The sequence below is a fragment of the uncultured Acidaminococcus sp. genome, from assembly GCA_900538365.1.
Taxonomy (GTDB): Bacteria; Bacillota; Negativicutes; order Acidaminococcales; family Acidaminococcaceae; genus Acidaminococcus.
The window spans coordinates 1-57,671 of record UPXT01000004.1 but is presented as its reverse complement, the minus strand read 5'-3'; the positions used below and the strand labels follow the sequence as shown (position 1 = coordinate 57,671).

The 57,671-nt window shown below is 52.2% G+C and carries 45 protein-coding genes (1 of these 45 running past the window's edge); 1 reads left to right on the top strand and 44 read right to left on the bottom strand.

Annotated features, from left to right (window positions below; all coding sequences use genetic code 11):
* The 5 genes from QZQ08_RS01515 to QZQ08_RS01495 all read right to left on the bottom strand — a co-directional run.
* A protein-coding gene (locus QZQ08_RS01515) for an RNA methyltransferase (RefSeq protein WP_296326919.1) crosses the window boundary here: on the bottom strand, positions 1 to 574 show its 5' portion. The gene continues 218 nt to the left of window position 1, outside the view; 574 of the gene's 792 nt are visible here — the first part of the coding sequence; its start codon is at positions 572 to 574; its stop codon lies beyond the left edge, outside the window.
* The gene (locus QZQ08_RS01510) at positions 571 to 1,230 is read right to left on the bottom strand and encodes a TrkA family potassium uptake protein (RefSeq protein WP_296326916.1); all 660 of its coding nucleotides are present in this window, start codon (positions 1,228 to 1,230) and stop codon (positions 571 to 573) included. The genes QZQ08_RS01515 and QZQ08_RS01510 overlap by 4 nt, the downstream gene beginning before the upstream one ends.
* A gap of 10 nt (positions 1,231 to 1,240) precedes the next feature.
* Positions 1,241 to 2,569: a TrkH family potassium uptake protein gene (locus QZQ08_RS01505; protein ID WP_296326914.1), complete on the bottom strand. Its 1,329-nt coding sequence runs from the start codon at positions 2,567 to 2,569 to the stop codon at positions 1,241 to 1,243.
* A gap of 5 nt (positions 2,570 to 2,574) precedes the next feature.
* Positions 2,575 to 3,588 (bottom strand): alpha-hydroxy-acid oxidizing protein, encoded by a 1,014-nt coding sequence (locus QZQ08_RS01500; RefSeq protein ID WP_296326912.1) that lies wholly within the window; start codon positions 3,586 to 3,588, stop codon positions 2,575 to 2,577.
* 85 nt (positions 3,589 to 3,673) lie between these two features.
* Entirely contained in the window at positions 3,674 to 4,003 is a 330-nt protein-coding gene (locus QZQ08_RS01495) for a helix-turn-helix domain-containing protein (RefSeq protein WP_296326910.1), read from the bottom strand.
* Between the two features lie 138 nt (positions 4,004 to 4,141).
* Here QZQ08_RS01495 and ygiD point away from each other — a divergent pair, with 138 nt between their 5' ends.
* On the top strand, positions 4,142 to 4,909 hold the full coding sequence (ygiD, locus tag QZQ08_RS01490) for a 4,5-DOPA dioxygenase extradiol (RefSeq protein WP_296326907.1): 768 nt from the start codon (positions 4,142 to 4,144) through the stop codon (positions 4,907 to 4,909).
* A 56-nt stretch (positions 4,910 to 4,965) separates the two neighbouring features.
* On the opposite strand, the gene QZQ08_RS01485 is transcribed toward ygiD, so the two are convergent.
* From QZQ08_RS01485 to QZQ08_RS01295, 39 genes are all read right to left on the bottom strand, one after another.
* Positions 4,966 to 6,603 carry a polysaccharide deacetylase family protein gene (locus tag QZQ08_RS01485; RefSeq protein WP_296326905.1) on the bottom strand — a complete coding sequence of 546 codons (1,638 nt, stop codon included), beginning with the start codon at positions 6,601 to 6,603 and terminating at the stop codon, positions 4,966 to 4,968.
* A gap of 3 nt (positions 6,604 to 6,606) precedes the next feature.
* Positions 6,607 to 7,632, bottom strand: coding sequence for a glycosyl hydrolase family 18 protein (locus QZQ08_RS01480; protein WP_296326903.1), 1,026 nt, complete (start codon positions 7,630 to 7,632; stop codon positions 6,607 to 6,609).
* Between the two features lie 23 nt (positions 7,633 to 7,655).
* Positions 7,656 to 9,539, bottom strand: coding sequence for a hypothetical protein (locus QZQ08_RS01475; RefSeq protein WP_296326901.1), 1,884 nt, complete (start codon positions 9,537 to 9,539; stop codon positions 7,656 to 7,658).
* Positions 9,536 to 11,338 (bottom strand): glycosyltransferase, encoded by a 1,803-nt coding sequence (locus QZQ08_RS01470; protein ID WP_296326899.1) that lies wholly within the window; start codon positions 11,336 to 11,338, stop codon positions 9,536 to 9,538. The genes QZQ08_RS01475 and QZQ08_RS01470 overlap by 4 nt, the downstream gene beginning before the upstream one ends.
* A gap of 10 nt (positions 11,339 to 11,348) precedes the next feature.
* Positions 11,349 to 12,236, bottom strand: a complete 888-nt coding sequence (locus tag QZQ08_RS01465) for a polysaccharide deacetylase family protein (protein WP_296326897.1) — start codon at positions 12,234 to 12,236, stop codon at positions 11,349 to 11,351.
* Positions 12,237 to 12,248: 12 nt separating this feature from the next.
* Positions 12,249 to 13,580 carry a nucleotide sugar dehydrogenase gene (locus QZQ08_RS01460; RefSeq protein ID WP_296326894.1) on the bottom strand — a complete coding sequence of 444 codons (1,332 nt, stop codon included), beginning with the start codon at positions 13,578 to 13,580 and terminating at the stop codon, positions 12,249 to 12,251.
* A gap of 54 nt (positions 13,581 to 13,634) precedes the next feature.
* Positions 13,635 to 15,320 (bottom strand): hypothetical protein, encoded by a 1,686-nt coding sequence (locus QZQ08_RS01455; RefSeq protein WP_296326892.1) that lies wholly within the window; start codon positions 15,318 to 15,320, stop codon positions 13,635 to 13,637.
* Between the two features lies 1 nt (position 15,321).
* Positions 15,322 to 18,426, bottom strand: a complete 3,105-nt coding sequence (locus QZQ08_RS01450; protein ID WP_296326891.1) for an EAL domain-containing protein — start codon at positions 18,424 to 18,426, stop codon at positions 15,322 to 15,324.
* 31 nt (positions 18,427 to 18,457) lie between these two features.
* Positions 18,458 to 19,750 (bottom strand): GGDEF domain-containing protein, encoded by a 1,293-nt coding sequence (locus tag QZQ08_RS01445; protein ID WP_296326889.1) that lies wholly within the window; start codon positions 19,748 to 19,750, stop codon positions 18,458 to 18,460.
* Between the two features lie 735 nt (positions 19,751 to 20,485).
* Positions 20,486 to 23,251 carry a heavy metal translocating P-type ATPase gene (locus tag QZQ08_RS01440; protein ID WP_296326888.1) on the bottom strand — a complete coding sequence of 922 codons (2,766 nt, stop codon included), beginning with the start codon at positions 23,249 to 23,251 and terminating at the stop codon, positions 20,486 to 20,488.
* A gap of 160 nt (positions 23,252 to 23,411) precedes the next feature.
* On the bottom strand, positions 23,412 to 24,377 hold the full coding sequence (dusB, locus tag QZQ08_RS01435; protein ID WP_296326886.1) for a tRNA dihydrouridine synthase DusB: 966 nt from the start codon (positions 24,375 to 24,377) through the stop codon (positions 23,412 to 23,414).
* A 64-nt stretch (positions 24,378 to 24,441) separates the two neighbouring features.
* The gene (locus tag QZQ08_RS01430; RefSeq protein ID WP_296326884.1) at positions 24,442 to 25,218 is read right to left on the bottom strand and encodes a type III pantothenate kinase; all 777 of its coding nucleotides are present in this window, start codon (positions 25,216 to 25,218) and stop codon (positions 24,442 to 24,444) included.
* A gap of 208 nt (positions 25,219 to 25,426) precedes the next feature.
* Entirely contained in the window at positions 25,427 to 26,422 is a 996-nt protein-coding gene (locus QZQ08_RS01425) for a biotin--[acetyl-CoA-carboxylase] ligase (protein ID WP_296326882.1), read from the bottom strand.
* 73 nt (positions 26,423 to 26,495) lie between these two features.
* Positions 26,496 to 28,436, bottom strand: coding sequence for an ATP-dependent zinc metalloprotease FtsH (gene ftsH / locus QZQ08_RS01420; protein ID WP_296326880.1), 1,941 nt, complete (start codon positions 28,434 to 28,436; stop codon positions 26,496 to 26,498).
* A 44-nt stretch (positions 28,437 to 28,480) separates the two neighbouring features.
* A complete protein-coding gene (hpt, locus tag QZQ08_RS01415; protein WP_296326877.1) occupies positions 28,481 to 29,020 on the bottom strand; it encodes a hypoxanthine phosphoribosyltransferase in 540 nt (179 codons plus the stop codon).
* A complete protein-coding gene (gene tilS, locus QZQ08_RS01410; RefSeq protein ID WP_296326876.1) occupies positions 29,004 to 30,056 on the bottom strand; it encodes a tRNA lysidine(34) synthetase TilS in 1,053 nt (350 codons plus the stop codon). The genes hpt and tilS overlap by 17 nt, the downstream gene beginning before the upstream one ends.
* 108 nt (positions 30,057 to 30,164) lie before the next feature.
* Positions 30,165 to 30,689, bottom strand: coding sequence for a S1 RNA-binding domain-containing protein (locus QZQ08_RS01405; RefSeq protein ID WP_296326874.1), 525 nt, complete (start codon positions 30,687 to 30,689; stop codon positions 30,165 to 30,167).
* A gap of 150 nt (positions 30,690 to 30,839) precedes the next feature.
* Complete coding sequence (locus tag QZQ08_RS01400; RefSeq protein WP_296326870.1) at positions 30,840 to 31,157, bottom strand: septum formation initiator family protein; 318 nt, start codon at positions 31,155 to 31,157, stop codon at positions 30,840 to 30,842.
* A gap of 72 nt (positions 31,158 to 31,229) precedes the next feature.
* Positions 31,230 to 31,505: an HU family DNA-binding protein gene (locus QZQ08_RS01395; RefSeq protein ID WP_009016050.1), complete on the bottom strand. Its 276-nt coding sequence runs from the start codon at positions 31,503 to 31,505 to the stop codon at positions 31,230 to 31,232.
* Positions 31,506 to 31,604: 99 nt separating this feature from the next.
* The gene (gene mazG / locus QZQ08_RS01390) at positions 31,605 to 32,399 is read right to left on the bottom strand and encodes a nucleoside triphosphate pyrophosphohydrolase (RefSeq protein ID WP_296326865.1); all 795 of its coding nucleotides are present in this window, start codon (positions 32,397 to 32,399) and stop codon (positions 31,605 to 31,607) included.
* Positions 32,392 to 33,945: a polysaccharide biosynthesis protein gene (locus tag QZQ08_RS01385; RefSeq protein ID WP_296326863.1), complete on the bottom strand. Its 1,554-nt coding sequence runs from the start codon at positions 33,943 to 33,945 to the stop codon at positions 32,392 to 32,394. Before QZQ08_RS01385 ends, mazG begins: the two co-directional genes overlap by 8 nt.
* 14 nt (positions 33,946 to 33,959) lie before the next feature.
* A complete protein-coding gene (mfd, locus tag QZQ08_RS01380) occupies positions 33,960 to 37,241 on the bottom strand; it encodes a transcription-repair coupling factor (RefSeq protein ID WP_296326861.1) in 3,282 nt (1,093 codons plus the stop codon).
* Between the two features lie 106 nt (positions 37,242 to 37,347).
* Entirely contained in the window at positions 37,348 to 38,310 is a 963-nt protein-coding gene (gene glpX / locus QZQ08_RS01375; RefSeq protein WP_366140912.1) for a class II fructose-bisphosphatase, read from the bottom strand.
* Positions 38,311 to 38,466: 156 nt separating this feature from the next.
* Positions 38,467 to 40,086, bottom strand: a complete 1,620-nt coding sequence (locus tag QZQ08_RS01370) for a CTP synthase (RefSeq protein WP_296326858.1) — start codon at positions 40,084 to 40,086, stop codon at positions 38,467 to 38,469.
* Positions 40,087 to 40,122: 36 nt separating this feature from the next.
* Positions 40,123 to 41,781 (bottom strand): arginine--tRNA ligase, encoded by a 1,659-nt coding sequence (gene argS / locus QZQ08_RS01365; protein WP_296326855.1) that lies wholly within the window; start codon positions 41,779 to 41,781, stop codon positions 40,123 to 40,125.
* A complete protein-coding gene (locus tag QZQ08_RS01360) occupies positions 41,756 to 42,199 on the bottom strand; it encodes a DUF1934 domain-containing protein (protein WP_296326853.1) in 444 nt (147 codons plus the stop codon). The genes argS and QZQ08_RS01360 overlap by 26 nt, the downstream gene beginning before the upstream one ends.
* 541 nt (positions 42,200 to 42,740) lie before the next feature.
* A complete protein-coding gene (gene putP, locus QZQ08_RS01355) occupies positions 42,741 to 44,264 on the bottom strand; it encodes a sodium/proline symporter PutP (RefSeq protein ID WP_296326851.1) in 1,524 nt (507 codons plus the stop codon).
* Between the two features lie 164 nt (positions 44,265 to 44,428).
* A complete protein-coding gene (locus tag QZQ08_RS01350; protein ID WP_296326849.1) occupies positions 44,429 to 44,974 on the bottom strand; it encodes a GerMN domain-containing protein in 546 nt (181 codons plus the stop codon).
* A 5-nt stretch (positions 44,975 to 44,979) separates the two neighbouring features.
* Positions 44,980 to 46,074, bottom strand: coding sequence for an N-acetylmuramoyl-L-alanine amidase (locus tag QZQ08_RS01345; protein WP_296326847.1), 1,095 nt, complete (start codon positions 46,072 to 46,074; stop codon positions 44,980 to 44,982).
* 92 nt (positions 46,075 to 46,166) lie between these two features.
* Positions 46,167 to 47,684: an NAD(P)H-hydrate dehydratase gene (locus tag QZQ08_RS01340; RefSeq protein ID WP_296326845.1), complete on the bottom strand. Its 1,518-nt coding sequence runs from the start codon at positions 47,682 to 47,684 to the stop codon at positions 46,167 to 46,169.
* Positions 47,685 to 47,686: 2 nt separating this feature from the next.
* Positions 47,687 to 48,061 (bottom strand): holo-ACP synthase, encoded by a 375-nt coding sequence (acpS, locus tag QZQ08_RS01335; RefSeq protein ID WP_296326843.1) that lies wholly within the window; start codon positions 48,059 to 48,061, stop codon positions 47,687 to 47,689.
* 20 nt (positions 48,062 to 48,081) lie between these two features.
* Positions 48,082 to 49,404 (bottom strand): replication-associated recombination protein A, encoded by a 1,323-nt coding sequence (locus QZQ08_RS01330; RefSeq protein WP_296326841.1) that lies wholly within the window; start codon positions 49,402 to 49,404, stop codon positions 48,082 to 48,084.
* A gap of 117 nt (positions 49,405 to 49,521) precedes the next feature.
* On the bottom strand, positions 49,522 to 51,105 hold the full coding sequence (locus QZQ08_RS01325) for a ClC family H(+)/Cl(-) exchange transporter (RefSeq protein ID WP_296326839.1): 1,584 nt from the start codon (positions 51,103 to 51,105) through the stop codon (positions 49,522 to 49,524).
* The gene (locus tag QZQ08_RS01320; protein WP_296326837.1) at positions 51,105 to 52,370 is read right to left on the bottom strand and encodes a diaminopimelate decarboxylase; all 1,266 of its coding nucleotides are present in this window, start codon (positions 52,368 to 52,370) and stop codon (positions 51,105 to 51,107) included. Before QZQ08_RS01320 ends, QZQ08_RS01325 begins: the two co-directional genes overlap by 1 nt.
* Before the next feature lie 39 nt (positions 52,371 to 52,409).
* Positions 52,410 to 53,204 (bottom strand): ABC transporter ATP-binding protein, encoded by a 795-nt coding sequence (locus QZQ08_RS01315; protein ID WP_296326835.1) that lies wholly within the window; start codon positions 53,202 to 53,204, stop codon positions 52,410 to 52,412.
* Between the two features lie 2 nt (positions 53,205 to 53,206).
* Positions 53,207 to 54,085 carry an ABC transporter permease gene (locus QZQ08_RS01310; protein WP_296326832.1) on the bottom strand — a complete coding sequence of 293 codons (879 nt, stop codon included), beginning with the start codon at positions 54,083 to 54,085 and terminating at the stop codon, positions 53,207 to 53,209.
* 100 nt (positions 54,086 to 54,185) lie between these two features.
* Positions 54,186 to 55,190, bottom strand: a complete 1,005-nt coding sequence (locus tag QZQ08_RS01305) for an ABC transporter substrate-binding protein (protein ID WP_296326804.1) — start codon at positions 55,188 to 55,190, stop codon at positions 54,186 to 54,188.
* Positions 55,191 to 55,346: 156 nt separating this feature from the next.
* Entirely contained in the window at positions 55,347 to 56,414 is a 1,068-nt protein-coding gene (locus QZQ08_RS01300; protein WP_296326802.1) for an FkbM family methyltransferase, read from the bottom strand.
* Positions 56,415 to 56,426: 12 nt separating this feature from the next.
* On the bottom strand, positions 56,427 to 57,527 hold the full coding sequence (locus QZQ08_RS01295; protein WP_296326801.1) for a M48 family metalloprotease: 1,101 nt from the start codon (positions 57,525 to 57,527) through the stop codon (positions 56,427 to 56,429).
* Positions 57,528 to 57,671 lie beyond the last annotated feature (144 nt).

The following is a 57,671-nucleotide window of genomic DNA, read 5'->3' as shown; positions in this document are numbered from 1 at the left end:
GCGCCGTCGCCACCAAGGTCCAGCCTTCTTTTTGAGCAAAATCCATAAGGACGTCTTCCGTAATCCCCGTAAAGACCGGAATATGGAAGAGGTTCCCCATGGCTGCACGTACCACCTTGGGGTTATACAGGTCGGCACTCCCGCAAAGCAGGATGACGCCTTCGGCATTCATGGCCCGCGCCGTACGGATCATGGTCCCGACATTTCCGGGATCATGGATTTCATCAAGGACAAGGATCAGGCCCTTTCCCGGATGGACCGTTTCCAGGCGCCTTTCCTCAAGGCGGACCAGGGCTGCCAGCGATTGGGGTTCTTCCGTTGCGGTCAGTTTCTTCATGATGTCCCCAGTCACTTCATAATAAGGGATGTCTGACGTTTGGGCTTCTTTTTGGAAGTCCTCAGGAAGGTCCGTAAAAAAGTAAGCCGTCACGGTCCACGCAGACGAGCGCACTTCCCGTACAGCACGGACCCCTTCGACGAGGAAGAGGCCTTCCCGCTGACGGTATTTTTTTTGCTGCAGGCTGGCAGCTTTCTTCACGGTTTCATTCTGGAGGGATGTCAGTCGTTTGATCATAGCGCTTCCCTCAGCTTTTCAATATCATTCTGGCTGCCGATGAGCACAAGGATATCTCTGGCAATAAGCGGTTTTTGCGGATCCATGCTGATTTCCGTCTTTTTGTCGGGATGCTTGACGGCTACGACATTGACGCCAAAACGACGCCGTACATCAAGGTCGACCAAGCTCTTGCCGACGGCCCCAACCGGGGCATCCAGTTCAACAAGGCAAATGTTGTCGGACAGTTCCACAAAGTCAAGGATGTTGGTAAAGCCCAAACTGTGGCCGACCCGCCGCCCCATGTCCCGTTCCGGAAAGATGACGGACGTGGCGCCGATTTTTTTGAGCATCTTGCCGTGGATCTCAGAAGAAGCCTTGGCAAGGATGGTTGCCACACCGGCTTCCTTAAGGATCATGCAGCACAGAAGACTTGGTTCAAGGTCCCCGATGGCAATGATGGCTGCGTCAAAGTTCCGCAGGCCCAGACTTTTGACCACCGTTTCATCAATGGTTTCGCTGACAACAACATGGGTCAGCTTGCCGGCCATTTCTTGGACCACTTCTTCGTCATTATCAATGCCCAGGACCTCATGGCCCATTCCGACCAAAGTCTCTGCAACGGACGCGCCAAAGCGGCCCAGGCCCCAGACAACAAATTGTTTCTTTTTGTTCATAGTTATGCTCCTAGCCAATGATGATCTTTTCTTCAGGATAACGGATCAAGGCTTCCCTGCGGCGGGCCGTAAGAGCCATGGCAAACGTCATGATGCCCACGCGTCCGGCATACATGGAAAGGATCATGATGACCTTCCCGCCGGCCGTAAGATGCTGGCTAAGTCCGCTGGAAAGTCCCACCGTCGCATAGGCTGAAACCACTTCAAATAGGGCCTCTACAAGCGTTGTCTCCTCTAGATAGGTAATGCCAATGATGGCAAGAAAGATCCAGATGATGGACAAAGTGGTAATGGCAAAGGCCCGATGGATGGTATCCTGGTCAATACGCCTCCCAAAAATGACACACTCCGGCTTTTGGAAGAGCACCTGATGCGCAGAAAGGATCAGCAAGGCGGCCGTTGTCGTCTTGATGCCACCGCCCGTTGAGGCTGGGGAAGCCCCGATGACCATAAGGAGCACCATGACAAGGATAGTTGGGGTGCGCATCTGCATCAGGTCAAAGGTATTGAAACCTGCCGTACGGGCAGAAACGGACTGGAAGAAACTGGCCATCCATTGGTCGCCGGCCGAAAGGGTTCCCAAGGTCCTTCCATTATCAAATTCCATGACCTGGATGAGGAGTGCGCCAAGACCGATCAAGACCACGGTCGAAACAAGGACGAGCTTTGTATGGAGCCGGTAATCCCTAAAATGTCGGGTATGGACCACGTCACTCATGACAGCAAAGCCGATGCCGCCCAAAATGATGAGCAGGGCTATAAGGCCATTGACCACTGGATCATGGACATAGGCCACAAGGCTCTGATAATTGCCAAAAAGGTCGAAGCCTGCATTGCAAAAGGCGGAAATGGCATGCCAATACCCATAATAGATGCCCTTGAGGCCGAACTGAGGATAAAAGCGCAGCGCCAAGGCCGTTCCGAGGACCCCTTCCACGACAGCTGTATATTTAGCCACGCGCAGGCTCATCCGGACCACGCCGCTCATGTCATTCTGGTTGAGTGAAGCCTGGATCATCATGCGATCCTGGAGATTGATGCGCCGCCCCAAGGCAACGGAAAAAAGCGTGGCAAAAAGCATCAGACCAAGTCCACCCAATTGGATGAGCCCAATGATGACCAACTGACCAAAAAGAGAAAAAACCTTTCCTGTATCACAGACAACAAGGCCTGTGACACAGGAAGCAGAAGTCGCTGTAAATAAAGCATCAAGAAAAGGCATCCATGTCCCATCCCTATGGGAAATGGGCAGCATCAAAAGGAAAGCGCCTGCAAGGATCAGCCCCAGGAACGTCAGGGCAACCACTTGGTTAGGAGAAAGATGTTTTCCTTTCAGCAAAGAAGTTACCTCCGGATCATATCGCCCGTAATCTCACGGAGCGTGGCTGCTCCGCACATTTCCATCGTATCCTTGAGTTCAGCCCCCAATTTATCAACAAGGCAGCGTACACCTTCCTTGCCGCCGCCATAAACAGCATTGACAAAGGGTCTGGCAATAAGGACGGCATCAGCGCCCAAAGCAAGGGCCTTAAAGACATCAACACCGGTACGGATTCCGCCGTCAACAAAGATTTTGACCTTTCCGCCCACAGCGGCCGCAATTTCCGGCAGGACTTCGGCCGTAGCAGGGCTCTGGTCCAGGACGCGGCCTCCGTGGTTGGAAACGACGATGGCCGCGGCACCTGCTTGGGCAGCCTTGACGGCCCCTTTGACGCTCATGATGCCCTTGACGATAAAGGGTACGTCCATGAGGGCAATGATTTCCTTCATTTCTTCCACCGATTTGCTGCCTGCGGGCGGCACGAATTTTTTAAGGAAGGGAAGGCCGGCTGCATCTACGTCCATGGCAATAGCAAGCGCACCCGAAGCCTTGACCAGGTCCATCTTTTCCTTGATCATCTGCAGATTCCAAGGTTTCACCGTAGGAATGCCCACACCTTGGCAGTCCTTGATGGCGTCCGTAGCACCGCGCATGACTTCCGCGTCCATGCCATCACCCGTAAAAGCAAGGATGCCTGCCTCGGCACAGCCCGGGACGAGCTGGGCGTTATAGGTCACATCATTGTACTTATCGCTGTAATGCATGGCAACCGCGCCAACAGGGCCGGCAAAAAATGGATAAGAGAAAGTATGTCCAAACAGGGACAGACGGGTATCCGTTTCCTTTTTTTCGCACAGTGTATCCATCACGACGCGGACGTCCTGCCAAGCCTGATAATTGCGGATGGCCGTGTCCCCTACCCCTTTCGCGCCAGGACCAGGGATGGTATTGCGGCAGGCAACGCCATTGCAGATTGGGCAGCCATGGCATTTGCCGAGGCATTTCCGTGCATTTTCAACAAGTTCTTTATAGTCCATGAAAATAACCCCCATACATTAAAAGATACTGTCATTATACCACAAGGAAATCTTTTCGCTTCAAAAACGCCAGCGTCCGTTTTCCCTATTTTTGCGTCCTCAGATAGGCGATGTATTCGTTTCCCCAGGTCTCGATGCTTGCAAGCACAGGACCAAAACGGCGGCCCATGTCCGTGAGGGCATATTCCACACGGGGCGGAACCTCTGCATAGACATGGCGCGTAACAAGGCCGTCCTTTTCCAGGGCCTTTAATTGGGAAGCAAGGGTCGCGTGGGTGATGCCCGTTGCCCGTTCCAGCTCACTAAAGCGTTTTGTCCCACCATCGAGCTGATGGAGCAGGATAATGGCCCATTTTCCCTGCAGGAGCCGCTGGGCAGTCACAAAAGGGCAGACCCCAAAAGCATCGTGTTTCATGGTGTTTCCTCCCAAAGGTCAAGCAATTCATACTAAGTCAGACAAAAAACCGTTCTTGTTTTCATTATAGAGCGGAATTATAATCAGAGCAAGTTTAAAAAATAGCGTTTTATTGAAATAACAGAGGAGGTTTCCCCCATGAAAAGAATGCCTGCACTATTTATTGGTCACGGCAGCCCCATGCTGGCCTTGGACCATAACGAAATGACAAAAATCTTAACGGATCTAGGAAAAAAGATCATCACGGACTATGGCCGTCCCAAGGCGATTGCCGTCGTTTCCGCCCATTGGTACACTCGGGGCAGCTACGTCAATGCCGCGTCAAAACCGGAACAGATCTATGATATGTACGGGTTCCCCCAAGCTCTTTATGAAGTCAAGTATCCGGCGTCGGGCGACCCTCGAACAGCCCGCCGCATCCATGACCTTACAGGGGCCATCATGACGGAAGAATGGGGCATTGACCATGGAGTTTGGACGCTTTTCGTCCATATGTTCCCTGATGCAGCCCTTCCAGTGGTTCCCCTCAGTGTCGATGGGACCCTTTCCCCTCAAGAGCAGTACGCCTTCGGAGAAAAACTGGCCGCCCTGCGGGAAGAAGGCATCGTCGTTGCGGGCAGCGGAAACATTGTCCATAACCTGATGCAGACGGACTGGAACAATCCCCACGGTTCCAAAGAGGCTGATGAATTTGACGCCTTTATTACGGAAAAGGTCCAGGAACGCGATGATGAAGCCGTCCTCACCTATCGGAACCACCCTCTTGCCGCCTACGCCGCACCAACACCAGACCATTTTTTACCCCTTCTGTATCTTTTAGGGGCATCCAAAGGGGAAAAGCCAAAAGTCTTCAACCATGTCCGCAACCTGGGAAGCATCTCCATGACAAGCTATCTTTTCCCCTAATCGCAAAAAAGACCGTGAAAAGGAGCGATTTTTTCGCTTGTTTTCACGGTTTTTCTTTATTTCATTTGATCATATCCAGGGACCAAATAATCGGTCAGGTACCCCACCTTGAATTTTCGGGGATCATCTTCCCGCAGCAGTTCATTCTGGGTGAGGACAATATCCAGGGCCTGCGGGGTAAAACGGGCCGTACCGCTCATGTGCATGATGATGATGGATCCTTTGCGGACCGTTTGCTGAGGTGTATAGATGCCCGCCTTGATGGCCCCTACCAGTTGGGAAAGGCTGTGGGCGGCATAATCCTCAGTGCTTTCATACCCAGAGACCAAATAGGTATAGCCTGTGTTAAAAAGCGCCTTGGCCCCGTTTTCGCTTATGGCAAGGGTGGGCGGACGGAAAAGGCGGGAAAGGCTATAGCGGCCGCCTATCTTGACATCGCCCACGGTTTCTGCCAGTTTTCGATAGGCCTCAGCCACATTTTCCGCGTAGGCTTCTGGGTCCTGGGATTCTACAATCTTTCCTTTTTTATCCCGAAAGGCCATGGCGGCATGAAGGTCCGTATGGCTTCCGATGATATGCCCTTCCTCGGCAATGGCCCGCAGCAGGTTTGGATTGCTCGGCATATAGCGCGTAATGATAAAAAAGGTTGCCGGCACGTTATGTTTGCGAAGGACATAAAGCAGCTGATTGATCGTATTGTCCGTTCCCCAATCATCGAAAGTCAGGAAAATGGTTCGTTCAGGAGCCGTCTTGATGACGCCGCTTTTATCGGCTTTGCGGATCACATCCTGGTCGAGGCCGTACATCCGGTCCTTATCATCAACTTGCGGCGCGCCGATATAGTGGGATAAAAAGACCTTGGAAAAATTCCGCCGGTCCACAGGATAAGCAATGGTTCCCGGCTGGAGTGCCTCAGGAATCCGGTCCTTGGGAACGGGATAGGTCCAGCGCTTTGCCGTATCGCTAAGGACGTCGCTGACGGAAAGGACTTGGTAGGCCGAATCGTTCCGAGGATTTGCTTCCGGTTGGTCCTGGAAGGTCCGGTACGTATTGGTGTCGACCTTTTCCTTATGGATCCTCGTCATGACCTTGCCAATGAGGGTGGGATCCGAAAGAAAATCCAGACGGAAATAGAGAATCTGGCCCCGGCCCAGGGAAAGGTCCCATTTTTTGAAGACAGCGTTCATGATTTCATCCGTTGACGCCGCGTCTTTGAGCCGGGTGAGGACCACATTGCGTGTCTGTCCCACCAGTGTGAGATCCATCTCACGGGCGGCATCTTCAATGATGGGCGAGGAAGGACCATACATTTGCCGCACCACGGTTGGCGTCACGCCGTATTCTTTTTGGAGACGCGTCTTGATGCGCTCCAGCTGCCCTTTGACCGCTTCCCGTGTGGGAGCGTCCCCAGGACGCAGCCCTATGCCAATTTCCTGGCCATGGCCTTTGATCATGCGGATGGTTCCCTGATTTTCCCGCAGGTCCCGCTCTGTCACAAAGAAGGTACCCCGCAGCTTTTCCTCATCCATGCGCTGGAGTACATCGGCTACGGTTTGGGCGTTCTGCAGACCGCCAAAAGTAAAGATGACGGCTTGTTTGGTTGTTGGAATGATGCTTAGAGCCTTTTCGGCTTTGCTTAGGGAAGAAAAACCTATGCACAGACAGAAAAGGCACAGCAAGATGAGTTTCTTCACGGCTTACTCCTTCCCTCCCTCCGCTTTACTGGAAGCAAGGTGTGAAAGATCACGGCTGCCCCCAAGGGACCACAGGAAAACGTGGGGATAGCCAGCTTCCATAGCCGCTTGGATCCAGGCTTCAAGGGTCGTAACGTCAGCGTACCAAACAGTCATGGTGTGTCCATCGGCTTCATAGGAAAAATGAAGGGCCGCGCTGGCTGCATCCCGTTGGGGAACCTTACCGTACTGTTCGGCGAGGGCCGCTGCCGCCTGTTCAGAAAGAAAACGGCCTTCTTTTCCATCCTTCCATACCGCACCTCCCAGCGAAAAAGCAAGGGAAGCCTCCCCTGTAAGGGCGTTCATCTTCCCGATTGTCCTGCGAATAAAGGCAAGATCGGCCTTGGGTCCAGGGCCATTGTGGGGGCCATGAAGGTTATAGGCCATAACAACATACTCAATGTTTTTCGGGAAGGGGGCGCTAAATGGCGCCGACGGTTCCAGGACGGCACGGACCTTGAGATGACGCCGTGAAGCCTGCTTTTCCAGTTCGGAAAGAAAGCGCAGGAAGTGTTCCTGAAGACGGGTATCTCCCCTTTTCCACAGGGTCTCATAGTCGATTTCCACGCCTGAAAAACCATGTTTTTCCGCAAGATCAAGAATGGAGGCAGCATGCTTTCTGCGGCGCTCTCCCGTCGCAAGAAGACTGGCCAGTTGCTCCGTATCCTTCAAGCGACTCGTCCCATCAGGGAAGACCACATCATTGACAATGGTCAAATAGGCCCGATCTGCGGCAAGCGGCGGTTTTTGGAACCCCTCCGGGAAAACCAATTCCTGTCGGTCATTGAAATACGCGGCAAAATATGAAATGTCCTGAAGACGGTCCTGAAGGACCTGAGCTTCTTTTTCCCCTTGTTCCCGGTTCCAATAGGTGATCCATGCCGAAAGGGACAAATGGGCACTCATGCCTTCCCGGGTGGGGCCCACTAGGCTTAAAAGGGCCATGAAGGCCAGCAAGAAAACCCAGCGGTATCGATGAAAATTGATCATAGGGCAGCAATTTCCCCTTTCTTTTAGATATAACGAAGGAACCAGTTCAAGATGTCTTCCCAGTATTGCCCGGCTTCGTACCGGAACCGGTCAAGACCAGACAGCTCAAGGGAATAAAGAACCTGCTCCTTTTGGGGATCAAGGCCCGTTTGAGAGCGAATGACAAGGTCTTCGAAAATCGCATCATACACACTTTCAGACTGGTTCTTTTGACTCCAGCTTTCATTTTTCCCCATGTCCGCCCCCAAAAACAGACAGCCTGGATCAAGGACAAGGACGGATAGAGGGTCAAGCGCCTTCCCATCGAGGGTGATCAAAAGCTGGTCATCCTGAAGGGAAAGGGTCAGGCTGTGGCTTTCCCGGGTATTTCGTTCCAGCTTCGGTTCATAGGGAGCAGCCCCCTCATTGACAGAACGGGCCGGTTCCGCCTTTCGTGCCATGGCTTTTTGGGCATACCGTTCAGCGATCTGTCTTGTCGGGGCATAGCGGGCGAGCGTTTCATAGTCCTTTACTTCCGCTTCTTTCCGGGCTTCTTCAACAGAAAGGCGGGATTTTCCAAGGAGCACGTCCACATTTTCCTGCAAGAGCGGTGTATCTTTCCCATGGCGCCGTTCCATAACGATAAGCCTGCCGCCGCTCAATTCCACGAGAAGGCAGTTTGAAAGGTCCTTGCTTGCCCGCAGAAACAGCTGCTGCCGACCAAAGGTGTTGCCCGTAAGCCGAACGGAAAGGCTGAAATTTTGGTATGCTTTGCTGCCTACAAGCTCGGTCAGTCCAATCCCGTAGGGAGCCGTCGTAAGGATAAGGGAATTACCCGTGATTTCCGAGGCGCCAGAATGACGTTTCCACGCTTCTTGGCGCTTTTTGTCGCCCTCTTCAAAGGGAATCTTCCCCATGCCTTTCGTATCAGCAGCCACGCGCATCAAAAGATGATTGACAGGCCATTGGGTTCCCGGTTCCAGGCGGGTCAGGTCGTAAGGACTGCTGTTATGGGCATTGAAGGAACTGCCTTCCCGATTGAAATTGATGGTAAAGAGCCGGCGGATCCACTTTTCATTGACCGCACTCACGTCATCCTGATTACCAAACTGAGTGGTGTTGGCATGCATGAGGGCGTAGGCTTCCGGAACAAAGCCCAATTCCCGCTGGTACGTATCGCGAAGGTTCATATAATCAAAATCAATCCGCCGCACCATATGCTGGTAGCTTTCCCTTGCATAGCCATCCTTATCCCGGAGATAATCCATGAGATAATGATTGTAATTGCGTCCCAGGCTGGAACGCAGCATGGAAAACTGCAGCGGCGTCAGCTCACCCAGATAATTGTGGTAGCGGTCAAAGACGTTGATGAAGCGCAGCCGGTACCCATCACTTCCCATATCCCAGAAGGATGAATCCAAAAGAGACTTCATGTCCCGTTTGCTGAGGAACTTAGGATCCTTGGATTCCAGTTTTTCCGCATAGGAAAACATGGTGGCATGGAAATTATATTTTTCCAAGCTCTTTTGGGCAAAAATAGCCGTATCCCGGCGCCCATCCTCAAACATCAGATAGAGGGACCGCGGCGGAAGACGTTTCCCTTCATAATAATAAGCAGCCACGTCTTTGCTGGTGATCGTGACATAGCCCGCTTTCCGAAGGGCTGCCAAATGATTCTTCAAAAGAGGTTCCCCAATAAGGTCCGATGTCCGCCCCGTCCGGTCAACCCCACCATAGGAAAGGGCAATGAATCCTGTATTGAGGGTGGAACTTGCCTCATCCTCAGCATAGGGTGTATAGGATTTTAGGAAAAAGAAAGCATAAAAAATTCCCAGCAGGACCAAAAGGAGGATAACAATCTCGATTAGGACACGCCGTTTCTTGCGGCGGTCCTTGAGCATCGTATAGGCATGATCTCCAAGGCTCATGACTTTGATTTCCCTCCTTTTTGAGAACCTATGTCAGCAGGTGTGGGACGGGTCCCCCAATTGGATTTCCAGAACGTGAACCAAGCCACGGGCATCTGCCAGAGAAGGACCAGCTCATAATAGACACAGAACCACATACCATAGATCCAAGTTGTGCTGCGCCGCAAAAAAAGCTGGGCAAGACTCATTAGGGCCGCCATCAGGAACATCCCGACAAAAAAGCCCAAGGGGACAATCCGGTACATGATGGGGACATAAAAGACATTATAGAGAACAATGATGGGGGCAATAATGGGTACCAAAAAACCCATATAGAAAAAAATGGCGGCAAAAGGTTCCTTTTTCCACATATAACGAGCGGCAATCAGGGATTCCCGCAGCCAGGACCGTTTCCAGCGCATTTGCTGCCGGAGGAACATGCGGTGGGTATTGGGAACAATGGTGGAACAGATGGCGGTATCCTGGTAAGTTGTACGATGTCCGCGGAGGATGAAATTTGTCATGCTCCGGTCATCCCCAAAGGTTGCCTTCTGTCCCAGAAACGTCTGGTGCAGCCAAGCCTCCTTATGGGCAAGGACAAGGTCCTTGCGATAGCACGAAAGCGGGCCCGACAGGCAGGTTACAGCATCAAAGTAGCCTTCCGCTGCTTTCATGATGCGAAAGGCAATATAATAGCGGACGGACTGCATCTTGGTCAGGGAATTGGTGTAGATATTGGCCACGTCGGTCCGTCCTGACACGCCGCCCATCTTTTCGTCCTTGAATGGCTGGACAAGATTCCTGACGGCATAGGGATCAAGAAAAGAGTCCGAATCCACGAAGACGAGGAGGGATTTTGTGGAAAGCTCGGCTCCCCGGGCCATGGCTTCCCGCTTCCCCATGTTCTGGGGCTGGCGGATCCAGCGTATCCGCTGGTCCGTATGGAAAAGCTGATCTGATGCCGTCAGGGAATCAATGGTCTGTTGGATCACTTCACAGGAGCTGTCCGTGGAGTGGTCATCGACAACGATGACTTCCAGCTGTTCAGGCGGATAATCCTGGTTAATGGCGCAAAGGATGGTTCGATCGATCCACGCCTGTTCGTTGAAACAAGGAATGATGATCGTGACCCCCGGCGTAAAATCGGGATCCACCTTCATGGGGCGGTAGAACGCGCCAAAAAGGTAGCGTGACAGCAGCAGGGTGGCGGCAATGATGCTATATAAATAAAGAGTCTTGTTGAATCGAAAATAAAGGACCGATTCAGCCCGCATCATGATGATGACAAAAACAACAATGAAAAGAAAAAACGAAGCAATCCCCAGCATGTAGCGGCCCCGTTTTTTATTGGCAAACTCGGCAAGCGTTTCCGCAAACTGCACGCCAATGAAAAGACCCGCCTGATCCTCTTTATGAAACGTCCTGACGACCGCAGCTGCTAGGTCCTTGATTTTCATTTCATATCCTTCAGGCAGGGTCCCAGGGGTAATTTCAAAAGAAAGGGAAAGGGTTGTTCCTTCAATCAGCAAGGATTCATCACTTCCTGGCTCTATATGAAGAAGCATGCCCGTCGTTGAAATGTCAATGGCCTGTGCCTTGATACGGTCCTTTCCTACACAAACGGTGACTTCATAATCCACGAGATAGCGCCGTCCGGCAGCATCTTCCCTGATATAGGCACCAAAATCCTCGGAGCCCTGTCCGCCGCCGTTTCCTCTGCGACGGTCCCGATGACTGCGCACCCCGGATGCATCCGGCACATGGGATAACAATCGCCGGTCTTTTTTCTCCCTCGTGAGGACATCACAATGTTCTTTCACAATCCTTCTCCTACAATCCAACAATCTTAAGGCCCCGCTGTTGAAGGGACTCAATCAAGACCTCTACTTTTTCTGCTAAACTGGCCTCGTCCGAGGGCGCTTTTTCTGGACGGTCCTTGACTGTGGGCGGGTGCTCGATGGGCCCATTCTTCCCCCTTTGGACCTTGGGCTTTTTAGGCCCGCCCACGACTGGGACGCCGCTTTCCACGGCAAGGATGCTCCCGCCTCCCACGCCTAGGGCAAATGTTCTGACAGCATCTATAGTTGCCATCTGACCGGGGTAAAACAAAAGGGGCGTATCTACATACACAGGAAGACCGGCCGCAGCTGTCCTTACTAGAAGGTCGGCTGTAACCTGCGTCCTCGGGGCCCGCATATATTGTGGGGCCGATCCGGTAAGATCCGATAGGGCCGTCTGTGTGTCCACAACTTCTTTCATGAACTTATCAAGCGGCAGGGCCTCTGCCCGTGCCTGTCCATGGAACGTAAAGTTGCCAATTAGATGGCCGTCTTCTTTGATTTTGCGCACAAGTTCCTTATCCATGGCCGCATTTTCCCCTTCAACAAAGAAAAGGGCCGTAACCTGATGGCTGCGAAGGACCGCTAAGAGCCGCTCTGTATCCGTCTTGGAAGGCAGTCCATCAAAAACAAGAAGCACCGATGAAGAGGCAGGACGAGCAAGGAGGCGGGCTGGTCCAGTGCCCTGTTGATAGCGTTCAATAGCCTTTTTGACGGCGTCTTCCGAAGTCTCGTAGGAAGCAGCCGGTTCAGCCATGAACCGCGTGACTTCTCGAGCATTGAGGTCTTTTACCATCCCCTGGATGACATATATCCCGCCTCCAAGAAAAAGACAAAGGACAAGGCCCAGACCCACTTTTAATTTTGTTTCACTTCTCATGGGTACTTCCTTTTACAAGCTCCAGTAAAGAAAGCCTTTTTTCTCAAAAGCTTTTCGTTCAAACATGCCCTTGACGTCAATGAGGACTGGCTGCTGACCCGCTTTCGGGCGGCGAAACAACCTTGCCACTTGACCGGGCTGCAGCTTTCGAAAGGCTTCATGCTGAACCAAAAAAACAATGCAGTCCGCGTCATGAACAGCTTCCAAGGGCGTCAGTTCAAGCCCATAAAGACGGCTGACTTCTTCTTTATCGGCACAGGGATCGACCATTTTGGGAGCAAGACCGCACTTGCAGAATTCCTCATAGACATCATAGGACCGGGAATTTCGGACATCAGGACAGTCTTCCTTGAAGGTCATGCCAAAAAGGAAAAGGTTGGCCCTGCAGATATCGATCTTGGCCTGCAGGAGCCGGGTCAGGACCTGACGCACCACAAAACTTGACATGCCATTGTTGATGCGCCGTCCGGCGGAAACAACCTGGGAATGATAGCCTAAGGTTTCGGCCTGATAGACGAAATAATATGGATCGATGCCGATGCAGTGTCCCCCTACAAGACCGGGATAAAACCCCAGGGCATTCCATTTGGTATTCATGGCCTTAATGACCTCCTTGGTCTCAATACCCATTTGGCTAAAGACCATGGCAAATTCATTGATAAGGGCAATATTGATGTCCCGCTGTGAATTTTCGACCAATTTGGCGGCTTCGGCGACCTTGATGGTAGGCGCCCGATAGATCCCGGCTTCGATGATGGATTCATAAACAGCAGCCACTGCGTCCAACGTTTCCTCGTCCATCCCAGAAACAATCTTGACGATATTGAAAAGACGGTGATGGCGGTCTCCCGGATTGATGCGCTCCGGCGAATAGCCAATCTTAAAATCACGCCCGCAGATAAGGCCGCTTTCCCGCTCCAGGATGGGCCGGCAGATATCTTCTGTCACGCCGGGATAGACGGTTGATTCATAAACAACGATGCTGCCTTGGGAGAGGTGGCGGGCCACAAGGCCCGTTGCCTCTTTGACCGCCGTTAAATCCGGTGTATTGTCCCCATTAAGTGGGGTTGGGACAGCAATGACAAAAAAATGGGCAGCCTTCAGCGCTTCTTCCTGGGCCGTAAACATGCAGTCCGTTTCTTTAAGGGCCGCATCCCCAGCCTCTCCCGTCACGTCAACCCCCGCCTTGTAGCGGGCCACCTTTTTTTCATTGGTGTCAAAACCGATGACGTCGTAGTGCTTGGCAAATTGGACGGCTAGTGGCAGCCCCACGTAGCCCAATCCGACGACCGCCAATTTGGTTTTTCTGGCAGTCAGTTCGCTATATAGATCAAAAGCATTCATCACTTATTTCCTATTTTTTCCTTTCCCTTTGACAGACAGGGCCGCCAAAGTCATTCATTTCGTTCCTTCTGTCTTATCTTGATTATCCTCTTCCGGTTCTTCATTTCCGTAATTCTTGAAATAGTAGGAAAGGCCTGCCCAAAGGGTACGGTTGCGCGTCCCATATTGGAGGTCTTCCAAATCATCGTACTCAAGGCTCAGGACCCAATCGCGGGTCAGCGTGTAGGATAAGCCCAGCCCATAGCCCTTAAAACCATGCATATAATCAGCCACCCCATTCATGGTATGTTCCACATAGGTTGCCCGAGGCTGGTAATAGTACTTGGCATAGGTATAGAGGTTGCCCTTTTCCCAGCTGTTTTCCTCGCCGCAGCTCAATGAAAAGACGCCTCCGCTCCCGCCGGGTTCTGTTTCATCATGTCCATAAAGATACTGGGCTCCCACGTGCCACCAACCGCCAAGAGGCATCTCATAACCAATTAGGCCGATATTCCGGTTGTTGCCCCCATCCATTCGGAACCCATAGGCCCCTAAAGAGAGTTTATTCTCCCCTTTTTGGTAAATCGCGGTAAGTGCCGTGACTTCATCGGCCTCATTGATCTTGCCAAAAGCCCCTTCCCAGTACCAGGGATGATGATTGCCATAGGCCACTTGGATGCCCTTGAACCTGCTGTCATAGATGTTTCCTCCCGCCAGGGTCTTGCCGAAAGCACCGGCCATGACCATGACTTTTCCAACAGCCCCTTTCAGGTAGTACCGATCAAGGTCAATGGTCCCGTCCATGCTGTCATCACCATGCAGGGCTTTCTCGCTTTCGAGCATCCCAATGGCGTGCCAGTTGTCATCTAGGTTGTAATCCATATAGATCCTGGCACGTAGCCGCAGCCGGTCATCGGGGAACTGGGTCCGTTTTCGTTCCGGATCGACGGCATGATGGTTGGAGGTATCATTGTTATCAATCCGGAGTTCCCCATCAATCTTGAATCTTTTGGATAGGTCGACGGTCGGTTCCGGCGTTTCAAGGACGGCTAGATCCCGGGCATGCTTTTCCTCATAATAGCCAAGATCTGCCAGTTCTTCGGCATAATCAGCCTGTTTACGGGATAGGTCCGTCAAGGGTTCCGTCGGGACAGACGGCGTTTCAGCAAGGTTTGTCCCTTTTTTCAGGGTAGCCGCGTCAGCTGAGACAGAGGAAAGTCCTTCTGCAGGCACATTTTTTTGCGGCACAAGACCTGCCATTTCATCCAGCACCCCATCCCTTCTTGCCGTCAAGGCGGCAAGCTGGGTCCTTGCCGGTTCAAGCCTTCTTTTGATGAGGGCCAGACGCACGCTGGCATCCGTAAGGACTTTTTCCCGGCGCAAGGCTTCTTTTTCAAGCGGCGCCATCACTGCTTCATCGCCGCTTTGAAGGGACGCGTAGATTTTCTTCTTTTCCGTTTCTTCAAGCGCTTGCTGCGCCTTTTCATAGGCCGAATAAGCCCGTTTGTATTCCTTTTCAAGGACGCTCACCATGGCCCTTTCCCGGGCCGTAAGGCGCGACAATTCAGAAAAGGTTTCCAGCTGTTTTTTCACCGCTTCCTGACGCGTCGGGGCGTCTAACTGGGAAAGGGCCAGCCCCACTTGCCGCGCCGCCTCTATTCGGGCAGGATCAGCTTCAGCCGCACCGGGCATCGCAAAAGGGAAGCTTAAGAGCACAATCCCCCAAAGGATTTTAGGATAATCAGTTCGATATAACCTCACGTTAAATTCCTTCCGTGGTCACTAGGTATCCATACGTAAGACCCTGCATTTTCTTACGTTTTTTCTTATCTTCGTACATCCGCTGGTCAGCAAGTTCCTGCAGGGCGTCCATATCCTCTCTTTCGGAATAGCGGGCAATGCCCACGGAGATTCCGCCCTGATAGGATCTGCCGTCAATGGATAGGGGCGCTTTGAGGACCTGCTGAATTTCCTGCTTGATCCGGCGGATTTCTTCGGATTCAACAATGGGCAGGAGCGCAATGAACTCATCGCCTCCCACACGGGCAACGACCCCATAATGATTAAAGATCTTCTGGAGGCGTTTAACCACTTCCTGAAGGACCAAATCGCCAAAACCATGACCATAGGTATCATTGCAGTGCTTGAAATCATCCAGATCCATATAGATCAAAATAAAATCAAGGTCCCACTTTTGATAACTATCCACAAAATGGGACTGTGTTTCCTTGAACCCTTGATAGTTCAAGGCACCTGTCAAGGCATCAATGGTGCTTTTTTTCTTGAGTTCCGCCTGGATCTGGGTAAAACGGGTCACGTCACGAAACCAAGAAAGACTGCCGACAATTCGTCCGGCTTCAATGAGGGGAATCTTGTTCATCATGACCGTGCGGATCATGCCCTTGGCCATGCAGTGGACCTTTTCCTCCGAAATGACAGGAATCTGCCCAAGAAGCATTTCCTCTTCCCGATACGTTGGGTCAAATTCTACATTCCATCCCAGTTCCTCCTCCGACTTACCGAGAATATCATCCAAGGAAGAAAGATTGAAATAATGCATAAAAGCATCATTGGCTCCCATGAAGCGGCCCTTGACGTCTTTCCAATAAACATTCATTTCCGGTAAATGGAGCATGGCCTCCCAGAGGACTTCCGGCAACATAGCGGCATCCTTGTCTATCTTGGAAAACGGTACCAGCTTGTTCCGCACCAAAAGGGGTTCCATGGGGCGTGGCATCTCGGCCCCCATAAAATAGCGCAGGTTGACCGTTCCGCAATAGACCTTGATATCGGAGGGTTCTCCTGACAGCCAGACCAAATGGAGCTGCCAGCCATTGCGATTTTCCTGTTCACTGCTCGTGACCCGGAAAAAAGTGGAAAGATAGCCGCATCCTGATTCATTGATGCGAGTGACCAAGGTGGACAGATCATAAAACTGCAGAAAACGTTTCCAGTCTTCCGAAAAAACGTGCCGCCTTGCCCATTCCCTCAAAAATAAAGGAAGGGGAAGCCGCTCGATTTCATCGGTCACATTCATTCCCACCTTGATCCGATGAACGGTCTGAGTTGTTAGGTTGAGCACAAAGAAACTGTCAAAAAGGGAAAAAATCCCATTCATGATACTCTGGACAGCTGCCTTTCGTTCCTTGAAGGCAGACGTGCGGACACCGGTCAGGATGATGAGAAAAGCCTCGGCTCCACTTGCCTCGTTTTTGGCAATAGGATCGATGCGCAGGCTGCAGACCTCATTATGGCTGGAGACTTCAATGGTTAAGCCCTTTTGCGTATCCTGACACTGCTTGATAGCCTGCAGAAGGTTCCTGCGGCAAAAGGTCCCTGCCTGGCCCATATATTCATCAAAAGCCGCAGGATCGCGGAACGCCAGCTGCCCTTCCCGCGCCGTAAAGGCTGCGTTCGTTTCAAGAAGGCTCATTTTCCCTGCCTGATATTCAACGATGCAGGCAGGCAGGGATGGAAGGACCAGCCGTTCGTCCTTACCATGGGAAACTGTTTCCGGTATGGCCTGCACCATGTTGCAGCAGCCCACAGCGTTATAATACCGGCAATTGGGCTCCGTTTCGTCCGTATCCCAGATGGCAAGATCCAGTAACTGTTCAAACGGAATGGGCCGGCTGTAAAGATATCCTTGCATCCGTTCACAGCCCACACTTTGGAGATAATCCAGCTGCGCTTCGGTTTCAACCCCTTCCACAAGGGTCTTCATTCCCAGCTGCTTGACCATGGCAATGAGGGCACCGATGATGAAGTTGCCCCGATTGATATGGGCACTGCCCACAAGAAAACGCAGGTCAAACTTGACAAGGTCCACATCCAGATCCTTGAGGAGACTCAACGAGGAAAAACCACTTCCAAAATCATCCATCCACACTTCATAGCCATGATCCCGCAGCTCCGTGAGCTGGTCCTTGAGGAACGATACGTCATCGCAGAAACCACGTTCCGTAACCTCCACGCACAGGGCATGGTCCGGCACGTGATATTGGGCCCGGAGCCGGTCAAGTTCCCTGCGGATATTGCAGTGCTGGAAATCGCTGCGGGAAAAATTGATGGAAATGGGCAAATTGACATCGGGCCGGAGCTGAAGTTCCTGATAAAGACGGCAGACCTCTTCGGCTACATAAAGATCCAGTTTGGTGATCAGCTGCGTAGCTTCCAGCGGTTTGATAAAGATAGACGGCAGCAAATGGCCATACTTGGAATCATCCCAGCGGGCCAAGGCTTCTGCCGCGCAGGCCTTACAGGTCAAGGTCCTGACAATGGGCTGGAAAAACACCTTGATATCGTGGTTTTTCAGGGCCTCTTCCAAATGGGTCACCACATAGTGATCGATGGCCAGATGCTTTTGAAGATCTTCGTCATATTCCCGGTAAACCGCCTGATAGTCCTTTTTGATATGGGCACAGGCCGCTTTGGCATAATCGGAAGCGGTGATGGGACTGATCTGGGGATCGGAGACAATGAATATGCCCGCCTTAAGGTCAAGCTGATTATTGCTGCGCAGGGAAAGCGCCTTCTTATGAAGATGGACAAGCCGCTCCCGCACATCCGGCACCCCGGTCACAACAGCAAACTGTATGGAGGCACCGCGCGTAATCAGGACATCGGGAAAAGTCTGATGGATCAGGGCAGAAACTTCCGTGAGCAAATGGGCCCCTTCACTGATATCTCCCTGCATATTGATGAAGCGGAAATTTTCAAGATCAAGGAAAATGTAGCAGGCTCTCTTCCCCTGCTGGAGAAGTTCCTTTTGGAGCTGTTCGGCCTGCATCCAGAAATCACTGGTACTGTCCAAACAATTCCCCTGCGCTTCTTTTAGTCTAGCAATATCGTATGCTTGATCATTCATAGGAACACCTTCTTCCTCAAAGACACGGTCCTTACGATTTCTTGCCGAGAGGCATCATGACAAGGGTCCCATAATAAGGGGACATCATTTTCATGGAAATCAGCATCTCTTCCTGGAGAAACTGGCTCTTGATGCGAAAGGTTACATTTTCCTTTTCATTGGCCATTTTATGGATATACGCCCACAGAGGCTGATCTGGGGCTTTGAGCAGCGACATGATGGAACGATTGGTCCAGCGTTCTGGACGCATATTAAAAAGATCGGCAAAGGCCTGGTTCACGACCTTGATGCGAATATTTTTAATCGTGCCCAAGTCATCCCGTTCCACGGCAAAGACAAAAAAAGGCGAAGGCACGGTATCGCAGTTGATGCGAAGGGACAGTTCCTCTGCGCTGTTTTGATGGTATACAGGCGCCTTCTGTCCCATTTTTTCATAGAAAGCCCTTTTTTCCTCGTACATGCGCCGGTCAGCTTTTTCTTTCAAGATGGAAAAATCCATCGTAAACTGCGGGACCCATACAGTGCCTACGGCAAGATCGATGCTCCGGGAGGCCATGAGCATACGGATTTCCTTGACCTTTTCCAGAAAAGGAGCCTCCTTGATGCCATCATCAAGAATGATGAATTCATCCCCACCAACGCGAAAGACCTGCTTTTTATCAAAGACCTGGATCAAGGTTCCCGTAACCCGGGTCAACAGGTCATTGCCCGCCTCGTGGCCATAATTATCATTGATTTTCTTAAGTCCCGAGACATCGGCAAAAATGACGCCCAGACTTGTTTCATCCGACAAATGGTCAAGCGCGGAAAGAAGGCGATTGAAATTTCCTACACCGGTCAGGGGATCCGTATAGCCGAGGCTCTGGAGCCGTTCAATGAGCTTCCAATTATAAAGAAGGGTCGAAACAAAAAAGCCGAGCAGCCGAACCGATTGGGAACTATCTTTGTGCGGCTTATTGAGGTCCTTATCGAACCCAATGATGCCAATAATATTTCCATGGCGCTTCAAAGGGGCCGCATAGGCCTTTTCCGTCTCTACGACCTCTTGGTTCCAAATATGAGGAAAACGGGCTTCAATCTGGGAGGCCGTGAAGACTTGATGCATTTCCCGCACTGAAACAGGGGAAACCTTCCATTCATAGGTCATAATAAAACTGTCAGGACCAATCTTTTCCAAAATATAGACCCGTTTCCCATCAAGATGCTGACTGAATTGGGCCATCAAGGTTTGGAAGGATTCCTCGGGACTGTTTCCATCATCATAAAAGGAATCCTGATTGATACTGACGCCATAAGGTGACCATATGTAATTTTGTGAAGCCATAATGCCGTTTTCCTCGCTTTCTCCCCCACAAAGAGGGTAAATTACCCAATCAGTTGCTGTTTGTTGCCAATATTATCCGCTCATTCCCATTAAAAACAAGAAATATAGATGTATTATACATGATAAAATATCCTTATGACAATAAGAAGGGTCAGATGGATCACAAGAAATCCTGTCTCTCTTTGCTTCTTATTTACAATAAGTATTAAGTATAATATTTTTGTAAAAAGAAATTCCTATTGGCGGAATCTCAGTGGCGGAAGTTTAACAATCGTTTCTTTCCCATATAGGTGGAAAAGACAATTACAAAGTACAAAAATTTTCACTATTTACTCGATAGTTCCTTATTAGGAAAGGTTCTAGGACAACATTTATTGTTTCTATCAAGAAAGGACGAGAATGAAACAGGTCATAATATTTCACAAAGATTTCACATTTATAAATGCCTTATATGGGGCTTTCCTCCAAGACACATGACTGAGGCAGAGGCATTTTTTAATCCCGACCGCTCATACCACTCTGCGTACCTTTCGCTGTACGGCGGGTTCCTAAGGTTTCTCCCTTCCTTTACTGGTCATAACCCGTACAGGAGATTCCACCTCTTGATACTGCCCTTGATGTTTGGTCATGAGGTTCCCTCGACTAGGACAGCACAAGACCTTTCTCATTGAAGTGTGCGCCCTGATGGACGCACAAAAAAGGAACCGCACGAGGCGGCTCCTTACAAGGTATCCGTTATTTCAGTTCATATCCGGCTTTTTCGATAGCTGCTCTTGCGGCCTCACGGTCAAGTGGGGCAGCAAGGATTACTTCAACTTTCCCTGTTTCATGGGAAGGCGTGGCGCTTACTATGGAAGGCAGGCTTTCGAGGGCTCTTTTTACCCGGCCTTCACAGTGGGCACACATCATGCCTTTTACGTGAAGGGTCGCTTTATCCTCCCCCCTTCCCATGATTCCGCCATAGGTATAGCCAGCTTTTGTCACGGCATCTTCGGCAGCTTTTTCATCAAGGGGCGCCGAAAGGGTGACCTGGACCCTATCCTTCGTATGGTCTGCAGCGGCGCTTACTACGCCGGGCAGGGCTTCCAAAGCCTTTTTCACATGAGCTTCGCAGTGGCTGCAGGTCATGCCTTTCACAATAAGGTCCATGTCCGACACGGCCCCAGTTTGGGGCGTCCCGCCGTTTTGCAGGTCAGTTCGTTTTACCGGTACCGTCCCTACTTCTACATGATGCTTGGAACGATCCTTCGACCCATCATGGATCTTGGTCAGATTCAGGCGCAGGGCATTCATGCAGACCGTAAAGCTCGACAGACTCATGGCGGCCGCTCCTACCATGGGGTTCATCTTGAGACCAGGGATGAGACCTGCGGCAAGAGGGATGCAGACGACATTGTAGAAGAAGGCCCAGAATAAATTTTCGTGGATGTTCCTGACAGTACTGCGGCTGAGACGCACGGCAGCGGAAACGTCGGTCAGTTTGCTGTTCATGAGGACAATATCGGCCGAATCAATGGCTACATCGGCACCGGCACCGATGGCAATACCGATATCGGCACGGGTGAGGGCTGGCGCGTCGTTGATCCCGTCGCCGACCATGGCAACCTTGCCATATTTCTGGAGCTCGCGGATCACCGTTTCCTTGCCATCTGGCAGTACGCCGGCGATGACGCGGTCCACACCGGCTTCGCGGCCAATGCTTTCTGCCGTCTTTTCATTGTCCCCTGTCAGCATGACTACGGTAAGGCCCATCTTCTGCAATTCCTTGATGGCCTTGGGGGAATCTTCCTTGATGACGTCAGCGACAGCAATCATGCCGATAACAGCACCATCAAGGGCAAACAGGAGCGGTGTCCGACCTTTTTCTGCCAGTGCTTCCGCCTGCTTTTCCAAGGACGGGTCCAGACGGGCGGTCCCTTTGATATAGGAAAGGCTGCCACCAAGAAGGATGGCTCCACTCTTTTTGGCCGTCAGGCCGTTGCCGGGCAGGATGGAAAAGTCATCAACGGTTTCGGCAGTAAGCTGCCTGGAAAGGGCTTCTTCCACAACGGCTTTGGCAAGAGGATGTTCGGACTTTTGTTCCAGGTCATAGGCAAGCTGGAGGAGCATTTTTTCCGTCATGCCGGCAGCAGGGACGATGTCCGTGACTTTCGGCTGTCCCTTGGTAATGGTTCCCGTCTTATCAAGCGCCACAATGCTCACTTTTCCCGCAATTTCAAGGGATTCACTGGTCTTAAAGAGAATACCATTTTTGGCGCCGACGCCATTGCCAACCATGATGGCAACTGGCGTTGCAAGGCCCAAGGCACAGGGACAGGCCACAACAAGGATTGCAATGCCGCGGGCAATGGCCTCACCAAAGGAAGCTCCGACAAAGAGCCACCCCACAGTAGCAATCACGGCAAGGGCGATGATGGTTGGGACAAAGTACATGGAAACAGTATCAGCAATACGAGCAATGGGCGCCTTGGTAGCCGAGGCATCGCTCACAAGTTTGATGATCTGGGACAGGGTCGTGTCCTCACCGACGCGCGTGGCACGGCATTCCAAGTAGCCCGATTGGTTTGTCGTAGCCGTCTGGACCTTATCACCGGGCTTTTTGTCAACAGGCAGGCTTTCTCCCGTCAGGGCCGCTTCGTTGACGGCGCTGGTCCCTTTGAGGACGACCCCATCAACGGGGATGTTTTCCCCCGGACGAACAACAAAAACGTCGCCAATCTTCACCGTCTCAATAGGTACGGTCGTTTCCTTGCCATCAATCAACAAGGTGGCTGTTTTGGGCGCCATTTTCATAAGTCCCTTGAGGGCATCCGTTGTACGGCCCTTGGAAATCGATTCAAGGGTCTTGCCCACGGTGATGAGCGCCGGGATCATGGCCGCCGATTCAAAATACAAATCCTCCATATAGCGCTTCATGAGCGCGGAAAGGGGCGCTCCGTGGGAACCAAGATAGGTTATGTCATAAAGGACATAAAGGCTCCACAGGAAGGAAACCCCGGAGCCAAGCGCCACAAGGGTATCCATGTTGGGTGCCAGATGCTTCATGCTCTTGAAGCCGCTGACGAAAAAGGCCCGGTTAATGAACATGACGATGAGTGCAAGGAGCAGCTGCGTAATCCCCAACCCGTACAGGTTTCCCTCAAGGAAGGCGGGCAACGGGAAATGGAGCATGTTGTGCCCCATTGTCAGATACATGAGGACGAGCAGGAAGCCAATGGAATAGATCAGGCGCCGCTTCAATTTAGGCGTCTCCGTATCCTTTAACGCATCATCATTAGACGGCTTTGCACTCGTGCTGTCCATTCCTTTGGGTGACGCACCGTATCCTGCATCTTCTACGGCCTTGATGATGGCTTCATTGCTGGCCTCCCCTTCTACCCCCATACTGTTGGTCAAAAGAGAGACAGAGACACTGGTCACGCCGGGAACGCCGGCTACAGCCTTTTCTACGTGGGCCTGACAGGAAGCACAGGTCATGCCCTCGACCTTGAATTGTTTCATTGAGGATTCCTCCTTTAGTTGAATCTGTATTGATACCCTACCACGGTATTGTTTTCATTCTTATCTTAAGCGAAGGTCCCTCTTTTGTCAATGGGAAAGTATAGCTTTTTACTAGAATTTTGACAGACTTCCCCCCATGGCAAAAAAATCCTGCAGGAAATCAGTCCTGCAGGAGCTTTTCTTCATATTCCCGAAGCACGGCCAAGAGGACCTCCTCCGTTTGTGCTTGATTGATAGCGTTGCGATAATGGGCACTGTAAGGCAGTCCGGTAAAGTACATGGCACCGTGATGCCGCATTTCCCGGACGCCAACCCGTTCTCCCTTAAATAAGATAAGGTCATGGAGATGGCGTCGAATCATGGCAAAGCGTTCCGCAAGGGACACAGCGGGGATTTCCTTATGGGCAAAAAGGGCCTTCACTTCCCGGAAAATCCACGGATTGCCTTCAGCGCCGCGGGCAATCATAACCCCGTCGCAGCCAGTGACTTCCTTCATGCGCAGCGCGTCTTCTGCCCTAAAGATATCGCCGTTGCCGAGGACAGGGATCCCGACACTTTCCTTGACAGCACGGATGATGGTCCAATCCGCCTTTCCCTGATAGAACTGGGCTCGCGTCCTACCGTGGACACAAACAGCGCTGACGCCGGCCTTTTCGGCCATTTGGGCAATCACCACAGCGTTCTTGTGGGCGTCATCCCAGCCCGCACGGAATTTCACGGTGACGGGAATGCTGACGGCCTCAACAAGGGCTGCCAGGATGGCATAGACCTTTTCGGGGTCCTTCATGAGGGCAGACCCTTCGCCGTTGGAAACAATCTTATGGACGGGGCAGCCCATATTGACATCGATCATATCGGCGCCATGGGCCTCCACAATTTTTCCTGCCGCAGCAAGTTCCGAAGGGACGGAGCCAAAAAGCTGGATGGCCGTGGGGTGTTCCTTGGGGTCGATGGTCAGCATGGCAAAGGTCTTTTGGTTCTTATATAAAAGGGCTTTGGCGCTCACCATCTCAGATACCGTATAGTCCGCCCCGTTTTCCCTGCAGATGACGCGAAAAGGCAGGTCCGTCACACCTGCCATAGGAGCGAGTACGACGGGAAAAGGGGTCTCTTTAAAAGAAAACATACCTTCCTCCATGGATAAAAGAAGCGGCGTTTCCGCTTAGGGAAAAACGCCGCCAGAAATTGCTTTATTGTTTGCGGTTCATCTTGTGGAGGATCAAGAGCCCCTCCAAGGTCAGAAAAGGTTCAACGACGTCGACCAGTTCCGATTCAGAAGCCATGAGTTTACCGAAACCACCGGTTACGACGACGAAGGCCTGACCGTCCAATTCCTTTTTCATGCGCGTAATAATGCCGTCCATTTGGCCGACAAAACCAAAGATGACGCCGCTGCGCATGGCATGGATTGTATCATGGCAGATGGCCATTTTGGGTTTAATCAGTTCAATGCGGGGCAGCTTGGCTGCCTTTTGGAAAAGCGCTTCCGTTGAAATGCCAATGCCCGGGGCAATGGCACCGCCCAGATATTCCCCATCAGGACGCAGGGCGCAGAATGTTGTTGCCGTCCCAAAGTCAATGATGATGAGATTGCCCTTATCACCGTACATATGATGGGCTGCAACCGCGTTGACGATACGGTCTGCACCGATTTCATTAGGGTGGTCATAGTCGAGCTTAAGTCCCGTATTGCAGTTGCTTGTAACAACAAAGGGCGTAATGCCAAAATAGCGTTTGCACATATTGCAGAGCGGCACAAGAAGGGGCGGGACAACAGTGGAAACAATGATGTCCTTGACCGCCTTCATATCCACCCCGGTGGACTGGAACATACTGCCCAAGATGATGCCAAATTCATCACTGGTCCGAGAACGGCTGCTTGACAGTCTCCAGTGAGCAATCCATTCCTTTCCGTCGTGAACGCCAACGACGATGTTTGTATTGCCAATATCCATTACCATTAACATGAGATGAGTTTCCTCCTTGGAAAGTTGCGGGTTTTGATGGAATTGTGCATATGGCAGCAGGGGTCCTTCACGCCGTACCGCCTGCCGCATAAACGACTACATTATACCAAAGATAAGGAACTTTGCAAGAAGCGATTCAGTGCCTTGGCAAAAATATAGGCAAAAGCGGCGCCTTTCGGCACTTCCTTTGCCTATCATTGTTAACCCATTATTGATACTTACCTTTTCCTTGAGCGGGACGAATGGAAACATCACCGGCAAGGACCCGTTCCAATTGTCCATTTTTCCGACGCACCAAAAGGGCCCCTTCTTCATCGATGTCCTCAGCTTTTCCTGTATAGGTCGTGTCCGGGGCAATGACCCTCACCATACGGCCCAAGGTCACGGAGTAGCGGCGCCATTCATCGAGGATGGGAGCAAAGCCTTCCTTGAGGACCGTCTCATAGCAGGTCTCCAGATGATCGAGAACCCTAGCCAAGAGGGCCACCCGATCCGTTGGCGTATCTGCCACATCATCGATGGAGACGGCCGACTCCCGAAGGGCTTCAGGGACCATGCTTTGGGGAACGCAGACATTGATGCCGATACCAACGACAAGATAGTTGATGTGACCAAATTCGGCACTCATTTCCGTCAAGATGCCTACAAGCTTGCGTCCTTCAAGAAGAATATCATTCGGCCATTTGATTTCGGCCTTGACGCCGCACAGTTCACGTATGGCGCGAACCACCGCGACGGCTGCAAGAAGGGTCATCTTGGGGGCTTCCTGGGGCAGGAAGGTCGGTTTTAACAGCAGGGAGAACCAAAGCCCCTTTCCATAGGGACTGAACCAGCCTCGAGCCAGGCGCCCCTTCCCAACGGACTGTTCCTCGGCCACACAAACCGTTCCATCAGGAGCGCCCTGCAGGGCCATTTTCTTCAAGAGGTCGTTCGTAGAGGGAATGACTTCTTCATAGGCCATATTGCGGCCAATAAAACGCGTATGGAGATGGCGGGAAATTTCCTCGGGAAGGAGCTTATCCGGAACGCTGACGAGAACATAGCCTTTTTTGGTATAGGCCTCAATTCCATAGCCCATTTTCTTGAGGCTCTGAATATGTTTCCAAACAGCCGTCCTTGTAATGCCAAAATGGTTGGCTAGATCCTGGCCCGATAGGGGCTGGGGTGCCTTTTCCCGCAGGAGGTTCAAGATTTCACTGCGCATGCATCATCTTCCTTTCTATAATGACCCGTAAAGGAAAAGGCGCCTGTGGCGCCTCTTCCCATTTTTCAATCTGTCAGCCAAGGGGCTGGGAATCATCCTTAGGAAGGATTCCTTCCTCGTGCGGAGAAGCAGACCCCTCTTCCGGCAGCGTCTTTCCTTCCGGCTTTACAGATTCTGTTGAGGACGGCTCCCTTGCGGGCGCTTCTTCCCCTTTCTCAAGGATCCGGCCATATTCCACGAGTTCCTTGATTTCATGCTCTTCCAGGGTTTCCCGGTCAATCAGTGCCTGAGCAATGAGGTGCAGCTTATCGATGTTATCTTGAAGGAGCTTTACCGTCCCTTCATAGGCTTCATCAATGAAACGGCGGATTTCGCCGTCGATTTCGGCGGCAATCTTTTCGCTGTACATATTTTCATGACCAATATCACGGCCCAGGAAGACTTGCTGCTGACGGTGACCAAAGGTGACGGCACCCAAGCGTTCGCTCATGCCGTATTCACAAGTCATCTGGCGGGCAAGTTCCGTGGCGCGCTGCAGATCATTGCTGGCGCCGCTTGAAATCTCATGAAGGACGAGCGCTTCGGCCACGCGGCCGCCCAAAAGGACCTTCAATTCATCCAGGAGCTCACTGCGCGTAGCATAATAGCGATCTTCTTTCGGAAGGCTCAGGGTATACCCGCCAGCTCTCCCACGGGGAATGATTGTAACCTTGTGGACTGGATCGGTGTGATCAAGGAGCATGCCCACCAAAGTATGACCACCTTCATGATAGGCCGTGAGGCGTTTTTCATTGTCGCTGATGACGCGGCTGCGCCGTTCAGGTCCCATCATGACCCGTTCTGCTGCTTCTTCGAGATCACTCATGGTGATGGTCATCTGGTTATGACGGGCTGCAAGAAGGGCTCCTTCATTGACAAGGTTGGCAAGGTCCGCACCCGTAAAGCCCGGCGTACGGCGGGCCAGGACTTCCATATCCACATTGCTGTCAATGGGTTTGCCCTTGGCATGGACCTTGAGGATGGCAAGGCGGCCCCTGATATCAGGCCGGTCAACAACAATCTGACGGTCAAAACGGCCCGGACGGAGCAGGGCCGGATCAAGGATATCCGGACGGTTTGTGGCGGCAATCATGATGATGCCTTCATTGGCACCAAACCCATCCATCTCAACCAGGAGCTGGTTCAAGGTCTGTTCCCGTTCGTCGTGTCCGCCGCCAAGGCCAGCCCCGCGCTGACGGCCGACCGCATCGATTTCATCGATGAAGACGATGCAGGGGGCATTCTTTTTGGCTTGGTCAAAAAGATCACGGACGCGGGAAGCCCCAACCCCAACAAACATTTCAACAAAGTCGGAACCAGAGATGCTAAAGAAAGGCACGCCCGCTTCCCCGGCGACGGCTTTTGCAAGAAGCGTCTTACCGGTCCCAGGGGGCCCATACAGGAGGACACCCTTGGGGATCTTGGCCCCGAGCTGGTTATACTTCTGCGGTGCCTTAAGAAATTCCACCACTTCCTGCAGCTCCTGTTTGGCTTCATCCGCACCGGCCACATCCCGAAAGAGGACGCGGCTCTTGCCATCGCCATAGAGCTTTGCCTTGCTCTTGCCAAAGCTCATGACCCGGCTGCCGCCGCCCTGGGCATTGTTCATCATGAAGAACCACAGGACGACAATGACAATCATGGGCAGGACACTAGTAAGGATGCTGCTCCAGAAAGAAGGCTGGGGCGGCAGTTCGGCCTTGATTTCCACATCGCGGCTGCGCAGCGTATCAACCATCTTGTCGTCGCGGGGCGCAACGGTCGTAAATTCAGAGCCATTTTTGAGTTTTCCCTTGATGACGGAATTATCGACGATGGTGACGCTCTGTACGTCATCCTGCTGGACTTCCTTCATGAAATTGCTGTAGCTCATATCGTTCTTCGGAGCATTGGACGCATTGTAATAATCGTAGATCCAAAGTCCAAGGATAAAGACGAGCAGGTAGAAAATAATATTTCTAAAGAATCTTGTCACGGTATCCTCCTCTCCCAAAAGATCGGGAATCTTTTGGGGTCTATTTATTTTTCATAGACGGAACGCTTCAGGATGCCAACATAAGGAAGCGTCCGGTAATCTTCATTGTAATCCAGCCCAAAGCCGACAACAAATTCATCGGGAATGACAAAGCCGTAATAATCAGGCACCATTTTGACAAGACGCCGTTCCTTTTTATCAAGCATGGCCGCAAGGCGGATACTCTTGCAGTTACGGGTGCTGAAAAGTTCACGTACGGCTTTGAGGGTAAGTCCGGAATCGACCACATCATCGACGATGAGGACATTCTTGCCGGCAAGGTTCCGGGACGTGTCGAACTGGATATCGACCTTTCCTGAGGTGGACGTCCCTGCCCCATAGGAGGAAACTTTCAGGAAATCGATCTGCGTGGGAACGCTCAGATGCTGCGTCAGTTCCATCATAAAATAGGAAGCCCCTTTTAACAGCCCAATGACGAGGAGTTCTTCTCCTTCATAATCCTTGCTGATTTCTGCAGCCATTTCAGCAATGCGCGTCTTGAGGGTCTTTTCATCGATCAGGACTTTTTCAATATTGGGATGCATGTCTTTGTTTCTCCTTTATCTCAAGTTTCTTTGCCCGCCCCGCGGCTCGGTCCGTTTCATGGCGGCCTGCCATCAGTCGGCCGTTGATATAGATGACCCGTACGTGACCAGGTACATCAAGGCTCTTGCCGCTGATGCCCTTTTCAATGAGCCGCAGGATCTTCTTTACGTGGTCAAATCCCAGTTCCTCTCCACCGGCGCCTTTAACCGCCAGACGGATAACGCGGCTTTTGATGGCTAGGTCAAGCCTTTCAAAGGTCGGCCCTGCATCGATATCGTAGGTTCCAAAGATATTGCGGGAAAAGGAAGTTAAATACTTTTGGGCCATTTTTTCAAGATAGGACTCATCGCTTTGGGCCACAGCTGCTGCCTGCACGAGGGCTGCCTTGATGCGTGGATTTTTGGTTGCAAGCAGGGGCAAAAGCTCCAACCGGACCCAGTTGCGCAAAAGGGTGGGATCGCTGTTTGTCGAATCCGTTCGGTACGAAAGCCCTTCTTCCTGGCAGTAGGTCTCCATGTCCTTCCGCGTCGCAGCCAGAAAGGGCCGTGCAATATACCCATTGACAGGCAGCATGCCTCTAAGTCCCCGTGTCCCCGTCCCGCGGACAAGATTCATGAGAATAGTCTCTGCCTGGTCATCTTCATGATGGGCCACAAAAATGCCTTGGGCCCCTACCTTTTCACGGTAGCCTTCAAGTGCCTCGTAGCGCAGGCGCCGGGCCGCATCCTCCAAGGACAGACCCTCCTTTTCCTTGAGGGCCTGGGGATCAATGTCAAATTGGGCATAGGATAAAGTCCTGTCCTGACAGAAAGATTCAACAAAGCGGGCATCTTCATCGGCCTCTTCCCCCCGCAGATGATGGTGGACATGGGCCACAAGGACCGTCACGTCATCTTCTTCCGCGGCTTTTGCCATAATGTCCGTGAGCGTCAGGGAATCGGCACCGCCCGAGCAGGCGGCAATGACGGTTCCGCCTTCCTGCCATAGGCGAGAAGCCCGAACCATATTCTTCAGGCTCTCTTCGAGCACACTCATTTCATCACCTCAAAACTAAAGAAGGGGCTGTCAAATAAGAACAGCCCCTTGAAACCCGCAACCGCTCCATGCAGTAAGGATCTCGGGTCTTTATCCAGGAAGGGCCGTTCAATCGCCTCGACGGGCGCCGCGGCCTCCCCTTTTAGATTCCGTATTCCGTTTTAAGTCCAAGAGACGATCATCACTTTCCTTGAGGAAACGGGACAATTTATCCTCGAAGCTCATTGGCCCCTGCGGACGAGCTGCACCGCCTGGACGGCCTTCGAACTTGCGTTCCCCGCCAAAACGTCTTTCTCCTGGTTTTCTATCGCCATGATGTTCACCCGGTTTGCGGCCTTCGAATTTACGGCCTTCAAACTTCCTGCTGTCCCCGCCACGTTCATTTTTTTGTTCCAGAGGGGGCATGAGGGCCTTCAGAGACAGACCAATCTTACCTTTTTCATCAATGGAGACGACCTTGACCGTCACCTTCTGTTTCACCGTCAGGAAGTCATGCACGTCCTTGACAAAGACATTGGAGACCTCAGAGATGTGAATCAATCCTACTTTGTTTTCAGGGAGCTCCACAAACGCTCCAAAATTCGTGATACCGGTAACAATGCCGTCAACGACTGCGCCTTTTTCCAAAGCCATAAGTCAAAGAAATCCTCCTTTAGGGTTGTGTTACGTTAACCATTATACCGTTGTTTTGAAAGTTACGTCAAGTCCCTTTCTTCCTATGCTTGAGGCCCACCTTCCCTTTTGTGGGCAAAAAAAGAAGGCCCCCTCCGTAAGCGGGACCCCCTACTTTTTCTTTTCATCCACGATGAAGAGCGGGACTTCATTTTTCCCCACCATATTGTGTTCATCGCGGGCAACCTTTTCTACATATTTGGGATCATGGAGATTGCTGCGTTCTTCTTCCAAGCGTTCATTATCCTTTTCAATGGTCTTGATCTTTTCACTGCTTTTAACAGCCTCCTTGCGGACAAGATAAAGATCATAGGCTTGTTTTCCAAGCTGATACAGAGAAATAACAACGATCAGGGCAATGATCAGTCCCAGCCCCCGAAAGGCCAGTTCCTTGGCACTTTTCAGCCTTTTCCGTTTGCCTTCAGCCATGGTGACGTCTCCCTTAGCAATTCCATACAAAAACGAGCCCGATACCAAGCGGCATCGGGCAATCATTCAAAATTATTTGTTGACGGCGTCTTTGAAAGCTTTGCCAGCCTTGAAAGCAGGAACAGTAGCCTTCTTGATTTTGATGGTTTCGCCGGTGCGAGGATTCTTGCCGTTGCGAGCTTTACGTACCCGAGCTTCGAAGGTACCGAAGCCAATCAGCTGAACCTTGTCTTTTTGAGCAATGGCTTCCTTAACGGTATCGATAAATGCATTTACAGCCTTTTCTGCGTCTTTTTTAGGCATAGCAGTCTTGGACGCAACTTCAGAGATCAATTCACTTTTGTTCATAAGTAAGTCCTCCTCAATACTGATTGCGCCTTTCGGCGCTTTGGCTACCGTTATGGTATCACAAACATTGTGAAAATGCACGCTTTTTTTTGGAAAAAGCTAGATTTTTTCCCGTTTTACCGACTTCCAAAGCAAAATCATGTCGTCAATGGATAAATTTTCCCAATTTTTATTTCTTTCGGAAATAATTTCTTCTATTTTTCGGAAGCGTTTTTCATATTTGATATTGGCTCGATGGAGGGCCGTCTCTGGTTCAAGTCCCAGTTTCCTTGCATAAACGGAAAGGGCAAAAAACAGGTCGCCTAGTTCCTCTTCCATATGGTCTTTGTTTTTGGACAAAACGGCTTCTGCCAATTCAGCTTCTTCCTCTTTGACCTTCTCATAAGCGCGGTCAGCATCGGGCCAGTCAAATCCTTTGCGGCTAGAACGCTCACTGAGCTTATAGGCCCTCATCAGGCTCGGCAGGTCCCGGGCAATGCCATCAAGGGCACTTTTGCGTTCGGTTTTCTCTTCGGCTTTGAGGGCATCCCAATTCTTGAGGAGTTCCTCCGACCTTCCTACCGTGACCGTACCATAAACATGGGGATGCCGGTGAATGAGTTTCTGGGACACATCCATAATGACGTCCTGCATTGTAAAGGCCCCCGCCTCTTCCGCCAGAAGGGCATGGAAAACAACCAGGAAAAGGACATCCCCCAATTCTTCCCGGATGCCTTTTTCATCGCCATCATCGATGGCCTCAAGAAGCTCATAGACCTCTTCCACAAGTTCCCGGCGCATACTCTTATGATCCTGGGCCTGATCCCAAGGGCAGCCTCCAGGACCGCGCAGCGTCCGGACGACGTCCATAAGCGGTGTCAGGTCCATGACCCGTTCTTCTTTTTTCTTATCCATGGTGTCTCCTTTTCTTTTTCAGTGCACGGAGGGAACCCTCTCCCAAAACAAGGAGCAGGAACCCGTAAAGGAGGGCGCCGGCACCAACGGCTCCCAGCGTGCTCGTTACAAGACCCAGCTTCACAAGTAAGGTCCGGTTCACCCAAAGGGCGGCACCGCCCATCAAAAGGGAAGCCATCAGAGCGCGCAGAAGCGTCTTTACGGGCAAGGCAATCCTTGCCAAGCGGTAAGCGGCGGCAAGATTCATAAAGGCGGAAAGGGCAAGACCGAGGTCCGTTGCCAAAGCGGCACCGATGACGTTCCACTGGGGCTGTGCAGCAAAGATCCAAAGGACGCCGATTTTCACGGCAAGGCCAAGGAACATGTTCAGCATCGGAATCTTGGGCCGTCCCAGCCCCTGCAGGATGGCCGCTGTCACCTGATGCAGTCCCAGGAAAAAGACGGACGGGGCCAGAAAGGAAACGACGGGGCCTGCCGCTTTCATTCCATAAAGGACCTGGGAAATGGGTGTTCCCAAAAGGTACATGCCCACGGCCGCGGGAAGGGTAAAAAGGATGAGGATGCGCAGGGCGGTGCGGGCCTTGTTCCGTACGGCTTCACTGTCGCCCAGGGCATACGCTTCCGAAATGGCGGGCACCGTTGACCAGGCAAGGGAATTGGTCGGTATGGTTCCCATATTGACAAGGGGCATGGCCATCCCTGTAAGATAGCCCAACGCCGTCGTCGAAGCCGCCACCGTAAAGCCGGCTGCAAGGAGGCGGTCCGGGACGAGAATGATTTCCACAAGACCAACAAGGGGAATCATAAGGGTGGATAGGGTCACAGGAAGTGCAAGGCTAACCAGTTCACGGATGATAAAAAATCCTGAAATGGGTGATTTGAGGGTAAGGTCCCTGCCCTCCCGCTTCCAGGCGAGCTGCTGGCGTCGGTAGCAGAAAAGAAGGAAGAGCAACCCCATAAGGGCCCCCGGAGCTGCTCCGAAGATGGCTCCACCTGCCGCCATGGCAAGACCCTTGGGGAGCAGCCACACCGAAAGGACCAGCATAAAAGCAACCCGGAAGAATTGTTCCAGAATCTGGGAAAGTGCCGTAGGCCGCATTTCCTGAAAGCCTTGAAAATAGCCCCTCAGCCCTGCAAGAGGCACGGTCAAAAGCAGGGCGGGCACGCAAAAGAGCATAGGGACGAGGGCCCGTTCATCCTTGATGAGGCCTGATGAAAATAGGCAGGGAATAAGGCCATAGGCAGCAAGACTTACGGCAAGGCCCAAAAGGGCCAGGAAGGGAAAGGACACCGTAACGACACGGTGCACGCTCCCCCACTCCTTTTTGGCCGCATAACGGGCCACAATGAGGCTCATGGCGGCAGGAATGCCTGCCGCGACAATGCCGACAAGAAGATTATATAAGGGGTAAGCAAGCTGATAGAGCCCAATCCCTTCCCCACCCAAAAGGCGAGACAGGAAGATTCGGTTTACGGAAGCAAGGATTTTGACCATGAGTCCTGCTGCCGTCAGGATCAGGGTTCCTTTTACAAAGCGATCGGCCATAAGGGTCCTCCTTGTCAGTTCAGCAGGCGGGGCAGGTTCTTTTCAAGGAAAGTCAGTGCGTCAGTGGCAGGACCTGTCATCCGCAAAACGAGCTGGGGCACGGGATTGAGGCTGAAGGTAAGGCGCGGCACATATTCCTTCACAAGATCACGGATGACATCGGGATTGGCCCTACTGTGCGGGTTGAAGCGAATCGTAAGGGAACCGGGACGCGCGGTAACAGCGTCCACTACAAGGTCCCGGCACAGGGCCCGGATGGCAGCCACCCTCCACAGCGTCACGAGCTCCTTTGGCGGAGTTCCGAAACGGTCGATGATCTCATCCATGAAATCATCCCGCTCTTCATACTTCATGCTGCCAAGACGGCGGTAGAGCTCGAGTTTGTAGCGCGGATTATCGATGAAGTCATCAGGAATGTAGGCATCCAGCTTCATATTGATGGTTGGATCGTGAAGGACCTCTTCGGGGCTCTTGCCTTCCTGGAGGGCCTTGATCGTATCTTCCAGCAGGCGGCAGTAAAGGGCAAACCCAACACCGGCAATCTGGCCATGCTGCTCTGACCCCAGAAGGTTCCCTGCGCCGCGGATCTCAAGGTCCCGCATGGCAATCTTGAAACCAGCGCCAAGTTCCGTAAAATCGCGGATGGCCTGGAGGCGTTTTTGCGAGACTTCAGACAGGGCCTTATCCTTTTTATAGAGAAAATACGCATAGGCAAGGCGCGAAGAGCGTCCCACCCGGCCCCTCATCTGGTAAAGCTGGGAAAGGCCAAAGTTTTCGGCCCCATCGATGATGATCGTATTGGCAAGAGGCACATCAAGGCCATTTTCGATGATGGTCGTTGAAAGCAGGACATCATAGTCCCCCTGGTAAAAGCCGACCATGACTTCTTCCAGTTCATCTTCTGTCATGCGGCCATGAGCCACACCAATGGACAGACCTGGAATCATTTCCCGCAGGCGGTGGGCAATGCGGTCCAAGGCCTCGATCCGGTTATGGACGTAATAGACGCGGCCGCCGCGGCGGATCTCCCGTTCGATGGCTTCTTTGACCATGCCGTCATCGTATTCTGCCACATAGGTTTCTACCGGCAGGCGGTCTTCCGGCGGCGATTCAATGACACTCATATCCCGGCCCTTGACGAGGGCCAGATGGAGGGTCCGTGGAATCGGCGTTGCCGACAGGGTGAGAACATCGATGCCAGAACTCCACTGCTTGATTTTTTCCTTCTGGGCCACGCCAAAACGCTGTTCCTCGTCGATGATGAGAAGGCCCAGGTCCTTGAAGTGGACATCGGGCTGGATCAGACGATGGGTGCCGATGACAATATCAAGATCCCCTTTTTCAAGCTTATCCAGGGTATCCTTCTGCTCCTTACGGCTGCGGAAGCGGCTCAGCATTTCAATACGGACCCCAAAGGCATCCATACGGTTTTGGAAGGTGATGAGGTGCTGCTGGGCAAGAACCGTCGTCGGGGCCATGACAGCCACCTGCTTGCCGTCCATAACCGCTTTAAAAGCCGCCCGGATGGCGACTTCCGTCTTGCCGTATCCCACGTCGCCGCACAAAAGACGCTCCATGGGAACGGGCTTTTCCATATCGGCCTTGATTTCTTGGATGGCTTTGAGCTGATCTGGCGTTTCCTCAAAAGGAAAACGATCCTCGAACTCTTTCTGCCAGGGCGTATCCGGAGCAAAAGCATGTCCCGGCGTAATCTTTCGCTGGGCATAAAGGCGCAGAAGCTCCGAAGCAAGGATGGTGATGGCTTTTTGGGCCTTTTTCTTGGCTTTTTGCCAGTCGCTGCGGCCCATCCGGGACAAGCGGGGCGGCGTACCTTCGCTGCCGATGTATTTATGGAGAAGCCCTACCTGTTCAACAGGCACATGAAGCTTGTCACCCTGGGCATATTGGAGCTTTAGGTAATCCCGATGGATGCCGTCGATGATAATGGTCTCAACCCCTAAATAGCGGCCGATGCCCTGTGTATCATGGACGACGTAGTCGCCTGCCTTGATATCCGTAAAATAAGTCAAGGCGGGCCCGGCACCACGGATCTTTTTCTTCTGCCGCCGCTCTTTGCGGGACCCAAAAATATCGGCTTCCGTCAGAAGGAGCCAGTTTTCATCCCAGAAATAAAAACCATGGGACAGTCCGCCTTCAAAGACGGCCCCGCCCTTTTCCGGGATGAGGCTCCCTTTTTGGACAAAGGTCATGGGGACCCCTTCATTTTCAAGATGCTGGGCCGTCCCAAACGCTTTATCCCGGGTCCCCATCATAATGAGGGGATGGATACCTTCTTTGATCCAGCCTTTGAGGTCCTTGATGAGAAGGTCCATGCTGCGGTTATAAGGCGCCGCAGTGCGCACCTTAATGGCAAGGCGGGGATAGGCCTGATAAAGGGGCTGGGAAAGGGCGCTCACGACTAGGAGATGGTTCTTTTGGGAGCGCTCCAGCAGTTGCTTTTCCGAAAAAAGCTGTTCCTTGAATTCCCGGTTGTCGAGATAGGATTTCTTGGCTTCTTCAAAAAACGCGGCTGCTTCATCAAGGACAAGAAGCTGGTCAGGCGATACGTAATCAAACAGACTGGATTCCGCTTCCTTTTCGCCGGAAGCAATGGGCATGATATCAACTTTTATGAGGGCGCCGATGCTGCGCTGATCCTCCAAGGAAAAGCGGCGGATGGCATCGATGGTTTCATCAAACCATTCAATACGGATTGGATCCTTGGCATTGATGGGAAAAATATCAAGGATATCGCCGCGAACGGAAAATTGGCCCAAGGTTTCGACCTGATCCGTGCGTTCGTAGCCTTCTTTGACAAGACGCTCTATGAGTTCACCGCGATCTTTTTCATCCCCCTGGGTCAGGGTCATGCTGTCCCGCATAAGACCTTCAGGCCTTGGCAGTTTCTGGATGGCGGCTTCTGCCGTGACAAAGATGATGCCCGCTTCTTTTTTGAGGATCATTTCAAGGGCAGCTGCCCGTTCTGCCATGACCTCTTCATTGCGTGTATCGATTTCACCATGGATGAGTCCAATGGGATAGAGTTCACGCATGGCACGGTCCGGATAAAACGGGGTCAGTTCACGGCGCAAAAGGCGCACATCTTCCCTCCGCGGGGTCAGGATGATGAGCGGATCTGAGGCCTTACCAAAGGTTTGGAGGGCGCACAAAAAGCCGGCTTTGATGGATCCTGACAGGCCGGTCACTGTCAAAGGGCCTTGGGCCTTTTGCCAAGCTTGGATTCCTTCTTTTGTTGTCTTTTCCCGCCCTAACAGGCGGATCAATTCATTCATCATATTTGCTATCCATTTCCTACACAAAACAAGGAATCAAAACAAAGCGGGGCCGCACCGCATGACAGGGTCATGAGATGCTGCTCCCGCTTCTGGATTTCCTACAAGATTACAGTTTGATATTGATGTTGCTGCGGTCAAAGGTATGGACAGCATCAACGAAACGGACCGTGCCCGTTGCATAACGCATGGAAATCGTATGGGTACGGGCGCCGTTGCCGAAGAAGTTGACGCCGTGGAGCAGATCACAGTTCGTGATTCCCGAAGCGGTGAACATGACATCATCACCCTTTACCAGATCATCGATGGTGAGGATTTGCTTCACATCGGGAATGCCCATCTTATGGCAGCGTTCTTCCTGTTCTTCATTTTCCGGGCAGAGACGGGCCTGCATATCGCCGCCCAAGCATTTGAGCCCAGCTGCAGCAAGGACACCTTCCGGGGCACCGCCGCGGCCGATGTACATATGGATGCCGGTTCCTTCAATCCCAGCATTGATGATCGGATCGACATCCCCATCGCTGATGAGACGGATCCGGGCACCGGCTGCCCTGACTTCTTCAATGATCTTGCGATGACGGGGACGGTCAAGGGCAACGACCGTAAGGTCACCAACTTTGCGGTTGAGGGCGTTGGCCACCCGTTCGAGGTTAGCGGAAACCGGATCATCGATGTTGATGCATCCTTTGGCACGGGGACCGACAGCAATCTTGTCCATGTACATATCAGGCGCATGGAGCAGGCATCCTTTCGGAGCAATCGCGATAACGGCAATGGCACCAGGCTGTCCTTTGGCAACAAGGTTCGTACCTTCAACAGGATCAACGGCGATGTCTACTTCCGGGCCGCCAGCACCGACATGCTCCCCAATATAGAGCATCGGAGCCTCGTCCATTTCGCCTTCGCCAATCACGACGGTCCCGCTGATGTTCACCGTATCAAACATCTTGCGCATGGCATCGACGGCCAGTTGGTCAATGCCGTTTTTATCCCCACGGCCAACGCCTCTGGCGCTCGCAATGGCTGCAGCTTCCGTTACGCGTACAAATTCCATGGATAATTCTCTGTTCATCATTACGCCTCCATTATCTTGTTGGGCTGGATTTCCTAACATCTTCCAGCCGTCTCCCCCTTATGAGGGAACCTGCTTCATTGGGGTGCAGCCTGCCGCATCCCCTCTTATCACAACAGGAATGCAGGAAAGGACTTCCCTGCTTCTGTTATAAACTCAGTGCTTCTGGTTTTTCAGGGCAGCCGCAATGAACGCTTTAAACAGCGGATGCGGATTGGTCGGACGGGATTTCAGTTCCGGATGGAACTGGACCCCAACATACCAAGGATGTTCGCTTTCCGGCAGTTCGACAATTTCCGTCAGCTTGCCGTTAGGCAGCGTCCCTGCCTGGACAAGGCCATGGGAGAAGAGTTCTTCCTTGAGATCATTGTTGACTTCATAGCGATGACGATGGCGTTCACTGATAAGGTCCATTCCATAAGCTGCTTCGGCATGGCTGCCGGCAATGAGCTTGCAGGGGTACTTCCCAAGACGCATGGTCCCGCCCTTGATTTCAACGCTCATCTGTTCCGGCATGAGGTAAATCACAGGATAGGGCGTAGCTTCATCAAATTCCGTGCTGTTGGCTTTCTTCATCCCGCACACGTTGCGGGCATATTCGATGACAGCGCACTGCATACCAAGGCAGATACCAAAGAAAGGAATTTTATGTTCCCGGGCATACTGGGCAGAACGGATCATGCCTTCAATGCCGCGGTCACCAAAGCCGCCAGGGATAAGGATTCCATCGATGCCCTTGAAAATTTCGTCAAGGTTTGCTTCCGGGCTTTCCACGTCAACAGCATTGATGTATTCGATTTCCACATCGGCATGGTTGTAGAAGCTGGCATGCTTCAAGGCTTCGACGATACTGATGTAAGCATCAGGGAGTTCAACGTATTTTCCTACGACGCCAATTTTTGTCTTGTCCTTGTGGGGCGCCATGATCTTGCCGACCATATCCTTCCATTCCTTCATGTCGCAGGGACGGTCTTCCATGTTGAGTTTCTTAAGGACAACCTTGTCCATACCCTGTTCCTGGAGCAACAGGGGCACTTCATAGATGCTCTTTGCCGTCAGGGCCTGGAAGACAGCATCCGTATCCACGTCGCAGAACATGGCAATCTTTTCGCGCATTTCCTTGCTGACTTCATGTTCACTGCGGCAGACAAGGATATCCGGGGTGATGCCGATGCTGCGCAGTTCCTTGACGCTGTGCTGGGTCGGTTTGGTCTTCAGCTCGCCGGCAGCGGCAATATAAGGGACCAAGGTGACATGGATATAGAGGCAGTCATTGCGGGGGACATCCTTCTTGACTTGGCGAATGGCTTCCAGGAAGGGTTCACTTTCAATATCCCCTACGGTACCGCCAATTTCCGTAATGACAAAATCAGCGTTTTCTTCGCGGCCTACGCGGTAGACCCGTTCCTTGATCTCGTTGGTAATGTGAGGAATGACCTGTACCGTACGGCCCAAATAATCACCGCGCCGTTCCTTGTCGATGACGGATTGGTAAATCCGACCGGCCGTAACGTTGGAGTTGCGGGTCAAGTTGATATCGATGAAACGTTCATAATGGCCCAGGTCAAGGTCCGTCTCCGCGCCGTCATCGGTGACGAAAACTTCGCCGTGCTGATAAGGGCTCATCGTACCAGGATCGATATTGATGTAGGGATCGAATTTCTGGATCGTTACCTTATAGCCGCGGCTCTTGAGGAGACGGCCCAAGGACGCTGCCGTGATGCCCTTACCCAAAGACGAAACAACGCCGCCCGTTACGAAAATATACTTGGTCATGTTTTTCCTCCCTTGTCTGTTCTTGCTATAGAAAAATTACATATGGTCCGGTGCGGAAACACCGAGAATCATCAAACCATGGCGCAGCGTATGACGCGTGGCCGTAATGAGGGCCAAACGGGCCTGCTGGAGTTTTGGATCGACGCCCAGCACGCGGCACTGATTATAGAACGAATGGAAAAGACCGGCAAGGTCATAGACATAATGGGCAATCTTATGGGGTGCCCGTTCAGCTGCGGCCATTTCCACCAGATCTTCATAGTCACCTAGCTTCTTGATGAGGTCGATTTCCACTAATTCCACAAGGACCGATAGGTCACAGTGAGGATCAAGCGCAATGTGTTCCTCTTCCATCTGCTTCAAGATGCTGCAAATGCGGGCATGGGCATACTGTACATAGTACACAGGATTATCATTGGAATGTTCCGTTGCCAAGGTCAGGTCAAAGTCAAGCTGACTGTCCATGCTGCGCATGATGAAGAAATAGCGTGCCGCATCCGTTCCGACTTCTTCAATGAGCTCATTGAGAGTGACCGCCTTGCCCGTCCGCTTGCTCATCTTGACCAGCTCACCATTGCGATAGAGGCTGACCATTTGGAGAATGAGGATCTCCAGATGGCTGGGATCGTACCCCAAGGCCTCCATGGCCGCTTTCACACGGGGAATGTAGCCGTGATGATCGGCGCCCCAAAGGTTGATGACGCGGTCAAAGCCACGCTGGAATTTATTTTGATGATAGGCAATATCGGCGGCAAAATAGGTCGATACCCCGTTGTCACGAATGACTACACGGTCCTTATCATCTCCGAAATCAGTGGAACGGAACCAGAGGGCACCGCCCTTTTCGTAGATATAGCCCTTCTCCTGGAGGGCGTCCACAGCTTCCTTGATCTTATTCGCATCGTGGAGGCTCTGCTCGCTGAACCACACATCAAACTTGCAGTTAAAGGCTTCCAGATCTTCCCGCAGGGCTGCGAGCTTTTCATCCTTGGCAAGGGTCTGGAAGGCGGAAAGACGTTCTGTTTCATTCATATGAAGGAACTGATCGCCATATTTTTCTTTGATGCGCCGGGCCGTGACGATGATATCTTCCCCATGGTAGCCATTTTCCGGGAAGGGGACTTCTTTTCCAAAAAGTTCCAAATAGCGGGCATTGACGGAAAGGGCCAGATTATGCATCTGGTTGCCCGCGTCATTGATGTAGTATTCCCGTGTCACATCGTAACCGGCGGCAAGCATAAGGTTTGCCAGGCTCGAGCCAACAGCGGCTCCGCGGCCATGACCCACATGAAGGGGCCCTGTCGGGTTGGCACTCACGAATTCGATTTGAATCTTTTCGCCAGCTTTTTTGGGAAGGTTCCCATAACGCTCGCCTTTTTCAAGGATCCTTGCAAGTCCTTCATAGAGCCAGTCCGATTTCAAATAGAAATTGAGGAAGCCCGGACCGGCCACTTCCACTTTTTCGACGGCGCTGCAGTCTAGGTATTTTACGACAGCGTCAGCAATCATGCGGGGCGCACAATGGAAATTGCGCGCTGCCTGAAGGGCAAAGTTTGTTGCAAAATCGCCAAAAGCCTTTTGGGGCGGAACCGTAAAGACAAGGGGGACCATTTCCCCTTGTTTCAAGGTGCCGGCCTTGATGGCCTTTTGGACCGCTTCAGTGACGGCCTCAGTGAGTACATTCTTGATGTCCACTCTTTTGTTCCTCCTCAACAACAATCGATAGCCGAAGGGATCCGTTCGGCTGGTGATCGATTTCCATATCATATTCCAAGGTCACATCCCAGCGTCCCTCTTCCCGCTTCATTTCCAGCTGACGGGTGAAGACGCACATGGGCAGTGAAAAATACGGTGTCCGATATTGAAACAGCGTATTGCGGCCTCGTTCATAATGCTGTCTGTGCTCAAAACGGCCATGGCGGATGATGGTCAGCGCCTCTTCTGACCATTTCAAGGTCGTTGTCGTTTGATCCATGCCCGTAAGCTTGCTTTCTTCATAACGGACATAGGTCACGCCGCCCTTTTCTGTCATCTTCCCAAAGGCGATGAACGTAGACGGCCCTTCTGGATCATTTTTGTTCCAGCTGACAATCATCACCTTGACAGGAACCATGATGCCTCCTCTTTCCTACAAACAAAGTAGAGGGATTGCTCCCTTGTGCCGGTGCTGGGTCCAGCGCTGGCAAGAGCAAGCCCTCAAAAAAATCCATATATGACTGCGTGTTCCCACAGGTGGGAAGGGATTCCTGACTGCGAGGGTACCCTGTTCCAGCTTGTTGCGGGCGGACTTTCCACACGGGAACGGACAAGCTTCCGTCCTCTTGGTCCTAGCCAACCCAAAAATCACAAATATATGACATTATAATATAAATAGGGCCGAGAAACAAGGGGCCGGTCTCGTTTTTTTGGTCAGCTCAGAAAACGGGCAAATTTGATGAAAAAGTGCTCCTGTTACTGAAAAAAATGACAACATTCAGGTTATGACTCGATAAGGATAAAAGCCCTAGACCAATCTAAGGAGTTGTGTCTGAGAGGGTTTTCTGCCATGAAGCAGCCGGATTGTCATGGCCCCGTTTCTTGTCCATGGATGATCAAACGCATAAAGAAAAAGACTGTGAAGAAATGATGGGTTCATTTTTTCACAGTCTGTTGAATCAGGCTTCGTTTTGAAGGGTCCTGACCGCTTCATCGTAATGATCGGTCATTTCCTTGGGCGGTTCCTTATCAAGCAGGCTCACCACAACAATGGCAGCAAGGGAAAGGAAGAAACCGGGGATGATTTCATAAAGGCCCGTGGAAGCAAAGAAGTTTTTCCAGATAAGGACGGTCGAACCGCCGACAACGATCCCTGCAAGGGCGCCCTTTGTTGTCATTCGGCGCCAGTAAAGAGAGAGGATGACCAGCGGGCCAAAGGCCGAACCAAAGCCGGCCCAGGCATAGGATACAATGGTGAGGATCATGCTGTTTGGATCCATGGCAAGAATCAGGGACAGGATGGAGACGACAACGATCATGATGCGGCTCACCATGACAAGTTCCTTCGCCGTAGCTTTTTTATGGATGAGGACCTTATAGAAATCCGTCGTAAAGCTTGAGGCGGCGACAAGGAGCTGGCTGTCCGACGTACTCATGATGGCACCCAGGATGCCCGAAGTGATGATTCCTGCAATAAAAGGATGGAAATAACGGCCGCTCATGTGCATGAAAACCGTTTCAGCCGCACTGCCCTTGAGGCTGTCGCCCAGTTCAACGCGGCCGGTAAGACCTACGAGGACGGCCATGGCAAGGGAAACGATGACCCAGGTCACGGCAATGTGGGTGGCCTGTTTGATGCTCCTGGAAGAACGAATGGCCATGAAACGGACCAGGATATGAGGCTGCCCAAAGTAGCCCAGGCCCCAGCCTACAAGGGAAATGACGGCAGTCAAGCTGAGCGTGCTGCCATCGGCCCCTTCAATCATACTGAAGTAGTTGGAACTGATGGCGTTGAGGCGGGTTACGGTAGGTCCCACGCCGCCAATATAATACATGGCCGTTACGGGCACGATAAGGATGGAAAAGAACATGAGAAAGCCTTGGAACAGGTCCGTCCAGCAGACGGCGGCAAACCCGCCCATCAAAGTGTAAAAGACCACGATGCCGGCCGTCAAAAACAGCGCCGTGTGGTAATCCATACCAAAGGCTGTGTTAAAGAGTTTGCCGCCGGCAACAAAGCTTGATGAAGTATAGATCAAAAAGAAAATGAAAATGAAGAAAGCCGACGCAATACGCAGACTCTTTTTGGTATCTTTGAAACGATTGTCAAAATACTCCGGAAGTGTAATGGAGTTATTCATGACCTGGGTAAAGACACGCAGCCGCTTTGCTGTTACGGCCCAATTGGCCCAGGTTCCCAAGATGAGGCCAAGGGCTATCCAAAAAGCAGAAATTCCTGCCATATAGGCATAGCCAGGCAGTCCCATGAGCATCCAGCCGCTCATATCCGAGGCTTCCGCACTCATGGAGGTCACCCAAGGACCCAGGGCCCGTCCGCCTAAGGCATAGCCTTCCATATCCTCATCTTTTTTAAATGTTACAAGCCCAATGGTCACGAGGATGGCAAAATAAAGGACCAGGGCAATCAAGACGTACCAGTTGATCTGCACAGCGCCACTTCCTTCCGAGATTATGTTCACCATTATATAATAAAGGGAGATCTTCATGCAAACTGATTTTACGACCCAAGCAGCAGGTCCATGAAGAAGCGGGGCCCGCCGTACGGGTCCACCAGCCCTCTTGAAAGAAGACGAAAAAACAAAAAGGAACAACAGGGCAAAGCCCTCTTGTTCCCTTTTTCACTTCTTTATTTTTTCACAAGGAAAGATTCTTCCCGCGGCAGGGGATCGGAAAGGTCCATCTGACCGAGGACCTCGACCGGTTTGCCGTCCACGAGGAATTTAACTTTCTTTACGTCCTTGAATTCTGTCAAGGTATTGACAACAGCATAGACCATCATGGTATTGTCATAATCATTATGCCGCCTTGACAGGAAGACATCATTGAAATCGACGGAAGCAATCCCGTCTTTAACGGTAACGTCCTTGACGCTCAGACCCTTTGGAAACGTGGTTTCTTCCTTGGGGGCCTTTTCGACAAGCCGGTTCAGGACGGCAAGATAGGGATTTGTCTCATGGGCCCCGATTTCAATTTCGACAGCCTTGAGCTTTTCCGTACCCTTGCCATCGGCGCGGTAGATGACCCGCTTGACCGTCGGGGTCTTCTGTTCCTGCGTAACGGCCGTATTTTGAGACGCGGAGGGTTGGGTTCCCGGTCCTTCACAGCCGCTCAACAGGCTGGTCGCAAGAACGAGGGAAAGAGCAACGGTCAGTGCAGCAATGCGATGTTTCATCTTCTTCAACCTCCCCGATGCTGATTATAGAAATCTTCGATTCCATCGGCAATGGCCTTGGCAATCTTTTTTTGGAACCAGCTGTTATTGAGCAGCTTTTCTTCCCGTTTGTTGGTCAAAAAGAGCATTTCAACCAGGGCCCCTGGCATGGTGCTGCGCTTGTTGACGTAGAAATTGGCATAGCGCACACCGAGGTCTTCGAGGTCCCCCGTCTTTAACAGTTCATCTTGGATGCATTGGGCAACCTGGATATCATATTTTGTCTTTGGATGATAGTAGGTGGAATAGCCGCCGACACTGGTATTGACACTGGCGTTGATATGGAGGGAAATGAACAGGTCGGATTTGTTTTCCTCTGCCACATCGACACGAGCCTGCAGTTCCTGTACATCCGTTGCATCAGGTCCATAGACATCGACGTCAGTCGTACGCGTCATATAGACGATGGCACCTTTGTCTTCCAGGTACGCTTTCACCATCTTTGAAATGGGAAGGGTGATATCCTTTTCGTAGGCACCCGTCACAAGACCGTGGGTCCCCGGATCCGTACCGCCATGTCCAGGATCCAAGGTAATGCGTTTGCCTTCAATCCCGCCTACAACAGAATAACCAGATCCCTGCGTACTTGGGCGCCAGGGTTTCTTTTCCAAGGATGAGGATTTCTTCTGTGTGCCAAAGGTCTTGCGGCTTGGGCCGGCAATGACGTCGATTACTGAGCGGGTCGGCCGCTTGTAGACGGAATCGCGCTTTAGGTTGAAGGTCCTGTAATCCCCTTTGTCCAGTTTCCGTTTCATATGGATCCGCACCAAGGTCTCCGACCCCTTGGGTTCAAGGACGACTTTACTGACATAGGGCGCATTCTTCGGAACATAGGAACGGGGCACGCTTGAATTGAGCCGTGCGCCGACCGTAACCTGCAGTTCCTTTTCGATGAATTCGGAACGCATGCGAGCAGGCGTCGTTGTTTCGAGGACCACGCGGAGCTGGCGGTCAGGACTGACACCATAGGCAACTTTTGTAATTCTTGGGGCTGCGTGCACCACCGTGGCCCCAACAAGGGCCAGAAGGGCGCAGCTCATGAGCAGGATTTTTTTTAACACGATGGGACCTCCCTTTATACCCGTCGATTTTACCACGATATGCCTTCCCTTGCAAACCAGGGAAAGCGGGCTGCGTCATTTTGAAAAAAACTTCATCCATGACGCAGCACGTGCTGGATGGCTGATGGGAGCTTATCCAGAAGGTCTCCCGCCTTCATGCCGACTGTTCCCTCCCCTTTGGCAAGGTCGCCGGCAAGACCATGGACATAAACACCGGACAGGGCCGCGGCAGATGCCGAATGGACCTGTCCCAAAAGGCCAGCCACAGTTCCCGTCAGGACATCACCGGAGCCGCCAGTTGCCATGCCTTCATTGCCTGTAGAATTCACAAAGAGTTCACCGCTTGGCAGAGCAATGAGGGTCGGTGCGCATTTAAGGACAACAATGGCATTCCATCTTTTGGCCCCCAGGCGGACACACTGAATCGGGTCATCGAGGACATCGGCCGTAGGGATGCCCAAAAGACGCGCCATCTCACCGGGATGGGGTGTCAGGATTTTTTCAGGAAGACGAAAGAGCAGCGCATCTTCACCGGCTAGGGCGTTGAGCCCATCCGCGTCGATGACAAGGGGCATAGAAAGCTGCTGGACAAGGCTCCTGACAAAGCGTACCGTTTCCGGTGCCTTGCCAAGGCCGGGTCCAAGGGCAACAACATCACAGTGGGAAAGTTCCTTTACGGAAGCTTCCACATCAAGGAAATCAAAGGTCTTGACCATGACTTCCGTACTTTTGATGGCAAGAGGTTCCCAGGCTGCTTCTTCCGTATAAACGGTCACGAGTCCCCCGCCAGCACGAACGGCGGCTTTGCTTGTCAGCTCCGCCGCCCCAATATAACTGCGGGAGCCTGCTACAAGGGCAATGCGTCCATTGGTTCCCTTGTGGGCGTTTTTGGGGCGATGAGGCAGCAGGGGCGCGATACAGGCGTCATCAAGCAAGGTCATGGAGCTTTCCGCCTCAGCTTCCACCTGTTTGGGTGTGCCGATGGAATGCACCTTGACCGTGCCAGCATAAAGGGCACCGGGATAAAGGTAAAGACCGGGCTTAGGTGCCACCATGGTCACTGTAACGTCCGCCTTGAGGGCTAGATCGGCTTTCCCCGTATCAGCGTCAACACCGCTTGGCAGGTCGATGGCAAGGATAGGGACAGATAGTTCCTTAAGGGCGCGCACAAAGGAAAGGATAGGCTCCCGGAGACTGCCATGAAAGCTCGTTCCTACAAGGCCATCCAAAAGAAGATCTGCCTGTCGAGCCGCTGCAAGGGCCTTTTGGGGCTCTTTTTTCCAGGCAAAACGGGGAAAATCAAAGCCTTCTGTCATAACAAGTTCCGCCTGGGCAGCCTTTCCCATCTCTTCCGGACCGGCTGTAAGGATGAGGGAGCAGGAAGCGCCCCAGCGTGACAAAAAGCGTAGGGCCGCAAGCCCGTCACCGCCATTATTTCCCTTTCCGCACAAAAGGACAATCCGTTTTCCAGCAGCGCCGCCCAAAAAGGCACGGGCTTCTTCTGCCACGGCGTGGCCGGCATTTTCAATGAGCACCGTCTCAGGAAATCCCATTTCTTCAATCAGACGGGCATCTACGCCTTTCATGGCCTTTTTCCCGATGAGTTTCACCTTTATCCCTCCAATACCACTTGCGCGATGGCCAGATCCTTCGTATGACTGATGGAAACGTGGACTTTATTGACGCGGCGGTTCATGGCCGCAATGAGGACCGGCCCCAAGAGATGGACCTGGGGTACTCCCGTGGCATCAGGCAGGGTCTCGATTTTTTCAAACTGGCCGGGCAGGATGCCCGTTCCAAGGGCCTTGCCCACAGCTTCTTTCACGGCATAGCGTCCGGCAAAAGACTCTGCTGCATGGCTTTTCTTGCTTTCGCAGAAGGCAATTTCCTCGTCCGTAAAGATTTTTTCCTTGAAGCCTTCCTGCTGGAGGGCTTTTTCTATCCGGCTGACCTCAACAAGGTCAACCCCAATACCAATGATCATCATGGGACTCCTTTTGCAGACAGTTATTTGGATCGTTGGGCCGCCTTCCATTGAAGGATTTTTTGAAGGCGCTCCTTATAGCGCACTTCAAAGCCTTCTTCCGTAGGTCGGTAATAGCGCCGTCCCTTAAGGGAATCGGGCAGGCAGTCCATAGCCGCCATCTTTTCCTTTGTATCATGGGCGTAGATATAGCCCTTGCCATATCCTGCTTCCTTCATGAGGGCGGTCGGAGCATTGCGTATGACAAGGGGGACTGGTTCCCGCAGCTGATGCAGTGCGTCTTCCCTTGCTTCCATATAGGCAAGCTCCATGGCGTTGGACTTAGGGGACATGGCCATATAGATGACCGCATGGGTCAAGTTGACGGAACACTCAGGCATACCTATGAAATGACAGGCCTCATAGGCAGCCACAGCAACTTCAAGGGCCCGGGAATCCGCAATTCCTACATCCTCACTGGCAAAGCGAACGACGCGGCGGGCAATGTATAATGGATCCTCCCCTGCTTCCAGCATGCGGGCAAGCCAGTAAACCGCGGCATCGGGATCGGAGTTGCGCATGGATTTGTGAAGGGCGGAAATGAGGTTATAGTGTTCCTCTCCGGATTTGTCATAGAGGAAGGACTTTTGGCTCGTACACTCTTTCAGTGTCTCTTCCGTCACATAGATCCCATCTTCCCTCACGTCCCCATTAAGGACGACCATTTCCAGCGTGGACAGGGCACTGCGGGCATCCCCGCTGGCAAATTCCGCAACGATGCGGAGCTTGTCATCATCCATATGGACATGCTGGTCTCCCAAGCCCCGGGGATCGTTCAGGGCCCGTTTCAAAAGGGCCATGATGTCTTCTGTCGTAAGTTCCTTGAGAACAAAAACCTTGCAGCGGGACAGGAGGGCGCCATTGACTTCAAAGGACGGGTTTTCTGTTGTCGCCCCGATGAGGATGATGCTTCCTTTTTCTACAAAGGGCAGGAAGGCATCCTGCTGGGCCCTGTTGAAACGGTGGATTTCGTCGATAAAGACGATGGTCCGCTGTCCAAACCGCGTCTGTTCATCTGCCCGCTGCATGACCGTGCGGATTTCCTTGATACCGCTGGTCACGGCCGAGAAGGTGATGAAACTGGCTTTTGTCGTATGGGCGATGATCTTTGCGAGGGTTGTCTTCCCCACACCGGGCGGGCCCCAGAAAATCATGGAAGAAATCTGGTCCCTTTCAATCAGGTTGCGCAGGACCTTGCCTTTACCCAATAGATGCTGCTGCCCCTGGAACTCATCCAGCGATTGGGGGCGAAGCCGTTCCGCCAAGGGTTCATGGGCAGGGGTCTTAAACAGACTGTCTTCTTCCATGGCCATACCTCCTTATGTTTCGTGCCTTTTATTATAACATAGGAAGCTTGCGAAAAACGCAGATAATCCGCTAAACCCATAAAGAAAAACCCCTGCGGCAGCGCGCAGGGGGAAAGTTTATGCTTTTTCTTGGGTCTTGAGCAAGCCTGCAAGGTCCGAGATCCTGGCCTCATTGGGGAGAATATAGAGATAATCACCTGGCATAAGCACAAGGCTGGCATCGGGAATGAGGGTACTGTCTCCGCGCCGCACGGAAATCACCAGGGCCTTGCCAGGAAACTTCAGGTCCTTGAGGGTCTTTCCTTCGGCAAGGGAACCGCTTTCCACAGCGGCTTCATAGACATAGGGATTGCGCTGCAGCCGGTCCTTTTGGGCCGTCTTCGGAAAGCGGACCTTAAGGTCATCTTCAAGGATAGCGTCAAAAATGGGGCGATCGCGGAGCAGCTCCCCTGCCGCATAGGCAAATAGGGTGACGATGCCAAGGGAAACCATATGGTAGAACCGGCCTGTCAGTTCCAAAAGCAGCAGGATCCCCGTCACAGGGGCCCTGACAGAACCCGTGAAAAAGCCGGCCATGGCAAAGACCACCATATGGAGCCGATATTCCGGCGGCAAAAGGCCCAGGCCCGTAGCAAGGCTGCCGTAAAGACCGCCGCAGATGGCCCCTAGTACCAGCATGGGCTGAAGGGAGCCGCCAGGCGCACCGGAACCGGTACTGAACATGGTAAAGGCAAATTTCCCAATAAGGAGCATAATGATGAAGGGAACCGTTCCCTCAAGCTCCACCATATCTTCTATGACTCCATCACCGGCCCCCAACACGTAGGGGAAAAAGAACGTGAGAGGAATCGTAAGAAGGAGCGGGAAAAGGATCTTCATCCACGGTGCCTTGAAAAAAGGCAGACCATAAAAACGCCCCATGTTCAGGGAGGCTTTATTGAAAAGCACCCCGATTGTCCCCGTAAAAAGCCCCAAAAGGGCCAAATGGGGTAAATAAGCCGCATCGAGAATGGGCATCCGCGGGATGGCAAAAACTGTTTCCGTGCCAAACACGAAATGAGCCACTACGGTGGCCGTCAGGCTGGCCATAAGGGTTGGCAGCATGACAAGGGCGGAAAGATTCTTATGGATGACTTCCATCGTAAAAAGGCAGCCTGCCATCGGCGCATTGAAGGCGGCGGCAAGGCCGGCCCCTGCACCGCTGCTGATGAGGGCCCGGGTCTCCACATTGGAGTTATGGAAGAGTTTGCCAATACCTTGACCTGCCATACCGCCAATCTGGACAGAAGGCCCCTCCCGCCCCATGGACAGCCCCGCTCCAATCCCTAGGGCGGTAGTGATGAGTTTGACCACGATGACACGGAACCAATGGAGGCTTGAATAAACACCAATGACAATGCCGCGCACTTGGGGGATACCGCTGCCGCCGGCAATGGGAACCCATTTGACGAGGCCGCTGATGACAAAGCTCGTCACCACAAGGGCAAGGACCCAGAAGAAAGCGTAGGTCATGGAGACATTCTGCAAAAAGGCCACTATGAGGGAGCGCCGTTCTGAAACATATTCAAGGCAGCTGCGCAAAAGGGCAATCCAGCCGCCGGCAAACAAGCCAACGAGAACCCCTTCAAGGGCAAGACGCAGTTTCAGCGTCGGGATATGGATCATCCCTTCCAAGGTTCTTTCCGTGTCATTTTTCTTCATTATTCCACTCCATCAAAAAGACCAGTAAAGTCGAGGGTTGCAAAATAGTCTTTTGGGGTCTGGGCGCGGCGGATCATTTTGATGGTTCCGTCCTGCTGGAGCAGGAGCTCTGCGCACCATAGCTTGCCATTATAGTTGTAGCCCATGGCATAGCAGTGGGCGCCTGCATCATGAAGAAAGAGATAGTCCCCTTCTTCAATTTCCGGAAGCATCCGGTCAACGGCAAACTTATCATTATTTTCACAAAGTCCGCCCGTCACGTCATATTTATGGTCGCAAGGGGCATCTTCCTTGCCAAGGACCGTAATATGATGATAGGCCCCATACATGGCAGGACGGATCAGGTTGGCCGCACAGGCATCAAGACCGACGTATTCCTTATAGATATGTTTGAAATGGATGGCCTTTGCAACAAGCGCCCCATAAGGCCCCGTGACAAAGCGGCCCATTTCCGTCATAAGGCGCACGTTTGTCATGCCTTCAGGACCAAAGACCTCATCATAGACGCGGTGGACCCCTTCACCAATGGCCAGGATATCGTTCGGCATCTGGTCCGGACGGTAAGGAATGCCGACGCCGCCGGAAAGGTTGATGAAGCTGACGGCAATCCCCGTTTCATGTTTGACTTCCACGGCCAATTCAAAAAGCTGGCGGGCCAGTTCCGGATAATACTCATTGGTCACGGTATTGCTGGCAAGGAAAGCATGGATGCCAAACTCCTTGGCGCCCTTGTTCTTGAGAATCTTGAAGGCTTCCATGAGCTGGGCCTTGGTCATCCCATATTTGGAGTCGCCGGGATTATCCATGATGTCGTTGCCAAGGGCAAAGGTACCGCCCGGATTATACCGGCAGCAAATGGTTTCTGGAATACCGACAAGACGCTCCACCGTATCGATCATCGTAAAATCATCAAGGTTGATGATGGCTCCCAATTCAGCAGCCAGACGATAATCCTGATCCGGCGTATCATTTGACGAGAACATGATGTCATGACCGGAAAATCCGCAGACCTTACTCATCAAAAGTTCCGTGTAGGACGAACAATCTGTCCCGCAGCCTTCTTCTTGGAGGATCTTCAAAAGATAAGGGTTGGGCGTTGCCTTGACAGCAAAATACTCCTTATAGCCCTTGTTCCAGGAAAAGGCTTGGTTGATTTTCCGTGCCGTTTCGCGGATGCCTTTTTCATCATAGATGTAAAATGGCGTTGGATAGGTCTTTGCAATTTCCTCGACCTGTGTTTTGGTAACAAATGGTACTTTCTTCATGGAAGTTATGTCCCCTCTCATTCAAGCATTGATCCCAGATCAGCCCAGGATCATTCGATCATTATCCAGTTCTTCTCCCGAGGCCTTTTCAAACAGATTCAATAGGTCCGGGATGGTGAGCCGCTTTTTTTCTTCGCCGCCCACATCGACAACGATGCGGCCGGCATTCATCATGATGAGGCGGTTGCCAAAGCGCAGGGCATCCCGCATATTGTGCGTAATCATGAGGCTGGTCAGATGGTCCCGGGCAATGACTTTTTGCGTCAGGCCAAGAACCTTTTCCGCCGTCTTTGGGTCAAGGGCAGCCGTGTGCTCATCAAGAAGCAGCAATTTAGGATGATTCATGGCAGCCATAAGAAGCGTCAGGGCTTGGCGCTGCCCGCCGGAAAGCAGTCCCACCCGAGCGGTCAGGCGGTCTTCAAGGCCTAGGTCCAGTTCCTTTAGCAGTTCCCTGAAATGGGCCCGTTCGTCTTCCTTCAAGGCCCAGGAAAGGCCCGGTCTCTTGCCGCGGCGGCTGGCTATAGCGAGATTTTCCTCGATCATCATGCCGGCTGCTGTGCCCATCATGGGGTCCTGGAAGACGCGGCCTATATAGCGGGCCCGCTTATGCTCCGGCATTCGGGTAAGATCCACATCATCAATGGTTATGGAGCCTTCATCTATAGGAAAGACGCCAGCGATGGAGTTCAAGAGGGTCGATTTCCCGGCCCCATTGCCGCCGATGATGGTGATGAAATCTCCAGTTTCCATATGGAGATTGACGCCGCGCAGGGCTTTTTTCTCATTAATGGTCCCAGGAAAGAAGGTTTTACTGATATTTTTTAGTTCCAACATGGTCAGCCCACCTTTCTTCTCTGGACCTTATCCCGCATCATGGGCAGGGCAAGGGCAATGACGACAAGGACGCTCGTAAAAAGCTTGAGGTCGTTGGGCGGCATTCCCATCTGGAGCACGATGGCAATAACAAAGCGGTAAACAATGGAGCCAAGGACAACGGAAATCAGGCTGTTCTTGAAACTCCGCGTACCAAAGAGGACTTCCCCAATGATGACGGACGCAAGGCCGATGACGATGGTGCCTACGCCCATCCCTACATCGAAAAAGCCATTGTTCATGCCAATGAAGGCGCCTGCCATGGCAGTGAGTGCATTACTCAGGAAAAGCCCCAAAAGAAGCATGACATTGGTATCGACGCCTTGGGCGCGAATCATTTGCGGGTTAAAGCCCGTGGCCCGGATGGCGGCCCCGATCTCTGTACCAAAAAACCAGTAGATCAAGGTCCCGATGACCACCGTGGCCAAAAAGCCGATGGCAAAGACGGACTGAACATAGTCAAGGCCTAAGTTTTCCATATAGGTAAACGCCGTTTCCTTCCCCAAAAGGGATACGTTGGCTTTGCCCATGATGCGCAGGTTAACGGAATAAAGGGCAATCATGGAAAGGATTCCCGCAAGCAGCGACGGGATGCGAAGCTTTGTGTGAAGAAGCCCCGTTACGATGCCTGCAAGGCCTCCCACCAGCCCTGCGGCAAGAAGGGCCAGCAAGGGATGCTGGTCCCGGGTCAGGAAATAGACGCAAATGGCAGCGCCCAAGGGAAAGGACCCTTCGACGGTCATATCGGCAAAATCAAGGACCCGGAAAGTGATGTAGACACCAAGGGCCAAAAGGGACCATAAAAGTCCCTGGGAGAGAGTAGGGATTATCAAATCAATCATAACGGATGCTGCCTCCTTTATCGCTCACAAATCAGAACGAAGCTGCAGTGATCTTACCAGCTGCAGCTCCGTCATGGATCTTTGTTTGACCCATCTTTTCTTATTCGACAACATCGGCGCCGTTACGGATAGATTCCGGAATGGTGATGCCCAGAAGTTTGGCCGCGGCATCATTGACCGTTGCCTTGACATCCTTTTGGGTTTCAATGGGCATATCCTGGGGTTTTGCTTCCCCGCGAAGCACCTTCACAGCCATCAAGCCCGTCTGCCAGCCCAGTTTGTAGTAGTCGATCCCGATGGTCGCAAGGGCACCTTTCCGGACTTCACCCGGTTCACCGGCAATCACAGGAATCTTGGCGGCATTGGTTACCTTCGTGAGGACCGGTACGGCCGAAGCCATGACATTATCCGTTGGGATATAGATGACGTCGACCCCTTGGGCCACAAGGCCTTGGGCAGCCTGCTGGATATCATTGACATTGCTTACCGTCGCTTCCTTGACGGTAAGTCCCTTTTCCCCGGCGATTTTCTTCATGATGGAGACTTGAAGCTGGGAATTGACTTCGCTCGAGCAGTACATGACACCGACCGTCCTGGCCTTGGGCAGGAGGGTCTTTAAAAGGTCAACCTGCTTATCAATGGGGTTCATGTCCGTCGTGCCCGAAACGTTGGTCCCCGGCTTTGCATTATCCTTGACGAGCTTGGCTTCTTTATAATCCGTGATGGCCGTTCCCAAAATAGGAATGGTCTTCGTTGCATTGGCCGCGGTCTGGGTAGCCGGCGTTGCAATGGCACAGATCAGGTCCACTTTGTTGTTGACAAAACGCTGGGTAATGGTCTGCAGATTGGATTGGTCAGCCTGGGCATTTTGCTGGTCCACTTCAAGATTCTGCCCTTCTTTATAGCCATTGGCCGCAAGGGCATCAATAAAGCCTTTATTAGCGGCATCAAGGGCATCGTGGGTCACGAGCTGGACAACGCCAATCTTGGCACTGTCTTTTTTTGCTGGCGCGGCGCCCTTACCGCCCACACATCCTGCTGTAAGCCCTAGGGCGGCAACGGCAAGGAGAATCAAGCCCTTTTTCACATTGATCAAATTTTTCATGCTTCCCATCCTTCTTTCCTTCTTTTCTACTGTGGTCAGTCAAGTTCCATGATGAACTGCTGTATTTTGTAATCATACCATATTCCGTCTTAGGGTACAACAGAATGATTCCTTTTAGAGAAGAATATAAGAAAAAATGCTTCATTTTGTTAACTTTTATATAGTGCAGAAGAAATTGATTTCCCAGCACGGCACATAGGGATGGCGGCGGAGATAAACGCGATACTCCGGTACCAGCTGCCAAATGGATAGGGGCAGGCGCCACAGGTCATCATCATGATGATAGCCGGCAATGAGCATCTTGGGGTACCACGTACGGATGCTCTTCGTGCCCCCCAAAAGGGCTTCTTTTTCCGCGCCTTCCACATCCATCTTAAGATAGGTGACGCGCTCCTGCCCCACGATTTCGTCAAGGCTCACCCCTTCCGTGACGGTTTTTCCCGTCCGCGTAAGATAGGACATCCTCCCCCCCTTGGCAGCAAGGGGCAAAGAAGAAGGCCCGCTCCAAATAGCCTTCTGATGGAGGGCACATTTGCGGATCTGCTGGGTTTCCACAAAGGCCCGCAGCTTCTTGAAGTTCTTCGGGTCCGGCTCTACGGCGTCCATATGCTCATAGTGACCATCCGTAAGGGCAAGGAACTCCCGCAGCGTGTCGCCGTTATAGGCTCCAAGGTCCACATAGCGTTCCCGGTCGGACCAGGGAAAAAGGGTCAAAAGATCATCCCAACGCTGCGAGACCCCTTCCAGATAGGTCAGCTTCCCGCTGAGTTTGTAGTCTAGGATGTCGCAAAATACGCGGCGGCTCTTGCTGTCAGCAAGGCACTCATAGACCGTTTCAAGTTCCGTTTCATGGGCAAGGAGCCAAGCTGGGGATACCACAGAGTCATCGTCAAATAAGGGCAGATGGGGTGCATAGGTCTCGTGCTGACGGCTGATGGCAAAAAAACGGGCAAGGATCTCCGGCCGTTCGCTGGCAAAGGCAATGAGCACAATGGCGTCTGGATAGGCCGCGTGGACCTGGGCGTAGGTTAAGACGGAAAATCCCCGAAAAACCTGGCCCCTGACAAATTCATCGCTTGCAAAGACGGCCTTGACGGGAATACCTAACCGGGCCAAGCGATCAAAAATGGCATCTGCCCCATTTCCCATGCCGTAAAGGACAATGGGACGCGTTTGCTTTTTTAGGTACTGCCAAAGGGTTTCATGTTCTCGTAAAGGCACCATGGTAAGTCCTCCTTAGGCTGCTTTTTTAAGGGCTAGATGAGGCCCGGCCGTTTTTTGCTCCTTTTGCCGATAAGCCGCGGCAGCAGCCCATTTCTGGAGCTGTTCCGTCATGCGCATCGCTCCTTCATCGAGGCTTTCTCCCAGTGCACAGTCACTGTCATAAAAACGCAGGATGCGGATATCCTCATAATAGATATCACTTGAGCGGTCGCCGTCGATGGAAATGAAATGAGTTCCGTCCACAGGGCCCCTTTTTTCGGCAAGATACAAGGCTCCTGCCATGAGGCGTGCCCGGTAAAGGGGCTTGTCATAGCCATGGGCCTTGGTGAAGGTAAAGGAAAATGCCCCGTCCGATACGACAGCACTGCCATCTGCATTTTCCGTTACTTTTTCCGGCAGATGAAGGGCGTCCACTTCCTTGAGGGCCGCTTTGAGACGGGCTTCCGGTTCTGGATGGGACGAATAAAGACCATACTCTGGATTGCCCAAGTCCTTGGCAAGGTCCTCGAGTTTGGCCATCGTGACGGCAGCGCCATAGGGATTGAAACCAGCTTCTTTCACAAGACGGAAGCCTTCCTGATCGGCTTCCCGCTCATCTCCCCGACTGTAGCTTGCCATAAGAGCCGAACTGACCGTGGAAGCAAGGGCCATCCCCGCGCCAGGATCCCCGCTGGCCGCGCCGGCAAGGATGGTGAGAAGAGATAGGGCCATCTGCTTTTCGATCTGATGGACCGTGTGACGCTTTTCAATGTGCCCAATTTCATGGCCTAGGACAGCGGCAAGCTCATCATCACTGGTCATGGTGTCCACAAGGCCCTTATAGACATAGATGAAGCCGCCGGGGCAGGCAAGGGCATTGACGTCCTGGGTATTGAGGACCTTAAAGGTATAAGGAATCTGACGCGTCGAATGAGCGGCAAGGGCCTGTCCAATGCGGTCGATGCGGCTTGCCACTTCATCATCCTGATAGAGTCCGTATTGGGCTTCCAGGGCTTTTCCCGCCCTTTCTCCCATTTCAATTTCCTGTTTTTCACTGATCATGGCCGCTTGGGCCGTCGGAATAAAAGAAAGTCCGAAAATAAGGCAAAAAAGAAGCAGGATTTTTTTCATCATCAAGGTGTCCTTTCCTAGGTTCTTCCCCTATTATACACGACGAACGGGCAAGCGTCATGATTTGTCCTTTTTTCTTCACAAAGCGGGGCCTAAGCGTAAAATGTTTCTCGGTAGGGAAAAATAGTCCTTGCAAAATAAAGGGGA

Bases quoted from the DNA above. Each gene is read 5' to 3' on its own strand.
- QZQ08_RS01510 (WP_296326916.1), bottom strand. From the start codon at position 1,230: ATGAACAAAAAGAAACAATTTGTTGTCTGGGGCCTGGGCCGCTTTGGC.
- QZQ08_RS01500 (WP_296326912.1), bottom strand. From the start codon at position 3,588: ATGGACTATAAAGAACTTGTTGAAAATGCACGGAAATGCCTCGGCAAA.
- QZQ08_RS01495 (WP_296326910.1), bottom strand. From the start codon at position 4,003: ATGAAACACGATGCTTTTGGGGTCTGCCCTTTTGTGACTGCCCAGCGG.
- ygiD (WP_296326907.1), top strand. From the start codon at position 4,142: ATGAAAAGAATGCCTGCACTATTTATTGGTCACGGCAGCCCCATGCTG.
- QZQ08_RS01480 (WP_296326903.1), bottom strand. From the start codon at position 7,632: ATGATCAATTTTCATCGATACCGCTGGGTTTTCTTGCTGGCCTTCATG.
- QZQ08_RS01475 (WP_296326901.1), bottom strand. From the start codon at position 9,539: ATGAGCCTTGGAGATCATGCCTATACGATGCTCAAGGACCGCCGCAAG.
- QZQ08_RS01465 (WP_296326897.1), bottom strand. From the start codon at position 12,236: ATGAGAAGTGAAACAAAATTAAAAGTGGGTCTGGGCCTTGTCCTTTGT.
- QZQ08_RS01460 (WP_296326894.1), bottom strand. From the start codon at position 13,580: ATGAATGCTTTTGATCTATATAGCGAACTGACTGCCAGAAAAACCAAA.
- QZQ08_RS01450 (WP_296326891.1), bottom strand. From the start codon at position 18,426: ATGAATGATCAAGCATACGATATTGCTAGACTAAAAGAAGCGCAGGGG.
- QZQ08_RS01445 (WP_296326889.1), bottom strand. From the start codon at position 19,750: ATGGCTTCACAAAATTACATATGGTCACCTTATGGCGTCAGTATCAAT.
- QZQ08_RS01440 (WP_296326888.1), bottom strand. From the start codon at position 23,251: ATGAAACAATTCAAGGTCGAGGGCATGACCTGTGCTTCCTGTCAGGCC.
- dusB (WP_296326886.1), bottom strand. From the start codon at position 24,377: ATGTTTTCTTTTAAAGAGACCCCTTTTCCCGTCGTACTCGCTCCTATG.
- QZQ08_RS01430 (WP_296326884.1), bottom strand. From the start codon at position 25,218: ATGTTAATGGTAATGGATATTGGCAATACAAACATCGTCGTTGGCGTT.
- QZQ08_RS01425 (WP_296326882.1), bottom strand. From the start codon at position 26,422: ATGCGCAGTGAAATCTTGAACCTCCTGCGGGAAAAGGCACCCCAGCCC.
- hpt (WP_296326877.1), bottom strand. From the start codon at position 29,020: ATGCATCCCAATATTGAAAAAGTCCTGATCGATGAAAAGACCCTCAAG.
- tilS (WP_296326876.1), bottom strand. From the start codon at position 30,056: ATGAGTGTGCTCGAAGAGAGCCTGAAGAATATGGTTCGGGCTTCTCGC.
- QZQ08_RS01405 (WP_296326874.1), bottom strand. From the start codon at position 30,689: ATGGCTTTGGAAAAAGGCGCAGTCGTTGACGGCATTGTTACCGGTATC.
- QZQ08_RS01400 (WP_296326870.1), bottom strand. From the start codon at position 31,157: ATGGCTGAAGGCAAACGGAAAAGGCTGAAAAGTGCCAAGGAACTGGCC.
- QZQ08_RS01395 (WP_009016050.1), bottom strand. From the start codon at position 31,505: ATGAACAAAAGTGAATTGATCTCTGAAGTTGCGTCCAAGACTGCTATG.
- mazG (WP_296326865.1), bottom strand. From the start codon at position 32,399: ATGGATAAGAAAAAAGAAGAACGGGTCATGGACCTGACACCGCTTATG.
- QZQ08_RS01385 (WP_296326863.1), bottom strand. From the start codon at position 33,945: ATGGCCGATCGCTTTGTAAAAGGAACCCTGATCCTGACGGCAGCAGGA.
- mfd (WP_296326861.1), bottom strand. From the start codon at position 37,241: ATGATGAATGAATTGATCCGCCTGTTAGGGCGGGAAAAGACAACAAAA.
- glpX (WP_366140912.1), bottom strand. From the start codon at position 38,310: ATGAACAGAGAATTATCCATGGAATTTGTACGCGTAACGGAAGCTGCA.
- QZQ08_RS01370 (WP_296326858.1), bottom strand. From the start codon at position 40,086: ATGACCAAGTATATTTTCGTAACGGGCGGCGTTGTTTCGTCTTTGGGT.
- QZQ08_RS01360 (WP_296326853.1), bottom strand. From the start codon at position 42,199: ATGGTTCCTGTCAAGGTGATGATTGTCAGCTGGAACAAAAATGATCCA.
- putP (WP_296326851.1), bottom strand. From the start codon at position 44,264: ATGGTGAACATAATCTCGGAAGGAAGTGGCGCTGTGCAGATCAACTGG.
- QZQ08_RS01350 (WP_296326849.1), bottom strand. From the start codon at position 44,974: ATGAAACATCGCATTGCTGCACTGACCGTTGCTCTTTCCCTCGTTCTT.
- acpS (WP_296326843.1), bottom strand. From the start codon at position 48,061: ATGATGATCATTGGTATTGGGGTTGACCTTGTTGAGGTCAGCCGGATA.
- QZQ08_RS01330 (WP_296326841.1), bottom strand. From the start codon at position 49,404: ATGGAAGAAGACAGTCTGTTTAAGACCCCTGCCCATGAACCCTTGGCG.
- QZQ08_RS01325 (WP_296326839.1), bottom strand. From the start codon at position 51,105: ATGAAGAAAAATGACACGGAAAGAACCTTGGAAGGGATGATCCATATC.
- QZQ08_RS01320 (WP_296326837.1), bottom strand. From the start codon at position 52,370: ATGAAGAAAGTACCATTTGTTACCAAAACACAGGTCGAGGAAATTGCA.
- QZQ08_RS01315 (WP_296326835.1), bottom strand. From the start codon at position 53,204: ATGTTGGAACTAAAAAATATCAGTAAAACCTTCTTTCCTGGGACCATT.
- QZQ08_RS01310 (WP_296326832.1), bottom strand. From the start codon at position 54,085: ATGATTGATTTGATAATCCCTACTCTCTCCCAGGGACTTTTATGGTCC.
- QZQ08_RS01305 (WP_296326804.1), bottom strand. From the start codon at position 55,190: ATGAAAAATTTGATCAATGTGAAAAAGGGCTTGATTCTCCTTGCCGTT.
- QZQ08_RS01300 (WP_296326802.1), bottom strand. From the start codon at position 56,414: ATGGTGCCTTTACGAGAACATGAAACCCTTTGGCAGTACCTAAAAAAG.
- QZQ08_RS01295 (WP_296326801.1), bottom strand. From the start codon at position 57,527: ATGATGAAAAAAATCCTGCTTCTTTTTTGCCTTATTTTCGGACTTTCT.